We start from the raw sequence: 46,214 nt of genomic DNA, 5'->3' as shown, positions 1-46,214 counted from the left end.
CCCAGATCACCCTGACCGCTCGAACGGTGCATCCCCAGCTCCCTGGCTACATCACCAGAGAATCAAGCTTCGAGCCCTTATGCAAAGGTCTCCTCCGGGGGAGGATTTGAAGGGGCCTAGCCTTGGAATCCCCGGGGCTTGTCGAAATACCCATACCCGAAGTCGTGCTTCAGATTGCGATCCAGGATGCCTTGCAGCAGCGCCTTGTCAGCCTCCGAGAAGGCCGCCTCGCCCTGCCCCTCGGGGCGGACAGCGCGCTCCTCGACCGACGGATCCTGGTGCGCCGCCATAATGTCCTTCGACCCAGCGGCGATCCCGGCGGCCAGGGAGGCTTCGCCGAGGTTCAGGCCGAACTGCCGGTCGATGCGGGTCAGGTTCGTCAGCGGATCGTCGCGGAAATCCTCGTATTTCAGCACCAGGGTCTCATTCGGCCAGCGGCGGGCGACCTCGCCCCAGCGGTTGAGGAAGTGCACGTACCACCAGACGTCGCAGACATAGGCCTTGGAGGTCGGATCGCCGGCCACATAGGTGGAGAAGTCCACGTCGTAGCGGGCCCCGCGCCACTTCTCGTAGTTGGAGATCAGGACGTCCGGGATGTTCCGCACCACCACCACATAGGGCGGCAGGGGCAGCATCCCCCGCACCCAGCCCCACTGGAAGGCACAGGGCGGGATGGTGTGGGTCGAGGCGATGCGCGGCAGGTTCGGATACTGCCGGGGATGCTTGGGATGGCCGATCAGGTCGTTGGACGAGGCGTTGTTGTAGTAGCGCGGCGGGGGAACGTCGTACTTGTGGGCGAGCGCATGGCTGAGCATCCACTTGATCCAGTGGGTGCCGCTGTGCTGGCCGGTGACCAGGAAGCCCTGATAGTCGCGGTAGCGCAGCAGGCCCAGATTGGTCGAATCACGCTCCAGGCAATGGGCGCGGAAAGCGGCGTCGGCCTGTTCTGCTGACAAAATCGGCGGCTGCGCCATCATACGTTCTCTATTCAGTCCGGGCCCCTATATGCTTGGGCGAACGCCGGCTGTCACGCGGCGGGGAGGTCATCATGGACTATGTGCGGCTCGGCAGGACCGGCCTGAAGGTCTCCAAACTGGTCCTGGGCTGCATGACCTACGGCACGCCCACCTGGCGGCCCTGGGTGCTGGACGAGGAAGCCTCGCTGCCCTTCTTCAGGAAGGCGATCGAGGGCGGGATCAACTTCTTCGACACCGCCGACATGTACAGCCTGGGCCAGAGCGAGGTGGTCACCGGCAAGGCCCTGGCCCAGTTCGCCAAACGCGAAGACGTGGTCATCGCCACCAAGGTGTTCTTCCCCCACTCGAAAGCGGCCAACGCCGGCGGCCTGTCGCGCAAGCACATCTTCGACGCCATCGACCGGTCGCTGAAGAATCTGGGGACCGACCATGTCGACCTCTACCAGATTCACCGCTTCGACCCGGCCACCCCTATCGAGGAGACCATGGAGGCGCTGCATGACGTGGTGAAGGCCGGCAAGGCCCGCTACCTGGGCGCCTCGTCGATGTACGCCTGGCAGTTCGCCAGGATGCAGAGCGTGGCCGAGCTGAACGGCTGGACCAAATTCGCCTCCATGCAGCCGCAGTACAATCTGGTCTACCGCGAGGAGGAGCGCGAGATGCTGCCCTTCTGCCTGTCGGAGGGCGTAGGCGTCATCCCCTGGTCGCCCCTGGCCCGCGGCTTCCTGGCCGGCGGCCGGGCCAGGCCGGGCGAGGGCGAGACCGAGCGCTCGCGCACCGACGAGTTCAGCCCCCACCTCTATTACCGCGAGGCCGATCACGCCGTGGTCGAGGCGGTCAGTCAGGTCGCCGCCGCGCGCGGGGTCTCCAACACCCAGGTCGCCCTGGCCTGGGTTCTGCGCAATCCGGCCATCACCGCCCCCATCGTCGGGGCCAGCAAGCTGCACCATCTGGACGAGGCTCTGGCCGCCATCGCCCTGGAGCTGACCGAGGCCGAGGTGAAGACCTTGGAGGCGCCCTATCGGCCCAAGCCGGTGCTGGACCATCAATGATCCGGAACCTGACTGTCACGACCGACACGGCGACGATCTGCATCTACGACGTGCCTGCACTGGCGCATCGCAAAGACGATGTAGGCGACTGGTGGTCGATCCCCGCCCGGGAATTGGAGGAGGTCAACAACGGGAATGTCCTCTTCCTGAACCTGGGGTGCGACGGAACCTATGCCGTCGACATCACCGTTGAAGAATCCGTCGGGTTAGAAGCCTTCGAACTGAATGCGCCCTCAGGCAGGCTCTTCGTCGGGCCCGGCGAACTGGTCTCTGGCGGAGGGCTCGAACCGGACGACGCCTGGGGCGGGACCTTCATCGATCTACCTCCGGGGCACTATCGTTGCTCGCCGATGCGAACTGGCAACCAAATCTCTATCCGCTTGGCTCCCGGCGGTGTTGGCCGCAACGCCCTGACCGACCTGATACGGCTTTGATCGACGAGCGCCTAAATACATGAGCAAGGGCTACGACCTCACCGCGAACCAGGCCCGCCGCATCGCCCTGGCCGCCCAGGGCTTTGGCGAGTCACGCCGCCATGAGGCGCCGGGCCGGCGGCATATCCGCAAGCTGGCGGATCGGCTGGAGGTGATCCAGATCGACTCGGTCAACGTCCTGGCCCGCACCCACTACCTGCCGGCCTTCTCGCGGCTGGGCGCCTATGACCGCGCCGACCTGGAGGCCGAGGCCTGGGGCAGGAAGCGGTCGATGTTCGAATACTGGGGCCATGAGGCCTCGATGCTGCCGCTCGACCTGCAGCCGCTGCTGCGCTGGCGCATGGCCCGGGCCGCCGCGGGCGACATGTGGACGGGCCTCTCCCGGTTCGGCCGCGAAAAGGCCGCCTATATCGAAGGCGTCCGCGCCGAGATCGAAAAGCGCGGCCCGGTCACCGGCGGCGACTTCGCCACCGGCCCGCGCGGCGCGCCCGGCTGGTGGTCCTGGAGCGACGGCAAGCGGGCGCTGGAATGGCTGTTCTGGGCCGGCGAGATCACCACCCTGACCCGGCGCAATTTCGAGCGGGTCTACGACATCACCGAGCGCGCCCTGCCCAAGGCCGTCCTGAACCAGCCGACCCCGGACGAGCCGGACGCCATCCGCGAACTGGTCCGCCGCTCGGCCCGGGCGATGGGCGTGGCGACCGAGGCGGACCTGCGCGACTATTTCCGCCTCCCGCTGGCCGAGGCCCGCCAGGCCGTCGCCGAGCTGGCGGAGGCCGGCGAGCTGACCCCGGTCAAGGTGCAGGGCTGGGGCCGGGCAGCCTACCTGGTCCCGGAGACCAAGATTCCCCGCCGCATCGGCGCCCACGCCCTGCTCTCGCCGTTCGACAACCTGATCTGGTTCCGCGACCGGGCCGAGCGCCTGTTCGACATCAAGGTTCGGCTGGAAATCTACACCCCAGCCCACAAGCGCAGCCACGGCTACTACGTCCTGCCCTTCCTGCAGGGCGAGACCATCACCGCCCGGGTCGACCTGAAGGCCGACCGCCAGGCTGGCGTGTTGCGGGTCCAGGCGTCTCACGCGGAGCCGGAGGCCGACGGCGAGACGCCGGGGGCGCTGGCGGTGGAGCTGAAGCGGATGGCGGGCTGGCTGGGGCTGGGTGAGGTGGTGGTGATGCCAAAGGGGGATTTGGCGCAGCGGCTAAGACAGGCGCTGTAGCCCCCTTCCTCCTCGATGGAGGAAGGGCGGGGATGGTGGTGGTGGCACAGCGTTTCCGGAAGAGCGCGGGGAGGCGACCACGCCACCCCGAGCCAGTCGCCCATATCCCGAGCCCTCACCACCAACCCTGCCCTTCCTCCATCGAGGAGGAAGGGTTCTAGAAATCACCCCACCCCGTAGAGCGCCATCACGTCCCGCCGCAGCGCCGCCATGCTGTCGGGGCGGCTGTAGAACATGTGGCCGCCGGGATAGACCTTGAGCTGCACCCGGCCCGGCGCCCCCATCGGCGGCATCTGGTCGACGATCAGCCGGCTGGTGAAGAAGGGGCAGGAAAGGTCGTCATAGCCGTGGACGATCAGCACCTTCATCTTCGGATCGTTGGCGACCGCCTTGCGGAAGTCGGTGACCGACTCGGCGTCGCGGTACCAGCCGTCTTCCCACAGTTCGTTCACCCGGTTCGACAGGGCGTTGTAGCGGCCGTCGACCTTCCAGCCGACCGTGCGGGTGACGAAGTCGACCATGGCGCTGGTGGTCGGGGCGATGATGGAATTGAGGATCGGATCGCCCGACTGCCGGTCGGCCGACCAGGGGAAGGGGTCATAGCCGGTGACATTGCTGTCGTAGACGCTGCCGATCTTTTCCTGATTGCGATGGCTCTCCCGCAGGAAGGTGCCGATGTCGACCCGGCCGCCCAGCTTGCGGACCAGGGCGACGTCCAGCCCGGTATAGCCGGCCACCTTCTGGACCATGGCTTCCAGCGCGGCCGGATCGGTGCGGCCCTTGAGCAGGTCCAGGGCGTACTGGCCGCGGGCATAGGCCTCGATCGGGGCCATGGCCTCGGGGGTCAGCCGGCCCTGCTTCTCCAGGTTGGCGGCGGCCATCGAAGGCAGGGTGATGACCCAGGGCATGGGCGAGAAGTCGCCGTCGGCCTCGGCCTTGGCGTCCAGGAAGGGCGAGACCATCACCACCCCGTTGACCCCCACCCCCAGCTCGGTCTGCAGATAGTGGGCGATGCGCGGGGCGCGGAAACCGCCATAGCTCTCGCCGACCACATATTTGGGCGAGGCCATGCGGCCGTTCTTGACCAGCCAGTCGAAGACGATGCGCGAGAGATAGGCGATGTCCGGCTTGACCGAATAGAAGGCCTTCTTGGCCTCATCGTCGCCGACCAGGGCTCTGGAGAAGCCGGTGCCGATGGGGTCGATGAACACCAGGTCGGAGAAGTCCATCCAGGTGCCGGGATTGTCGTCCAGGCGAACCGGCGCGCTGGCGCTGTCGCCCTCGGCGCCGAACTGCACGCGCTTGGGCCCGATGGCGCCCAGGTTCAGATAGACGCTGGCCGCGCCCGGCCCGCCGTTGAAGGCGAAGGTCACCGGCCGATAGGGATCGCGCGGCCCGTCCAGGGTGTAGGCGGTGAACACCACCTCGCCGATCTTCTTGCCCTTGTCGTCGCGCACCGGCAGCGAGCCGACCGTGGCGGTGTAGTTCAGCGTCTTGCCGGCGACGTGGGTCACCTGCTTGATCGAGGCGTCGGCCGGGAAGGGCGTCAGGTCGTAGTCGCTCTTGGCCGCGCCCTTGTCGTCGCCCTTCTTGTCCTGAGCATGAGCCAGAGGCCCGCCCGCCAGGCCGAGCGCCAGAACGCCCGCCACCACCACCTTCGCCAGACCGCGCATGGATATCCCCTCGACTGAGGGGCGAATTGCTAGACCCTTGTGGGGGAGTCGCCAAGTTACGGCGCGGTTAGGTTAGGCCGTCTCCTCACCTTTCCATCCGTCATGGCCGGGCTCTTGTCCCGGCCACCCATACACACGAGCGACACCGAAAGAGGCGCGGTCTTTCCGACTAAGAGCAATTCCGTCTTCTGGTGTTTATGGGTGGCCGGCACTTCGGCCGGCCATGACGGAGGGGTGGTGGGTTGGCGTCAGGCTGTCCCCTCCGTCATCGCCGCCAGCCGCGCATACAGCCCGCCCTTCTTGCGCAGGTCGCCGTGACGGCCCTCCTCGACGATGCGGCCGTTCTCGAAGACCAGGATGCGGTCGGCGCCGCGGATGGTCGACAGGCGGTGGGCGATGACGATGGTGGTGCGGCCGGCCATCAGTTCTTCCATGGCCGCCTGCACGGCGCGCTCCGTCTCGACGTCGAGCGAGCTGGTCGCCTCGTCGAAGACCAGGATGGGGGCGTCGGCCAGGAAGGCGCGGGCAATGGCCACCCGCTGGCGCTCGCCGCCCGACAGCTTGACGCCGCGCTCCCCAACCAGGGTGTCGTAGCCCAGCGGCAGGCGGTCGATGAAGCCCTCGGCCCGGGCCCGGCGGGCGGCCAGCCGCACCTCTTCCTCGGTGGCGCCGGGGCGGGCATAGGCGATGTTCTCGGCGATCGAGCGGTGGAACAGGGCCGGGTCCTGCGGCACCAGGGCGATGGCCCGGCGCAGGGACTGCTGGCTGACCTTGGCGATGTCCTGGCCGTCGATGAGGATGCGCCCGGCGTCCAGGTCATAGAGCCGCTGGATCAGCTTGACGAAGGTCGACTTCCCCGCCCCCGTCGCCCCGACCAGCGCCACCCGCTCGCCCGGCGCCAGGGTCAGGCTGAAGTCCTCGTAGAGCGGCTCGGCGGCGGACTTGTAGCGGAAGGTGACGTGGTCGAAGACGATCTCGCCCAGTTCGCTGGCCAGTACGCCCGCGTCCGGAACATCGGCCACCTGCGGGGCCATGCGGGCGTAGCCGGCGACGTCTTCGACATCGTCGATGCCCTTCTGCATCATGCGGACGTTCTCGCCGATGTTGCGCAGGTAGCCGCTCATCTGCAGGAAGGCGGTGATGGCGTAGACGACGTCGCCCGTGCTGGCCCGGCCGTGGCTCCACAGGTCGACGACCATGCCGGTCATCCCGGCCAGCAGCAGCACCATCAGGATGTTCTGGGCCAGCCAGATGTCCATGAACCGGCCCCAGGTCACCTGCACCGCCTTGGACCAGGCGGCGGTCACCCCGGCGAAGCGCGCCTCCTCGCGCGGCTCGGCCCCGAAGGCCTTGACCGTGGGGTTGGCGGTGATGGCGTCGGCCAGGGCCCCGCCGATGCGGCTGTCCAGGGCGTTGGAGCGCAGGTTGGCCGGCCGCACATAGACCTTCACGACCCACAGGTTGAGGATCAGGAAGCCGGCGACCACGGTCATGGCCAGCAGGCCGATCAGCGGCCACTTGAACATCATCTGCAGCGACAGCCCGAACAGCACGATCAGCGCCGGGCCCAGCCACAGCACCACCGCGTCCGAGACGCTGTCATAGCCCCACATGGCCCGCGACAGCCGTCGAACCGTGGCCCCGGCGAAGGTGTCGGCATGCCAGTCGGCCGAGAAGGCCTGCACGCGCTTGAAGCCCTCGTCGGACATCTCCTGCATGTTGCGGGCGGCCAACGGGTTCCAGAAGCGGAAGCCGATGTTGCGGGTGATGGTGAAGCCGACATAGACGCCGAGAAACGCGGCCCACGCCCACCAGGCTTTGGCGGTGTCGCGGGTGGTCGCCGTGAGCGTATCGATCAGCCGCCCGGAGGCGGTCGGCAGCATCAGGTCGAACAGCACGGCGACCAGCATGCCGCCCACCGCGCCGAGCAGCAGCAAGGGTCGCCGCAGCCAGAAGCCGGCGATAAAGGCCATGACCTGGCCGTTGGACAGAACCCGTCGCCGGTTCCCGTCCTCGTCTTCGTCGATATCGCTCATGGAAAGACCTGGGCGTGCAGATAGGCCCGAACGCCGGTCTTTGGGAGAGGCTGGTGGCAAATTCCGTCAGGCGAGGCCTTTCGGAGACAGGCCCGGGCCGTCATCCTGGGGGAAAACGGGAGCGCCACATGGATCTGAACCTCAAGGGCCGCAAGGCCATCGTCACCGGCGGCACGCGCGGCATTGGCCGGGCTATCGTCGATCTGCTGGCCGACGAGGGCTGCGACGTCGCCTTCTGCGCCCGCAACGCCGAGCAGGTCGCCGCGGCGGTCAAGGCCATCGAGGCCAAGGGGGTCAAGGCGCATGGCGAGGTGGTCGATGTCTCGGCCGAGGGCGCGGTGGCCGGTTTCGTCGCCAGCGCTGCCGAAGCGTTGGGCGGGGTCGATATCTTCGTCTCCAACGTCAGCGGGGCCATGGGCCTGGCCAACACGCCGGACGCCTGGAAGACCGCCGTCGAAGTCGACATCCTGCGCACCGTCGAGGGCTGCGAGGCGGCCGCCGGCCTGCTGGGTCCCGGCGGCTCCATCGTGGTGATCGGCACCATTTCGGCCATCGAGGTCACCGGCCCGCGCCGGCCCTACAGCGCGGTCAAGGCGGCGTTGCTGCCCTACGTCAAGAACCTGGCCCGCGACCTGGCGCCGAAGAACATCCGCGCCAACGTGGTCGCCCCGGGCCCGATCTATTTCGAGGGCGGGGTCTGGGACATGATCGAGAAGACCATGCCCGACCGCTTCGCCGCCACCCTGGCCCGCAGCCCGCTGGGCCGGCTGGGCGCGCCGGAGGAGATCGCCAACGCCGCCGTCTTCCTGGCCAGCCCCCGGGCCAGCTACATCACCGGGGTCAACCTGATCTGCGACGGGGCGGTGACCCAGCGGGTGGACTTCTGACAGGCGGCCCCAGGCTGTAGACTGGCCGCGATGACCCCAACTCACCTGCCCGACGCCGTGCCCGACAACTGGGTCGACCGCTATGCGCCCGCCGCGCTGGTCCCCTGGCTGAAGCTGGGCCGGTTCGACCGGCCGACGGGCATCTGGCTGCTGATGCTGCCGGGCTGGATGGGCGTAGCCCTGGCCGACGCGGCGGTCGGGAAATATCCCGACCCCGTCCTGCTGATCCTGATCCTGATCGGCGCGACCCTGATGCGGTCAGCCGGCTGCGCCTACAACGACATCGTCGACCGGGACATCGACGCCCAGGTCGAGCGGACCGCCCGGCGGCCGATCCCGGCGGGGGAGATCAGCGTCAAACAGGCCTGGCTGGCCATCGTGCTGTGCAGCCTGGGCGGCCTGATCATCCTGCTCAGCCTGAACCTGTGGGCCGTGCTGCTGGGGGTGCTGTCGCTGGGACTGGTGGCGGCCTATCCGTTCATGAAACGGATCACCTGGTGGCCGCAGGCCTGGCTGGGCCTGACCTTCAACTGGGGCGCGCCGCTGGGCTATGCGGCGGCCACCGGCGGGCGCTCGCCGTTCGACTACGCCCTGGGCCTGCCGGGGAACGAAGCCATCGCCCTCAGTCCCTGGCCCGCCGTGCTGCTCTATGCCGGCCTCATCTTCTGGACCCTTGGCTACGACACCATCTACGCCGTGCAGGACCTGGAGGACGACGCCCTGGTCGGGGTGAAATCCTCGGCCCGGCGGCTGGGCGAGCAGGCCCCGCGCGGGGTGCTGATCTTCTATGTCGCCAGCTTCGTGCTGTTGGTCTGCGCCGCCTGGCTGGGCGCCCTGGGGCCATTGTTCCTGCCGCTCGCCGCCATCGTCGCCGTGCTGCTGTCACGGCAGGCCGCCAGGCTCGATATCGCCGATGGGGCGGGGGCGCTGGCCCTGTTCAAGAGCAATACCTGGGTGGGGCTGCTGATGGTCGCCGCCCTGGCCGCCGGCCTCTGGAAGCAGCAGGGCGGCGCACCCTTCTAGGTTCTGAACCCAATTCAACCTGAGAAGATTCAATCGCTTAAATATCCGCTCATCCCCGCGAAAGCGGGGACCCAGGTGTTTTTCGTAGCGGACCTTCAGCCGCCCAGACCTGTCAGTGTCGCCCTCAACAGCAAAAAGCCTGGGTCCCCGCTTTCGCGGGGATGAGCGGTAGTTGAGTGCGAGTCCTAGGCGGCCTCCACTGCCCGGCGGCCCGCCGACCAGCGGGCGCGCAGGTCCTCGAGCGGGGCGGGGCGGCCGGTCAGGTAGCCCTGCAGGGCGCTGACCCCGGCCAGTTTGAGGAACTGGCGCTGTTCCTCGGTCTCGACCCCTTCGGCGACGATCCGCACCCCCATGGCCCGGCCGATGCTGACCAGGGCATGGACCAGGGCGCCGGCGGTGACGTCCTCGGCGCAGGGGGCGACGAAGGCGCGGTCGATCTTCAGGGTGTTGAACGGGAAGAGGCGCAGGTGGCTGAGGCTGGAAAAGCCGGTGCCGAAATCGTCCAGCGCCACGGCGACCCCCAGGGCCTGCAGCCGCTCGATCGCTTTGCGGGTCTCCTCGCCGGAGTGGAGCATAGCGGTCTCGGTGATCTCGATCTCCAGCCGGCGCGGATCGAAGCCGCGGCGCGACAGGGCCACCTGCAGTTCGTCGACGAAGCCGGGGTCGCCGATCTCCGTGGCCGAGATGTTGACCGAGACCACCAGCCCCTCCAGGTCGGCGGTGTCGTCCAGGGCCCGGGCGATCACCCAGCGCGAGATGCTTCGGGCCAGGCCCGCCTGCTCGGCCAGGGGGATGAACTGGCCGGGACTGATCGGGCCGCGCTTGGGGCAGGTCCAGCGGATCAGGGCCTCGGTCCCGACCAGGGTGTCGCCGTCGCGGCCCACCTGGGGCTGGTAGACCAGGGAGAACTCGCCGCGCTTGGCGGCGCCGGAGAGGTCGGCGATCAGCGCGTCGCGGTCGTCGGCCGCCTTGGTCGGCTCGCCCAGGGCCCGCAGGGTCGCGGTGAGGGCGGCGTAGAGATCGTGGGCCGCGGCCCGGTCGACCGTGCCGATATTGCGCGCCGCCTGCTCGATCTGCTCGGCCCGCTGCGAGACGGCGCGGGCCCCGAGGTTGAGGCTCATCGACTTCAGGGCGTGGGCCGCCCGCGCCGCGCCTTCGGCGTCGTCGGCCTCGGCCGCCTTGATCACCGCCTCGGCCTGGGCCGGGGCGTTGTCGCGATAGAGGGCGCGCACCCGGGCGACGAAATCGCCCTGTCCGGCCTGGGCCATGCGGGCCAGGTCCTCGGCCACGGCGGGGTCGAACAGCTCGCCGTCCGCCGCCGCGGTCGTGGGCGCCGGACCCGAGGCCGGGGCGGTCGGCCGCTGCGAGGGCGTCATGAACCGGCCCAGCATTTCGGCCAGGGCCGCCAGGGTGAAGGGCTTGTGCAGCACCCCGTCCATGCCGGCGGCGCGCCAGGCGTCGGCGCCGGAGCCGACGACATGGGCGGTCAGGGCGACGATGGGGGTGTGGCGGTCCTCGCCCTCCAGCCGGCGGATCTCGCGGCTGGCCTCGAAGCCGTCCATCTCGGGCATCGAGCCGTCCATCAGCACCAGGTCGAAGCGGTCGGCCGCGACGGCGGCGACCGCCTCGCGGCCGTCCAGGGCGATGGCGGCGGCGACCCCGAACCGGGACAGGGCCTCCAGCGCCACCTCGCGGTTGACGGCGCTGTCGTCGGCGACCAGCACCCGGCGGCCGGCGAAGCTGGGCAGGGCGGCCTCCTCGGCCTGGACCTGGGCCGAAGCAGCGTCGGTTAAAGGCCGGCCGGCGGCCAGTTCGCTGAGGGCCCGGACCAGGTCGCGGCGGCGCAGCGGCTGCACCAGCAGGGCGTCGGCCGCCCCCCGCCGGATCAGCTCGCCCGGCCGCACATCGCCATACTCGGCCACGCACAGGGTCGGCGCCCGGCGCGGCTTTTCGGCCAGGCCTTCCGGATCGCTGATCAGCAGGGCGGCCTCATCCCCGGCCTCCAGCGACACCACCGCCCCGGCCGAGGCCAGGTAACGCCGCACCGCCTGGCGGGTGCAGGGGCCGGCCAGGCTGACACTGACCTGGACGCCCTCGATCCGCGGCCAGTCCGGCGCGGCCTCCAGCACGGCGAAGGGGGCGGTGAAGGCGAAGGTCGAGCCGCGGCCGACCTGGCTGGTCACCCCGATCTGGCCGCCCATGGCCTCGACCAGCCGCTTGCAGATGGCCAGGCCGAGGCCCGTGCCGCCGAACTTGCGGGTGGTCGACTGGTCAGCCTGGGTGAAGGCGCCGAACACCGCGTCCAACTTGTCGGCCGCGATGCCGACCCCGCTGTCGGTGACCGAGACCCTCAGTCCTCCGCCCGGCGCCGGCGCGACGCCGACCAGTACGCCGCCGGTCTCGGTGAACTTTATGGCGTTGTTGACCAGGTTGCCGATCACCTGCCGCAGCCGGGTCGGATCGCCGGCGATGCGCGCCGGGGTGGCCGGGTCGATCCAGGCGGCCAGATCCAGCCCCTTGGACCGCGCCCGCTCCCAGAACAGGCTCAGCACGTCCTCGACCGCTTCGGCCGGGTCGAGCGGCTCGGCCTCGATCTCCATCTTGCCGGCCTCGATCTTCGAGAAGTCGAGGATGTCGTTGATGATGGCCAGCAGCGAGGCGCCGGACTTGGCGATCACCTCGGCGAAGCGGCGCTGCTTGGGCGGCATGTCGCCGGCGGCCAGCATCTCGGCCATGACCATCACCCCGTTCATCGGGGTGCGGATTTCGTGGCTCATCGCCGCCAGGAAGTCGGACTTGGCGCTGTTGGCGGATTCGGCGGCGTCCTTGGCGGCGGCCAGATCGGCGGTGCGCTCGGCGACGGTGCGCTCCAGGCCGGCCATGTGCTGGGCCAGGATGTCATCGCGGTCGCGGATCTCGGCCAGCATGGCGTTGAAGCCCTCGACCAGGGCCTGGGTCTCCGCGTCCGGGGTGGCGACCTCGACCGGCCGGTCATAGGCATGGTGCTCCCGCACCTGACCCATGGCGTCGCGCAAAGCCTGGATCGGGGCGGTGATCTTGCGTTGCAGCCGGGCGGCGGTCAGCAGCCCGACCAGGGCCGCCGCCAGCCCCGCCAGCAGGCTGACCAGCAAGCCGCCGGCCAGCCGGCCCTGCACCCCGGCCACCTGGCCCAGCAGCACCACCTGGCCGACCGTCCGCCGGTTGCTGATCACCGGGGCGCGGGCCTCGATGGCGCGCGAGCCCAGCAGGTCCAGGAACGAGGCGGCGCCGCCCTGCCCCACCCGGGCGTCCCGCGAGAGCCGCACACCCGAACCGGTCTCGACCAGAACCCGGCCGCCGGCGTCCTCGATACGGGCATAGGTGACGCCCGGCATCTGGGCGATGGAGCGCAGGGCGGTGAAGGCCTGGGCGCGGTCGCCGGCGGCCACCGGCTCGGCCCCGATCGAGGCCAGGACCCTGGCCGTGGCCACCAGCCGGTCGGCCTGGGCTGCGGCTTCGCGCCGCGCCTCGCGCCAGGCCGACACCCCGGTCGCCAGCGCCACGGCCACGCCGACCGAGCAAAGGACCAGCAGACCCAGGCGGGTCCGCAGAGTCGGCTTGCGGCGGTAATTCGGCATTAAGCGTGAAAATCCAGAGGGATAGGACGTTTTGTCGCTCCTCCAGTTACGTCAACTTAATGACTCCCCGCTTAATCTGATCGCTGCCGTCGGGGGAATCCGAAGGGAAACAGGGCGACCGGAATGAATGCGCGGCCGATGCCGAGCGGAGCTTATTTGCAGCTGGCCCAGCACCCGCTCCGGATTCTGTTCGTCGATGACGATCCGATCCTGCGCGAGTTCGCCCAGGCCAATCTGGCGAGCGAGGGGACGCGGGTGGCGGTGGCCGAGGACGGCCTCGACGCCTTTGCCAAACTTGACGAGCAGCCCGCCGACCTGATCCTGCTCGATCTGGAAATGCCGCGCCTGAACGGCTTCGACGTGCTGCGCCAGCTGCGCGCCGACGAGGCCACCTCCCGCATCCCGGTCATCATCTGCACCAGCCGCGAAGACATCGCCGCCATCGACAAGGCCTATGAGGCGGGGGCGACCTCGTTCGTGGTCAAGCCGATCAACTGGCGGCTGCTCGGCTACCAGATCCGCTATGTGCACCGCACCACGGTCAACGAGGCCGCGTTGCTGAACGACCGTATCCGCATCGGCCAGCAGTCCCGGGACGCCCGGACGGCCCTGATGCAGGTCGCCCAGGCCGGCAAGCGCTTCCTGCAGACGGTGCTGCGCCAGCACCCCGACCTGCGGACCGAGGCCGCCGAATTCGCCCAGGCGATCGAGGACGCCCTGTGACCAGGCTCTACCGGGCGTGGTCCAACGCGCTCGGCCGTTTCCTTGGACGCTGGCGGGACGCGCGGCACGGCGGCGTCCTGGTCACCTTCGCCATAGCCACGCCGGTCATCGCGGTGCTGGTCTGCGCCGCCATCGACCTGGCCGCGGTCAGCGCCGACAAGGGCGCGCTGCAGGACATCGCCGACTCGGCCGCATTGCAGGGCGCCAAGCAGCTGAGCCTGGCCGATGTCGCCGGGGTGAAGGAGCGCACGCTCGCCTATGTCGAGGCCCAGATCACCGGCCGGCTGACCCTGCTGGACCATGCCGTCACCATCACGCCGGACGCCCGGGTCGGGACCTTGCGGGTCGACATCGCCGTCTCCCGGATGTCGTTCTTCGCCAACATGCTGCCGCCCGGCGGCTGGAAGTTCAACGTCACGGCCACCGGTCAGCAGATGGGCCAGACCCCGCTCTGCGTGCTGACCTCGGGCGACAAGGCCGGCGAAAAGATGCTGTTGCAGGACGGTTCGGTGATGAGCGCCGCGGCCTGCATGGTGCATGCGAACGCCGATATCGCGGTGACCAACTTCGCCAAGCTGAACGCCGACGTCGTCCAGACCGCCGGGACGGCCGAAGGGGCCGCCGGCGCGATCAATCCGGCCGCCCAGGTCGGCGCCCCGATCATCACCGACCCGTTCGCCGACCTCGACATTCCCGAGAAGGGCTTGCTGTGCAATCCGCTGGATCTGCTGCCTGGCGCCGGATTGATGATCCTCTCCCCGGGAATTCATTGCGGGAACATCACGGTTGGCAAAGGCGTCACCCTGACCCTGCTGCCGGGTGAGCATTTCTTCCAGAAGGGAAAGCTGGACCTGAGGGAGAACGCCGTCCTGAACGGTGACAATGTGCTGCTGACGTTCGGGTCTTCCGCCGACTTCAAGTTCGAGGACAGCGCGCAAATCCGGCTTCGGGGCCTGCGAAGCGGCCCCTTTGCCGGCTTCGTCCTGATGACGACCCGCGCCAACAAGGGCGATTTCGAAATCTCCACCGATGCGGCGCGGGAACTGCTGGGCACCGTCTACATCCCCTCGGCCACCCTGCGGATCGCCGGGAGCAGCCGCATCGCCGACCAGTCGGCCTGGACGGTCATCGTGGCCAAGTCGCTGCTGATGACCGGCAGCCCCAACCTGGTGATCAACGCCAACTATGCCGGCTCCTCGGTGCCGACGCCCACCGGCGTGGGGCCGGGGGCGACCAGCGTGCGGCTGGCCCACTAGATCGGCGCATTCACGGCTGGCTTTCCCTCGCGTGACGGGGCTAGAGCTTGGGGAAACAAAGCCCCAGGGAGAGCGCCGCATGTCCATCGATTTCGAGATTCCGCCCGAGGCCAAGGCCGTCCGCGAGAAGGTCCGCCAGTGGGTCAATGACGAGTGCAAGCCGGCCGAAAAGCGCCTGATCGAGGGCGGCGACTACAAGACCATCCTGGGCGAGCTGCGCACCAAGGCGCGGGCCCAGGGCCTCTGGTGCCCCTTCATCCCCAAGGAGCATGGCGGCATGGGCCTGGGCCCCCTGGCCAACGCCCTGGTGCAGATGGAGCTGGGCGAGAGCTATCTGGGCGCCCTGTCGATGAACACCCAGGGCCCCGACGACGCCACCATGATGACCCTGCTGGCCCACGGCACCGAGTACCAGAAGGAAAAGTTCCTCAAACCCCTGCTCAACGGCGAAAAGCGCATCTGCTATTCGATGACCGAGAAGGCGGCGGGGGCCGACGCCACCGGCATGCAGACCCGGGCCGTCAAGGACGGCAACGAGAACTATGTGCTGAACGGCGAGAAGTGGTTCTCCTCGGCCGCCAGCGTCGCCGACATCGCCCTGGTCATGGCCAAGACCGATCCGGACGCCCCGCGCCACCAGCAGTTCTCGACCTTCATCGTCGAGCTGCCCAACCCCGGCTACCGGATCATCCGCGACATCGAGACCATGGCCGCCGAGGGCCCGCTCAGCCACATCCTGGGCGGCGGCCACAGCGAGATCGAGATCAAGGACCTGGTCGTCCCGGCCGAGAACCTGCTGGGCGGCGAGGGCAACGGCTTCAACATGGGCCAGCACCGCCTGGCCTACGGCCGCCTGCGCCACGGCATGCACAATGTCTCCATGGCCCAACGCGCGCTCGACCTGGCCACCGCCCACGTCACCAAGCGCACCACCTTCGGCAAGCGTCTGGCCGAGCGCCAGGGCGTGCAGTGGATGCTGGCCGACTGCGCCAGCGAGCTCTACATGGCCCGGCTGATGCTGCTGCACATCGCCTACAAGGCCGAGAAGGGCATGGACATCCGCCAGGAAAACTCCATCGCCAAGGTCTTCCTGGCCCACATGGTCCACAAGGTGGTCGACACCGCCATCCAGCTGCACGGGGCCCTGGGCTATTCGATGGATACCCCCCTGGCGCGTTGGTACACCCACATCCGCAGCCAGCGCCTGGTCGACGGGCCGGACGAGGTCCACCGCTGGACGGTCGGCCGCAATGTCATCAAGGCGTTCGAGCGCGACGGCACTACGGCGGCGGCGGCGGGTGGGGATCTGATCTAACCACCCAAGAACCCTTCCTCCTCGATGGAGGAAGGGCAGGGTTGGTGGTGTTCACTCGGAGCCTGGGCGAAAAGCGTGGGGTGGCGTGGGCGCCTCCCCGCGTCCTTCCGGAAACGCACTGCCACCACCACCATCCCCGACCCTTCCTCCATCGAGGAGGAAGGGAGCTTACAGCGCTAGAACGGCCCCTGCCGATAAACCCGCTCCATCACCTGATTGAGCTCGGCGATCCGCATGTTGTAGGCCCGGCCGATGCAGTTCCGGTCGCCCCCGCAGGAGCGGCGCTGGCGCAGCCAAGCGACCTGGCGGTCCATGATCGCCCCGCGCGTCCCCATCGGCACCAGCCGGCGGGTGATGTCGTAGAGCAGGGCCATCCGCACGTCCTGGTCGTTGAGACCCGTGTCGGCGCAGATGGCGCGCTCGTCCGGCAGGCGGGCGAAGCGGCAGTTGAAGCTGGCGGCGTGGCTGTGGCTTGGCGTGAGCGCGGCGCCCGCGATGAGCAGAGTCGCGGCCCCGGCGGCGATCAGGGAAAGTCGCATAGAAGCCCTCCAAAGGATGACCCTTCGTCATCCTACCCAAGCCAAGTCCCACATGGAATAATGGCCAAATGCCGGTCGCCGCACGCGTGAAACCCGCCGACTTCTTCACGCCCGAGGAATGGGCGCCGCTGGCCGCGCGCTCGCGCAGCCGCGGCCTCTGGCTGGTCGCCCACGCCTGGCTGGTCATCGTCGCGGCCGGGGCGCTGTTCGTCGCCTTCCCCAACCCGCTGACCCTGGTCGTGGCGGTGATGCTGATCGGGGCCCGGCAGCTGGGCCTGGCCATCCTGATGCATGACGCCGCCCATGGCTGCCTGCACCCGGACCTCAAGGTCAACGACTGGGTCGGCCAGTGGCTCTGCGGCGCCCCGACCAACGGCGAGCTGCTGCGCTACCGCGACTACCACCTGGGCCACCACAAGTTCGCCCAGCAGGCCGAGGACCCGGACCTGGGCCTCTCCGCCCCCTTCCCGATCACCCGCCAGTCCCTGTGGCGCAAGGCGGTCCGCGACCTGACCGGCCAGACCTTCTACAAGCAGCGCATCAAGCCCAGCCTGGACGCCTTCCGCGACGGGGCGAAGAAGGGCGTCCCGTTCCGCAAGACCGCGCGCGGCGTCTACCGCTTCTGGCGCCCGTTCCTGATCGTCAACGGGATCATCATCCTGGCCACCAGCTTGATTGGCCTCTGGTGGGCCTGGCCGGTGCTGTGGCTGCTGCCGATGGCGACCTGGTATCCGCTGATCACGCGCCTCAGAAACATCGCCGAGCACGCCTGCGTCGCCAAGGACGAGCCCGACCCCCTGCGCCACGCCCGCACCACCCGGGCCGGCTGGCTCGCCCGGGCGGTCCTGGCCCCCTACTATGTGAACTATCACTGTGAGCATCACATGTTCATGCATGTGCCCTGCTGGAACCTGCCGGCCACCAACCGTTTGCTGGCGGCCAAGGGCGTCACCGAGCGGATGCTGACCGCGCCGAGCTATGTGGCGGTGCTGGGCATGGCCTCGTCGAAGGCGGCGTGAGCGGCCCGCTGGCCATCGAGGCGGTGCTGTCGCCAGCCGATCTGAAGACTCTGCTCGCCGCGCTGCGGACCGCCGCATCCCATCCGGCCACCGTCATCGATCCGACCCCCGGCGGCGTGGTGATGGCCCAGGTCCGCCGCACCCAGCGGCTGGAACTGGACGCGGCGACCGAGGCGCTGATCCGCGCCCGGCTGGAGGCCCAGCGCCCCCGGCTGGAAGCCCATTTCGGCCAGCGGCTGGGCCCGCTGGAAACGCCCCAGGCCCTGCGCTACGGCCCCGGCGACTATTTCGTCGCCCATCAGGACGGCAACACGCCGCTGGTCCATGACCGCTCGCGGCACAGGCGGGTGTCGATCAGCCTGCTGATCAGCGCCCCTGACGACTATGCCGGGGGAGACCTGGTGTTTCATGACGGGGCTGAACGCCGCACCGCCGTCATCCCGGCCGGATGCGCCGTGGCCTTCCGGGCCGAGACGACCCATGAGGTGACGCCGCTGGCAACGGGCGAACGCTTCAGCCTGGCGGCCTGGTGGATGGCGCCTTAGCGCCAGTCTTCGGGCAGCGGCGCGCCCGGATCCTTCCAGGGGCCGACATAGAGGCCCTGCTTGCGGCGCGCCTCGTAGAAGTCGGCCGGCTTGTTCTGGGCCAGGGCCTCCTTGAAGGTCTGCTCGTTCTCCACGCGCTTGGCCTCGACCTGCGCCAACCAGCGCTCCTCGGAGGCGTAGGTGATGCGCTCGGCATAGAGGGGAATGCGGCGCTCGTAGCTGAACACCCGCGCCGCCAGAACCTGGAGAGCGTCCAGGTCGCTCATAGCCCAGGTGTTCACCGGCTCCCCGACCCGCTGGTTGTAGTACCGGCGGACCCCGACATAATCCACCGAGCGGTCCAGCAACTGGCTCACATAGTCCCGCAGCAAGACTTCCGAGATCGGTCCGCCCGACATCCAGGGCTGGGTGCGGGCTTGGAACAGATAGAACCAGAAGGCCGCCTTGGCCCGGTCTCCCCGCTCCCACAGCGACTCCGAGACCAAGGCGAAGGCCAGCGGGTTGACCGAGTCGGGCCTGGCGATGATCGCGTCGGCGGCCTGGGCCTTGGTTCCGTCCGCAAGCAGATCGCGCCAGATCGCCTTCTCAGCCTCGGTGACCGGGATGGGCTCGATGCCCTTCTGCTGAATGGCCAGCCGGGCGATGTCTTCGGTCGTCTGGGCAAGGGCCGCCGTCGACAGGGCCGACGCGGCGGCAGCAAGCCCCAGTATGTGACGGCGGTTGATCATGCCAGCCTCTCCTATCGCCAGTCGTCCGGCAGCGGCGCCCCGGCGTTCTGCAAGGGACCTGGCTTAACCTTGTCGCGCTTGCGGCGCTTGGCCAGTTCCTTTTCCGTCAGGGCGAAGGCGCGATCCTGTTCGGCCTGGGCCGATTGGCGCCAGTCGGCCATCTCGCGCTGCCAGGTCTCGGCCGAGACGCCCTCTGGCGGATGGGGATACAGCGGGATTCTGCGTTCATAGGACAGAGCCCGCGCGTAGGTGTCGCGCCAGACCGCGTCGTCGCCCTGGATCCAGCGATCGACGATCTGGCCGAAGTCGCGGCTGAAGCCGTTGACCATCGGTTCGACGGACGGGTCGTAGCGGCCCCAGGCGTTCGCCCGGATCTTGAAGATATAGAACCAGAAGGCCGCCTGCTGGCGGTCGCCCCGCAGCCACAGCACCGTGCAGACCTTCAGATAATGCCAGGGCGGCAGAACGTCCGGCTGGGCGATGATCGTATCGACCGCCTTGTTCTGCTGATCGACCGTCCCGCCCAGGTCCAGCAGCAGCGTCAACTCGCTGACGATCTGGCTGTTGGACCTCGGGTCGGCTGGCTGGGTCTGAGGTGGCGGAACCTGCGCCAGAGAGGGGCCTGCCGCCGCAGTGAGCGCCAGGCTGACGGCGATGGCCGCCGAGAGAAGCTTCATTGCGCTACTCCGGTCTTTGGCGAGAGCCGCTGGCCCTCGCCAATTCCGCTACACCGATCAGCCGGCCTTCTTGGCCGCATCCATTTCCTGGACGACCGGGCATTTCTTCTGGATCGCCGACTGGTCGAGGGCGTCGTATTCGCCCTTCAGACGGGCCAGTTCTTCCTTCTGGTCCGACGTGGCCAGGAAGAACAGGGCCGGCCAGAACAGCACCAGGCCGACGCCGACGGCGATGGCGTCGTTCTTGGCCGACTTGCGCTGCTCGGCGGCGACTTCACGGACCCTGGAATTGACGCGCATCATCTCGGCGCGGATCTGGTCGCAGTCATAGCCCTGGTATTGCAGCGGCGAGACATAGCTGGCCGAGATCTTGTCCGGCGAGGTCGCGCAGGCGGTCGTGGTCGACGCGATCACAGCCGCGACGACGAAGAGGCGCGCGACGCGCCCCAGCGAAATAATCATTAAAGGTAGCCCCCGGTACCAACCGCCCATCGCGGTGGTGAAATCCTTAGAGCCCGCCCGTCGGCGCAGCGCAAGCTTCCCATTGACGCATGGCCTTGCCGCAGGAATGCGCGCAGACCTGATCGATGATCACCGACCGCCGGGCCTTCATTGTCGAAAACACCCGGCTGCAGGCCCCGCCCCATGCGCCGGAGCTTCAACTCTACCTGGCCGACGAGGTCACCCCGATCTGGCGGCTGACCGAGGACGCCCTCTCCAAGATCGGCCTGCCGCCGCCGTTCTGGGCCTTCGCCTGGGCCGGCGGCCAGGCCCTGGCCCGTCACATCCTGGACCACCCCCAGCTGGTGGCCGGCAAGACCGTGGTCGATTTCGCCACCGGCTCGGGGATCGTCGGCATCGCGGCGATGCGGGCCGGCGCCCGCTCGGTGCTGGCCGCCGACATCGACAGCTTCTGCGCCGCCGCCGTGGCCCTGAACGCCCAGGCCAACGGGGTCGAGGTCGCCTTCACCGACGAGAACCTGCTGGACCGCCGGCCGCCGCGGGCCGAGGTCTTCCTGGCCGGCGACATCTGCTACGAGAAACCCCTGGCCGAGCGGGTGCTGGCCTGGCTGCGGGCCGCCCGGGCCAACGGCGCCCTGGTGCTGATCGGCGATCCGGGGCGGACCTATTTCCCCAAGACCGGCCTGACCCTGCTGGCCGAATACCAGGTGGCCACCACCCGTGAGCTGGAGGACATGGAGGTCAAGCGCACCCGGGTCTGGAGCTTTCCGGACGAAGCGGGTTAAGCTGCGGGCTTCAAGGTGAGGGGCGCCCCCCAGTGGCCGGTTGATCGACGCGATTTGAGCCTCTTCCCCCTCCGGGATTGCATCCCGGCGGCGGACGCCACGCGTCAGCATCCACACCTTGAGAGAACCGCCGGTCATGGCCTTCCTGCGCAGCACGCCCGTCAACCTGCTCAATCTGCACTACGCCATCCACGCTCTGGCCCTTAGCGGCAGCGGCATGTTCTTCGCCGCCTTCCTGCTGCAGGCCGGCGTCCCTGCCCCCGTGGTCATGGCCGCTCTGGCGACCATCCTGCTCGGCCGCTTCTGCATCCGCCCGTTCGTGGTCGCCCTGGCCAGGCGCTGGGGGCTCAAGCCCCTGGTGATCGCCGGCACCCTGCTGACCGCCCTGCAGTACCCCTTGCTGGGACGGGTCGAGGGGGTCGGCTGGGGGCTGGCGGCCCTGGTGGTCGTCGCTTCGGTCGGCGACACCCTCTACTGGACGACCTATCACGCCTGGTTCGCCTCGCTGGGCGACAACGAAGACCGCGGCCACCAGATCGGGGCCCGCGAGGCGGCCGCCACCATCGCCGGCATCCTGGCCCCGCTGGCCACCGGCTGGGCCCTGGCGACGGTGGGGCCGGACATCGCCTTCGGGGTCACCGCCCTGGCCCTGGCCGCCGCCGCCCTGCCCCTGCTGGCCGCGCCCAACGTCAAAGTCATTGAAGAGGCCCCTGGCGCCATCAGGGCGGCCATGCCCGCCGTGCTGCTGATGGCCGCCGACAGCTGGAGCTGGGCCGGCTATGGCCTGGTCTGGCAGATCGCCCTGTTCGTCTCGCTGGGTCGCGACTTCGCCGCCTATGGCGGGGCGGTGGCGCTGGCGGCCCTGGTCGGGGCGATCAGCGGCCTGGCCATCGGCCGCTGGATCGATTTCGGCCATGGCGGGCGGGTGCTGTGGGTGAGCGCCGCCGCCCTGATGGCCACGGTCGTGCTGCGCGCCGTCGGCTATGGCGATCCCCGCCTGGCGATCTTCGCCAACTCCGTTGGGGCCGTGGCCTTCGCCCTGCACACCCCCGTGGTGATGACGGCCATCTACAACCGCTCCAAGCTGTCGCCCTGCCCGCTGCGCTTCCACGTCGCCACCGAGGCCGGCTTCGACCTGGCCGGCGCCCTCGGCTGCCTGACGGCGGGACTGCTGCTGTGGGCCGGAGCGCCCTACGCGGCGGGCATCGCCATCGCCGCCCTCAGCGTCACCGCCTCCTTCCTGCTGCTGCGGCGCCACTATGGCCAGGCTTGACTCCCGGCCCGTCCAGGCTAGAACAAATACAGAACATATGGAGGCGCACCATGCGTGAGGACGGCAAGGTCGACTATGTCGAGCTGCCCGGCGGCGAGCTGCCGGCCACCAAGGACTTCTATGCCGCCGCCTTCGGCTGGAGGTTCATCGACTATGGTCCCAGCTATGCGGCCTTCGACGAGGGGCTGGAGGGCGGCTTCCAGGCCGACGACGCCGAAGGGCGGGGGCAGGCGGTGGTGGTGCTCTACGCCCACGACCTGGAGACCATGGCGGAGAAGGTGACCGCCGCTGGCGGGACCATCGTGCGGCCGATCTTCACCTTCCCGGGCGGGCGGCGATTCCACTTCACCGACCCGGCCGGCAATGAACTCGCCGTATGGTCGCAATCGTGACGCGTTTCTAATGATCTAAAGCCGCATTGTCCGGTAGTCTGCTTAACCATGCCATAGGCGGCAGGGCGGGGGACTTCGGTGGCGCAGAGCGGCGGCAGAGGCGGAAACGGCGGCGAGCCGGGGCTGGTCGAGGCCCTGGCCGAAATTTTCGCCTGTTCGCTGGACGTAGCCGCCCTGATCGCGGCGCGGGCTGTCGATCGCCGCTATCCGGCCCGGGCGGTGATCCTGCGCCAGGGCGATGCGGTCCGCGAAACCTATCTGGTGGTGTTCGGCCGCGCCCAGGCCCTGGTGGTCGGCCGGGACGGCGCCCAGATGCTGCTGCACGAATTTTCCGCCGGCGACATCTTCGGCGCGGTCGGACAGGCCGCCGTGCCCCGGCAGGAGGCCGATATCGTCGCGGCCGAGCGCCTGCGGGCGGCCCTGTTCGCGGCGATGGACTTCCTGGGTCTGCTCGAACGCTACAGCTTCGTCGGCTTGGCGGTGTCGCGCATGCTGGTGCGCCAACTCCAGGCCGTGAACATCCGCATGGTGGAGGAGGTCATCTTGTCAGCTCATGGCCGGGTCTGCGCCGAACTCCTGCGCATGGCCGAAGCGGGCGATGGACGGCGGATCAGCCCGGCGCCGGTCATCGCGCACCTGGCGCTGCGTGTTCACAGCGCCCGGGAGACGGTGTCCCGCATCATCAGCAGACTGGAGGACCGCGGCGTGATCCGCCGCGAGCCCGACGCCCTGGTGCTGGTTTCGCTACGCCAGCTGCGGGACGGCATGATCTAGCCGACGGGCTTGAGGGCGTGCAGTTGCACGGGATCCTCGAGATCGGAGCCCGGCATGTCCCCGACATATTCGGTGCGCGGACAGCCGGCGGCCGGACCTGCATGCAGAGCGGCGGCGAAATCGCCGGTGACATGAATGGCGCCGGGGGGCGCCGAGGCCGCGGCGGCGGCGGCGGCTTCGACAGCCGGGCCCAGCAGCAATGCATGGCCACCGAACGGGTCGTCCGATTGTTCCATGAGATCGTAAGCAACGCCGATCCGGATCGCCTCACCCAGGCTCGCGGCCAGCGCCAAAGCGACAGCGGCGCTATCGGCCCGCTTTGAGTCGATGAAAGCCAGAACCAGGCTATCACCGTTCCAACGCGGAGTCGTACTCGGCCGCTGGCCCGTCCGGACGGCGGCGGCGAGACGCTGAACGAGTTCGGCGGTCAGGGGGCCGACCGGCTGCAGAGAAATGACGGCTGCCAACACACAGCCGGCGCTCTCGCCCGCTCGCTCGCCGCGCGCGCCCGGCGGCAGGACGATGACCTCGCCGGGCCGGCCGGCGTCCGACCAAGCCTGGCGCATCCAGACGCTGCCGCCGGGGCTGGCGGGCCCGTCCGCTCCGGCCTCGACGATCAGAAGCTGGGTCGCGGTCGTGGCCAGCGTCCTCGCCTGCATCACCGCCCGGCCCATGGCCACCTCGGCGGCCAGCTGCAGGCTCTGCGGCGCCACCGGACTGTCGCCCTCCGGGCAGGCCGCGCCGGCCACATGCAGGCTGTCGCAGCGACCCAGTAGGGCGTCGAACCGCGCCGGCCAGTCGTCGCCGTAGGGCTCGACCGAGGCGCGGCGGAAGGCGGCCACCGCACAGGGCAGGATGACATGCAGCTCCGCCCCGGCCGCGACCAGGGCCTCGGCGATCAGGATGTCGGCCCCGGCCGCCAGCGCGCCGTAGCCGAAGCCCACCCTGTTCCTGCCCAGCCAGTCGGCGATCGCTCCGCCATCCGCCGCCAGTCCCATGCCGCCGGCGAAATGCAGGCTGCGCGGCGGCCGGAGCGGCTCCAGCCAGCTCGCGTCCTCGCCGAGTTCGGCCAGGATCAGGGCGAACTGGCGCAGGGTCGAGGCATGGTCCTCCCAGGCGCGGGGGGCCAGGGCCACCGCCGCCTCCAGGGCTTGGCGGGCGGCGTCGATCTGGCCGACCAGCAGCAGGGCCTCGGCCTGGGTCGCCCGGGCGTAATAGGGCGTCTCGTCGGGATCGTCGCCGGCCGCGTCCAGCCGGGTCAGCAGGCTGGTCGCCCGGGCTCTGGACTGCGCCGCATCGCCGGCCAGCAGGGCCAGGCTGGCGGCGTTGATCAGCGGATAGGTCGCCCCGCTGATCTCACCCGCCGCGCCATAGGCGGCGGCGGCTTCGAGGAAGAGGCGGCGGCGCTCGACGGGCCCGGCCCCGGCCGCCCGGTCCTTGATCAGCCGGCCCTTGAGGCTGAGCGCCGCCGGATCGTCGGCGGCCGCGTCCAGCCCGGCGTCGTGAAACAATCGCCAGGCATGGTCGAGCGCGCCCGACCGGGCGTGGGCGATGATGGCGGGAACCCCTGGGATGGGCGTCAAAACAAAACCCCAAGCTGCCTTTGACTGGATACTCTCATACCTCGAACGTCGCGGTTGTGCGCCCGCCTTGCGCATTTGGCGACGTGATCCCTACCTAGCGCCTCCGCCGCCGCCCCACCGTGACCGCTGTCACGGCGATCAAAAACGCCCGGAGACGGGCTTCCCTCCGCCCGAACATGGCCCGATAGTCCGCCCCCTCAAGTCCGAGCGGAGTTCCCATGCGCCGTCGCACCTTCCTGGCCGCCGTCCCGGCCACCGCCTTCGCCACCTCATCTCTGGCCCAGAGCCGCTCGGGCAATCCCAACCTCAACCGCCCCGACGTGCATGGCGGCGACCGCATCGACGGGGCCACCTACGCCTCGCGCTCGGCGGCCTGGGGCGTGCACGGGGCGGCGGCGACGGCCCACCCGCTGGCGACCATGGCGGCGATCGACATCCTCAAGGCCGGCGGCTCGGCGGTGGACGCGGCCATCGCCGCCAACGCCTGTCTGGGCTTCCTGGAGCCGATCAGTTCGGGGGTCGGCGGCGACTGTTTCGCCATGTTGTGGGACACCCGGGCCAAGAAGGTGGTCGGCATCAACGGCTCGGGCCGCTCTCCCCGGGGCCTCAGCCTGGAAACGGTGCGCAGCAGGGCCACCAAGGACGGTCTGATCCCCAGCTTCGGCGCCGTCTCGGTCAGCGTGCCGGGGGCGGTGGCCGCCTGGTGGGAGCTGCACCAGCGCTACGGCAAGCTGGCCTGGAAACGGCTGTTCGAGCCGGCCATCGCCCTGGCCAGCGAGGGCGCTCCGGTCACGCAGAACGTCGCCTACTACCTGGCCGCCAGCTATCGCCGCTTCACCAACCCCGCCAGCGGGATCGAGGAGGTGGAGAACTTCAAGTCGGTCTGGGCGCCCGATGGCCGGACGCCCCAGGAGGGCGAGGTGTTCCGCAACCCCGGCCTGGCCGCCACGTACGAGCGCATCGCCAAACACGGCCGCGACGGCTTCTATGCCGGCGAGACGGCCCAGACCATCGAGCGCTATTTCAAGCGCATCGGCGGCTGGATGACCGCCGCCGACCTCGCCGCCCACCGCTCCGAATGGACCACGCCGCTGGTCAGCCCCTATCGCGGCGTCGACGTCTATGGCCTGGCCCCCAACACCCAGGGCCTGTCGACCCTGCAGCTGCTCAACATCCTGGAGACCTTCGACGTCAAGGCGATGGGCTTCCAGAGCGTGGCGGCCATCCACCACGGTGTCGAGGCCAAGCGGCTGGCCTATGAGGACCGCGCCCGCTGGTTCGCCGATCCGGGCTTCTCCAGCACCCCGATCGACTGGCTGATCTCCAAGGACTACGCCCGGGAGCGGGCGAAACTGATCAAGCCCAACGCCATCCTGACCCCCGTCCATTCGGGCGAGGCCCCCAGCCGGGGCGACACCACCTATTTCACCTGCGCCGACAAGGACGGGATGATGGTCTCGATCATCCAGTCCAACTATCGCGGCATGGGCTCGGGCCTGATGCCCGACGGCCTGGGCTTCATGTTCCAGGACCGGGGCGAGCTATTCGCCCTGACAGACGGGCATCCCAACATCTTCGCGCCGGGCAAGCGGCCCTTCCACACCATCATCCCCGGCTTCGCGGTCAAGGACGGCAAGCCCTGGCTGAGCTTCGGCGTCATGGGCGGCGACATGCAGCCCCAGGGCCAGGCCCAGATCATCTCCAACATGGTCGATTTCGGCCTCGACCTGCAGGCCGCCGGCGACAGCCCGCGCTGGCACCATGAGGGCTCGTCCGAGCCCACGGGCGAACCCCAGCATGGCGTCGGGACCCTGCGGCTGGAAACCGGCGTGCCGGAAGCGACCAGGGCGGGGCTGGCCAGGATCGGCTGGAAGCTGGGCGACAGCGACGGCGGCTTCGGCGGCTACCAGGCCATCCAGAGCTGGCCGGGCCGCTACGAGGCCGCCACCGAGATGCGCAAGGACGGTGTGGCGCTGGCGTACTGACGATGGCCGACCCTACCTATTTCGCCACCGCCGCCGACTTCCGCGCCTGGCTGGCCGAGCACCACGACAAGGCGACCGAACTCAGCGTCGGCTTCCACAAGGTCGGCTCCGGCCAGCCCTCGATGACCTGGCCGGAATCGGTCGACGTGGCGCTCAGCTACGGCTGGATCGACGCGGTGCGCCACAATATCGACGAGACCCGCTACCGCATCCGCTTCACCCGCCGCCGGCCGGGCGGCCGCTGGAGCCAGCGCAACATCGAGCGGATGGAGGCCCTGCGGAAGGCCGGGCTGATGACCCCGGCCGGCGAGGCGGCGTTCGACTACACGCCCGACGACAAGCGGGCCTATGCCTACGAGGCCGAGCATCCCGAACTGACGGCGGCGGAGACGCGGGCCTTCAAGGCCGACAGGAAGGCCTGGGATTTCTTCCAGAGCCAGCCGCCCGGCTATCGGCGCCAGATGCTGTACCGGGTCGTCAGCGCCAAACGCCCCGATACCCGCGCCCAGCGCCTGGCGAACCTGATTGACCTCAGCGCCCAGGGGCGCAACCTGGTGGCCGAGGAACGGCAGAAATACAGAAAGCCATGACCCAGGACGAATTCCGCGACATCGCCATGAGCTTCCCCGGCGCCGAGGAGGGCATGAGCTATGGCCGCCCCGCCTTCAAAGTGAACGGAAAGTTCTTCACCCGCGTCCGCCACGAGGACGACAGCGCGGTGCTGAGCGACGTGTCGTTCGACGAGCGCGAGATGCTGATGGAGGCCGAGCCCCAGACCTTCCACTTCACCGCCCACTACAAGGACTATCCCGCCGTGCTGGCCCGGCTGAAGACCCTGCATCCCGGATCGCTGAAGAGCTTCCTCGAACGCCGCTGGAAGAAGATCGCGCCCAAGGCGGCGGTGAGGGCCTGGGAGGCGGAGAAGGGCTGACCGTCTACTGCGGGGTCATCGCCCGGATCTCCCGCGCCTGCGGATAGAGGTCGTGGAAGGTCTCGGCGTCCTTCAGCCGGCCGGCGTAACGAACGTCCGGCGGGGCGGTCAGCGACATGACCAGCAGGAAGTCGCCCTCGCTCAGCAGCCAGGCCAGGCGCGCGGTCACCTCGTCGATGGACTGCTCACTGCGCAGGAAGATGGCCGACTGCGAGCCGTGCCAGGTCTTGCCCAGCTCGAATACCGCCATGAGCATGGCCGTCAGCCGCTTGAGCCGGGCATGGCCTCCCGCATCGGCCGAATCATGGGCCAGCCCATAGCTGACGATGAAGTCCTGCATGGGGGGACTTGCCGCCTAGATCGGCTTCACCTCAACCCCGTAGTCGGCGAATATCCTGCGACGGCGAGGAGATGGGCCATGTCTGAGACCCACACGGGCGGCTGCCTCTGCGGCGCGGTGCGCTTCACCGTGGCCGGGCCGCTGCCGGGCCCGGACGCCTGCCATTGCACCGCCTGCCGCAAGCACTCGGGCCACTATTTCGCCTCGACCGACGTCCCCAAGGCCGCCGTGGCCATCGAGGGCGAGGACCGCGTCGGCTGGTTCCAGTCCTCGGAGAAGGTGCGGCGCGGCTTCTGCGCGACCTGTGGCTCCAGCCTGTTCTGGGACCCGGTGTTCCGCGACTGGATCGCCATCGCCATGGGCGCCTTCGACGCCCCGACCGGGACGCGGCTGGCCAAGCACATCTTCACCGCCGACCAGGGCGACTATTACGATATCGCCGATGGCCTGCCGCAGCATGAGCGATAGGACCGGCGTCTACTGCACCGGACCCAGATAGCCGGCGGTGCGCGCCAGGGAGATGGTGTTGCCCTGGATCTCGACGATTCGCCAACCCTTGCCAGGGTTGTAGAAGGTCAGGGTGTAGAACATCGGCAGCTTCTCGTAGCGGACCAGGAAGGTGACCTGCTTCACGTTGGGGCTGTCGACGTTTACCCGGAACACCGACCAGTCGAGGATCGAGCCCAGGCCCTTGGTCAACTGGTTCATGCCCATGACGCCGGCGTCGACATTGGCTTCGCCGACCGCCGGCATCAGGTCCTTGAGCGCGGTCTTGAAGGCCTCCGAACCGCGCCCCTCCTGCAAGGTGGTGAAAAACTGGTTTGCCTGGACCGTCGCCTCGGGCGGCAGAGGCGCGGCCTGCCGGGCCTGCGCCGACTGCGCGACACCGAACAGCAGCACCAAGGCTGCGGCAATCACTCGAAACATCGAAACCCCCTGTCCCACCCTGGACGCGCGCGCAGTCTGACATGTCGGGCCGGCGGTGTCAGCGCAGGTGACACGTCCGCGGCCAGCGCTTAGACGGGCGTCATGGCCTACAAATCCCTGCGTGACTTCATCGCCAGACTGGAAGCCGACGGCGAACTGGTCCGTGTCGCCACCCCCGTCTCGACGGTGCTGGAGATGACCGAGATCTGCACCCGGCTGCTGGCGGAGGGCGGACCGGCGGTGCTGTTCGAGAACGTCACCAAGGCCGACGGGACCGCGTCGGACATGCCCTGCCTGGTCAACCTGTTCGGCACGGTCAAGCGCGTGGCCATGGGCGTCACCCTGGGCGGCGAGCCGCGCACCACGGCCGGCGAACTGCGCGAGGTCGGCGAACTGCTGGCCTTCCTGCGCCAGCCCGAGCCGCCGCGCGGGCTGAAGGGCGCCATCGACATGCTGCCGCTGGCCCAGACCGTGCTGTCGATGCGGCCGAAGATCGTCAAGTCCGCGCCGGTGCAGCAGGTGGTGTGGAAGGGCGACCAGATCGATCTCTCCAAGCTGCCGATCCAGACCTGCTGGCCGGGCGAGCCGGCCCCGCTGATCACCTGGCCGCTGGTGGTCACCAAAGGCCCGTCCGACTCCCGGGAGGACGACTTCAACCTCGGCATCTACCGCATGCAGGTCATCGGCAAGGACCGCACCATCATGCGCTGGCTGGCCCACCGGGGCGGGGCCCAGCACTATGCCCGCCACAAGAAGGCGGGGAAGCGCGAGCCGCTGCCGGCCTGCGCGGTGATCGGGGCCGATCCGGGGACCATTCTGGCGGCGGTGACCCCGGTGCCCGACACCCTGTCGGAATACCAGTTCGCCGGCCTGCTGCGCGGCGCCAAGCTGGACCTGGTCCCGGCCAAGACCGTGCCGCTGATGGTCCCGGCCCAGGCCGAGATGGTCATCGAGGGCCACGTCCTGCTCGACGACTTCGCCGACGAAGGGCCCTACGGCGACCACACCGGCTACTACAACAGCGTCGAGCAATTCCCGGTCTTTCAGGTCAGCTGCATCACCATGCGCAAGGACCCCATCTACCTGACCACCCACACCGGCCGGCCGCCCGACGAGCCCTCGGTGCTGGGCGAGGCGCTCAACGAGGTCTTCATCCCGCTCTTCCGCCAGCAGTTCCCCGAGATCGTCGACTTCTGGCTGCCCCCGGAGGGCTGCAGCTACCGCATCGCCGTGGTGTCGATGAAGAAGGCCTATCCGGGCCACGCCAAGCGGGTGATGCTGGGCGTCTGGAGCTATCTGCGCCAGTTCATGTACACCAAGTGGGTCATCGTCGTGGACGACGACATCGACGCCCGCGACTGGAAGGACGTCATGTGGGCCCTGTCGACCCGCATGGACCCGGCCCGCGACATCACCCTGATCGAGAACACCCCGATCGACTATCTCGACTTCGCCTCGCCCGAGAGCGGCCTGGGCAGCAAGATCGGCCTGGACGCCACCGACAAGCTGCCCCCCGAAACCCACCGCGAATGGGGCCGCAAGATCGAGATGGACGAGGACGTCATCAAGGCGGTTAGCGACAAATGGGCGGCCATGGGCCTCCCCGGATCGGGCAGGCCGATCTGGAAGTAGGGTCGGCTGGTCGACTTACCCGCCTTGCCCTGGCGGAAAAACAGGCGATTAATCACGGCCTTAGAGTAGCCTGTCGGGAAGACCATGGATAACGCGATGCATGCCGCCGCCCTTTGGGTGGGGCTGAACCTTCTATTGATCCTGATCCTGTCGCTGCTGGTCGTGCGCCAGCGCCAGAAGCACAGGGTCAACCTGGGAGACGACGGCATCCTGGAACTGTCCCAGGCCATCCGGGCCCTGGGCAACGCCACCGAATACATCCCCGCGGGCCTGGCCGGCATCCTGGTCCTGGCCCTGACCGGCACGCCGGCGGCGGCGGTGCTGGTGCATGTGGCCGGCTTCCTGCTGTTTTCCGGCCGGGTCGTGCACGCTGTGGGCCTCTCCAATTCCGCCGGCGCCTCGTTCGCCCGCACCATCGGCATGCTGGCCACCTGGGTCAGCTACATCTTCATGATCGCCGCGACGCTGTTCAACGCCATCGGCTAATGGCCGCATACCCTTGCCGCAGCGCGGTGGCCTCCCCATAAGTCCGGGGATGGATGAGAATCTGCTGCAAGACGTCGTCGCCCAGGCGATGAAGGCCGGGGCCGACGCCGCCGAGGCCGTGTTCGCCGAGCGCCGGGCCCTGTCGGTTTCCGTGAGGCTGGGCGAACTGGAAGAGGTCGAGCGCGAGGAGGCGCGGGACCTTGGACTGAGAGTCTTCGTCGGCTCGCGCCAGGCCACCGTGTCGGGCTCGGATATTTCCGCCGAGGCGCGGGGCAAGCTGATCGAGCGGGCCGTGGCCATGGCCCGCCTGGCCCCGGAAGACCCCTATGCGGGCCTCGCGCCCCAGGACCGGTTGGCGCGCGGCCCGTTTGCCAATCTCGACCTCTATGACCCGGGCGAACCGGCGGCCGAAGCCCTGGAAGCCCTGGCGCATGAGAGCGAGGCCGCCGCCCTGGCCGTGGCCGGGGTGACCAATTCCGACGGCGGCTCGGCCAGCTGGTCGTCCGGCAGCTGGACCCTGGTGACCAGCACCGGCTTCGTGGGACCGCACAAGGCCTCGTCCTTTTCGCTGTCGGCCTCGGCCATCGCCGGCGAGGGCAGCGCCATGGAACGCGGCGGCGAAGGCCGCGCCGCCCGCTGGGCAGCCGACCTGCCCGGCGCGACCAGCATCGGGACAGAGGCCGGCAATCGCGCCGTCGGCCGGCTGGGCGCCCGCAAGATTTCCTCCCAGACCGCCCCGGTGATCTTCGAGAACCGCCTGGCCACCTCGCTGATCGGCCCGCTGCTGGGGGCCATCTCCGGCCCGTCGGTGGCGCGGGGCGTGTCTTTTCTCAAGGACAAACTCGGCCAGCGCCTGTTCCCCGAAGGCTTCGAGATCGTCGACGACCCGCACCGCCGCCGGGGCCTGGGTTCCTCCCCCTTCGACGACGAGGGGGTGGCCAACCAGCGCTGGGCCCTGATCGACAACGGCGTCCTGACCACCTGGCTGCTCAACTGCGCCTCGGCCAAGCAGCTGGGGCTGGAAACCACCGGCCACGCCTCGCGGGGCTCTGCCGGGCCGCCCGGGGTGGGGACCAGCAACCTCACCGTCACGCCGGGAACGCGCGACCAGGCCGGGTTGATGGCCGACGCCAAGAACGGCCTCCTGATCACCTCGATGTTCGGCCCCTCGCTCAACAGCAACACCGGCGACTGGTCGGTGGGCTGCTCGGGCTTCTGGTTCGAGAATGGCGAGATCGCCTATCCGGTCACCGAGATCACCGTGGCCGGCAACCTGATCGACATCTACGGCCGGCTGATCGCGGGCTCCGACCTGGAAATCCGCGGCTCGGCCAACAGCCCCTCGCTGCTGGTCGACGGCCTGGCCATTGCAGGGAAGTGAGTGATCTGGGCGGGAAAATGAACGACCTGGCCCTGATCCTGGAGGCCGCCCAGGCCGCCGGCGCCCTGGCCCTGGACATGAAGCGCCAGGGGCTGAAGCGCTGGGACAAGGGCGGCGGCCAGCCGGTCACCGACGCCGACATCGCCGTCGACACCCTGCTCAAGGAGTCGCTGGGCGCGGCGCGGCCGGACTATGGCTGGCTGTCGGAGGAAACCGCCGACGACAGCGACCGGATGCAGCGCCAGCGCCTGTTCGTGGTCGACCCCATCGACGGCACGGTGGCCTTCATGAAGGGCAAGCCCTGGTGGGCGGTGTCGATCGCGGTGGTCGAGGGCGACCGGCCCATCGCCGGCGTGGTCTTCGCCCCCGAACTGGACGAGGCCTTCACCGCCACGCTTGGTGGCGGCGCCTTCCTGAACGGCGCGGCCATCCAGCCCAGCGCTGCGACGGCGCTCGAGGACAGCGGCATGCTGGGCGACGCCCCGATGTTCGCCCACCCGGCCTGGAAGACCCCCTGGCCGCCGATGCGGATCGAGACCCGCAACTCCATCGCCTACCGCATGACCCTGGTCGCCGACGGCCGCTTCGACGCGGCTCTGGCCCTGTCGGCCAAGAGCGAATGGGACCTGGCCGCCGCCGACCTGATCTGCGCCGAGGCCGGGGCCGTGGTGACGGACCATAAGGGCCTGCCCTACCGCTACAACAAACCGGCGCCCCTGATGCGCAGCCTGGTCTGCGCGGCGCCGGGGATGCACGAGTTGATCCTGGAGCGGGTCAGGCCTATCGACCTGAGAAGTTGATTCCCTTTTTCGAGGCCACCATGCCCGACAAACAACTGCTGCACCTGGTCATCGGCGGCGAGCTGAAGGACGTCCAGGACATCGAGTTCCGCGACCTCTCCACCGTGGAGTTCGTCGGCGCCTATCCCAGCTACGCCGAGGCCCACCGCGCCTGGAAGGCCAAGGCCCAGGCCACGGTCGACAACGCCCATGCCCGCTACTTCATCATCCATGCGCACAAGCTGCTGGATCCGCGGGACGATCATCCGCACGAGCACTAGGAAGACTTCTCCCATCCTCGCCAGCAGAGGTTAGGCGGTGTTCCGAGACCAAGGCTGCCCCTGCGGGGACCGGTCCAGCGGTAGACATTCAGAACTTCTGCAAAGGGTGGGTAGCGGAAGTTGACCGCGTCGACTGGGTCCTCAATGTTGCGCTATGCGCCGCCTCGCCATGCTGCTCCTATTTATTCTTGCCGGGTGCGACGCATCTCAGCCGGAGAGTGCGCGGACGGTCGCGGCGATCGAAGTTCCGCTGCCGACTGAGAAGGACAAGACCGACTTCCTCGATTTACTCGCAAAGGACGCCGTGACGCACGGCTATCACCTCGACACTGCGACGCCCGAAGAACTGGCTCAGTTGTCGACGGTGTCGCCAATTTCCCTGAACGCGACGGTGTGGCGGGGAGAGGATGAGGAAGCCATCGCCTCTGCGATGGACTCTAGAGACCATATCGGCCGTATTTGGCTGACGTTCTCGAAGGGCAAAAAACCTGAGGACGCGACCCGTTTTCGCGAAGCGCTTCTACAGCACGTTCGTGAACGCTGGCCCGACACCCGGTCCCTGCCCATCATGCCGACCGGCGCAATACCCAACGCGGAAGACTTGAATAGAACGCCTGCCGGCTATGTGGTGAAGCCTTCGGAAGCCGCTAAATACAATCGTTCAACTGGAAACTAACGCCAGCCAGCCGACTGAGAGCGGACCCTCTCAATGTCGACTAAGGGTCGAGAGCCGCCTTTGATCTCACTTCGGAGAGCAGACATTAAGTCGGGGCCCCGTCCGGCGCGGGCTCTCGACGATCGGATCACCCGCGTGAAGCTGGGGTCGGGACGCCACTGACAGACGGTGGTGACCGCTGGATCTCTGCTCAGCTGTCCCAGATCGACTTGAACGCCCCGCCGCCGTTCAGTTTCTGGACCGGGCTCTGCTTGTCGATGTGGCCGATCAGGCCGCGGTAGACGCCATAGCCGACCAGCTCCTGCAGCCGCGGCTCGAACCCGCGCACCAGATCGGGCGACAGACCCAGCTGCTGGTTCTCCTGCTGGCGGATGAAGCCGGCGCAGTAGTTCATGGCCACGCCCATCCGCCGGTTGTCGGTCTGGTTGGCTCCGCCGCCGTGCCAGAGGGCGCCGTCCCAGACCAGGACGCTGCCCTTGGGCATCTCGGCGGCGATGCTCTCATACTGGCCGCCGTAGTCGGGGTTGCCCTTCCTGTGGCTCCCAGGCACCAGCCGGGTCGCGCCGTTCTCGGCGGTGAAGTCGGTCAGGGCCCACATCGAGTTGCAGACGATGGCCCGGTGCGGCTTGTCGAGCGGGATGACCATGTCGTCGGCATGGATGGGCTGGGCGATCTCGCCCGGGTCGATGGCGATGGAGCTCAGCGAGGAGATCAGGCAGCCCTCGTCCAGCACCCCCTCGATCAGCGGCAGGACGCTGGCGTGGACGGGGACCCGGGTGAACGGCTCGCCATAGGCCAGCAGGTTATAGATGCGGACGGTGTTGTGACCCTCGAAGCCGTTCATGGCCGGCTTGGCGTCCAGCAGGGTCTCGAGGCCCGCCAGGGCGGCGTTCAGCTCGTCGATCAGGGCCGGCTCGATGGCGTTCTCGACGATGGTGAAGCCGTCCCGGCTGAGGGCTTGGAGATGGGCGTCCCGGTCCATGACTATTCCCGTTTCAGCAGCTTGTCGGTCAGCAGGGTCCCCCACCAGCTGGCCTGGAAGTCGCCCTTGATCGCCTTGGGATCGTAGGCGTCGCTCTGCACCCAGTCGATGAAGCTGATCCCCTTGGGCTCGGCCTCGGCCAGGTAGCGTTCGAAGACATAGTCCAGCACGCCGGTCTTGCCCTGTTTCACATGCAGGGTGCGGAAACCCAGTTCCTTCATGGCCTCGCGGATCGGCACGCCCTGCTGGAAGTGGCGGTAGAGCACGCTCATCAGCCCGGCCCGGTCCGCCCCGGACTTGCAGTGCATCAGGGCCGGATACTGGATCCGGGCGAAGAGGTCGCGGGCGCCCAGAATCTGTTCCCGGGTCGGGACGGCGCGAGAGGTGACCGTGAAATCCACCATGTCGAGGCCGTAGCGCTCGCAGGCCTCCTTCTCCAGTTCATGGAAGCTGGTCCCCTTGCCGCCGCGCAGGTTGATGACGGTCTTGAGGCCATCGCGCGCCCACCATTTCAGGTGAAACGGCCAGGGCTGGGCCGCCCGGATCATCTTCTGGTCCAGCCAGTGGGCGTTGGTGAAGCTGACCCGCAGGAACGAGTGGTCGGCCCACATCGTGTTCAGATAGGCGCGCAGCCGGCCCCAGCGGGTGGAAAGATCGAAGCCGGACAAGTGGCGCTCCCTTCAGGAGCGTCCTAAGTAGGGCCACATGGGCCGAACGCAAACCTTGATCGGCGGATGAGTCACACCTCGCCGCCCCAGGAAATGACCACCCGTCAGATCGCGACGCGGGTGGCGTCCACCTATCTCAAGCCCCGCTGGAAGGGCGTGACGGTGGCGGTGCTGTGCACCATCACCGTGGCCCTGGTCTCCACCCAGCTGGCCCAGATCCTCGAGCCGGCCATCAACAACCTCCTGGTCAGGCCCAAGCCGGGCGCCATCCTGTGGATCCCGCTGACCATCGTCGCCCTGGCCCTGACCCGGGCCGTGGCCCAGATCCTCCAGTCGACCCTGATCAACCGCATCGGCCACGGCATCGTCGGCGACATCCAGATCGATCTGTTCGGCCGGATGATGCGGGCGGACCTGGCCCGGCTGCGCGCCACCCACTCGGGAACCTTCGTCTCGTCGGTCCTCTATGACGCCGGCCTGATCCGCGAGGCGGCGACCAGCGGCATGATCAACTACACCCAGAACTTCCTGATCGTGGCCGGGATGCTGATCGTCATGGCCGATCACGATCTGGTCCTGACCCTGGGCGTGATGCTGATCGGGCCGTTCGCGGGGCGGCTGATGCGAAGGTTCACCCGCCGCTCGAAGAAGGCCGCCAAGGGGGCCATGGCCGCCACCGGCGCCCTCTCCACCGCCCTGATGGAGAGCCTGGACGGCGTCCGGGTCGTCAAGATCGAGAACCGCGAGGACGCCGAGCAGGCCCGGGTCGCCGAGGTCATCGGCGAGCGGCAGAAGCATCTGATCAAGGGCTCCATCGCCAGAGCCCAGGCCGCGCCGGTCACCGAACTCTTGACCATGGTCGTGACGGCGGCGGTGTTCGCCTATGCCGGCTGGCGCGCCGCCAACGGCCAGATGAATGTCGGCGACTTCACCGCCTTCATGGGCGCCCTGGCCATGGCCGGCCAGTCGCTGCGCCAGCTGGCCAACCTGCAGACGGTGTTCACCGAGGGCGGCACGGCGGCGCGCCGGCTGTTCGCGGCCCTGGACGTCGAGCCGGAGGTGGCCGACCGCGAGGGCGCGATCGAACTGCCGGTGAGCGAGGGCCATATCCGCTTCGAGGATGTCACCTTCGGCTATGGCGAGGGCGGCCCGGCGCTGGAAGGCGTCACCCTGGAGGCCCGGCGCGGCGAGACCATTGCCCTGGTCGGGCCCTCCGGCGGCGGCAAGAGCACCATCCTGTCGCTGATCCCCCGTTTCTATGACGCCACGTCCGGCCGGGTCAGTATCGACGGGACCGATGTGCGCGAGGTGACCCTGGCCTCGCTGCGCCACAAGATCGGCCTGGTGACGCAGGAGCCCTTCCTGTTCGACGACAGCATCAAGGCCAACATCGCCTACGCCAAGCCCGACGCCAGTCAGGCCGAGATCGAGACGGCGGCGAAACTGGCGGCGGCGCACGACTTCATCCTGGAGCAACCCAACGGCTACGACACCGTGGTCGGCGAGTCGGCGGCGCGGCTGTCGGGGGGGCAGCGGCAGCGGATCGCCATCGCCCGGGCCTTCCTCAAGGACGCCCCCATCCTGCTGCTCGACGAGGCCACCAGCGCCCTGGACACCGAGAGCGAGGCCCAGGTGCAGCAGGCGCTGGAGCGGCTGATGCACGGCCGCACCACCATCGTCATCGCCCACCGCCTGTCGACGGTGAAGGACGCCGACCGCATCTATGTCATCGAGCGCGGCGCGGTGGTCGAGCAGGGAACCCACGCCTCGCTGGTCCGCCGGAAGGGCCTCTACGCGCGGCTGGCCCGGGCCCAGGACCTGGACACCCTGCCCGAACCGGCGGCGGAGTAGGGATGAAAAGGCCCTCCCCTTCATTCCGTCATGGCCGGGCTTGTCCCGGCCATCCATACGCGCCTGAGTATCAAGCCTCGCGCCGTAGCCTGGACCGGTCCTTCCTGTGTTCATGGATGGCCGGGACAAGCCCGGCCATGACGGGTTTAGGGTTTGTTGGGCGACGCAGTTCAGGCATGGCCGCGTCATGCTGAAACAAATCTATCGCTCGCGCGGCTTCCAGCGTTTCCTGGCCACGCTGTTCTCCACCTGGCTGAAGTTCTGCTACGCCACCATGACCTGGACCCGCGAGGGGCAGGAAAAGCCCGAGAGTGTCTGGAAGGCCGGCGGCGGGGCCATCCTCTGCTTCTGGCACGCCCGCATCCCCCTGAGCCCGATGTCCTGGCCCCAGAGCCCCGAACGCCAGGAGATGCGGGCCCTGATCTCGCTGTCGGCCGACGGGGAGTTCATCGCCCAGACGGTCGATCGCATCGGCTTTCCGGCCATTCGCGGCAGCTCCCAGAAGAAGACCGACCTCTCCAAGAACAAGCAGGGCGAGGTGGCCTTCCGCGAGATGATCAAATGGGTGCGCGGCGGCGGCGCCGTGGCCATCACCCCCGACGGCCCGCGCGGCCCGGCCGAGAACATGGAGCCCGGCACCCCCTCGCTGGCCCGGATGACCGGGGCGCCGGTGATGCTGGTCGGCATGGCCTGCAAGCCCTGTATCCGCATCGGCAGCTGGGACCGCACGGTCATCCCCCTGCCCTTCACCCGGGGCGCCATCGCCTGGGACGGGCCGCTGACCGCCACCCGCGACGATGACCTGGAGGCGCTTTCCAAGGCGTGGGCCGCGCGGCTGAGCGCTGTGACCCGGCGGGCCGAGGCCATGCTGGACGGCGCCGGCGCCGAGTGAGAGTCTAGGGGCCCATGGCGCACGACCATCACGATCATCACCACCACGATCATGGACATGGCCATGGCGGCCACAGCCACGCGCCCAAGGATTTCGGCCGCGCCTTCGCCATCGGGGCCGGGCTAAACATCGCCTTCGTGGCCGCCGAGGTCGCCGCCGGCCTCTTCACCCACTCCCTGGCCCTGCTGGCCGACGCCGGCCACAATCTGTCGGACGTGCTGGGGCTGCTGCTGGCCTGGGGCGCGGCGAGCCTGGCCAGGCGGGCGCCGGGCGGGCGGCGGACCTACGGCCTGCGCAAGGGCACCATCCTGGCCTCGCTGGCCAATGCCGGCTTCCTGTTGTTCGCCGTGGGCGGCATCGTGCTGGAGGCGGTCCACCGCTTCGTCAATCCCGAGGCCATCCAGCCGGGCCCGGTCATGCTGGTGGCCGCCGCCGGGGTGGTCATCAACACCGCCACCGCCCTGATGTTCATGCGCGGCCACGAGGACCTCAACGTCAAGGGCGCCTTCCTGCACATGGCCGCCGATGCGGCGGTGTCGGCCGGGGTGGTCGTGGCGGCGCTGATCGTCTGGCGGACCGGCTGGCAGTGGATCGACCCGGCCGTCGGCCTGGTCATCGCCGGCGTCATCGTCGCCGGAACCTGGGGCCTGCTGCGCGACAGCCTGGACCTGGCCCTCGACGCGGTGCCGCGCGGCATCGATCCCAAGGCGGTGCAGGCCTGGCTGGCCGAGCGGCCGGGGGTGACCGAGGTTCACGACCTGCATATCTGGGCGATGAGCACCACCGAGACCGCCCTGACCGCCCATGTCATCCGGCCCGACAACGCCGGCGGCGACGGCTTCCTGCACGAGGCCTGCGCAGGGCTCTCCGAGCGGTTCGGCATCCACCACGCCACCCTGCAGGTCGAGACCGTCGGCGGCGAGCATGCCTGCCGCCTGGCGCCGGCGAACGTGGTTTGAACCCCATCCTCTATCGGCTGGCCACCGGGGCCATCGCGCCCTTCATTCCGGCGCTGCTGGCCAGCCGCGCCCGCAAGGGCAAGGAAGACCCCGCGCGGCTGGGCGAACGGCTGGGCCGGGCCTCCGTCGCCCGTCCGGACGGGACGCTGATCTGGCTGCACGGGGCCAGCGTCGGCGAGACCCTCTCCATGCTGCCCCTGGCCCGCCGGCTCAAAGCCGAGCGGCCGGAGGCAACCCTGCTGGTGACCTCGGGCACCGCCACCTCGGCCGCCCTGCTGGCCGAGCGCCTGCCCAAGGGCGCCATCCACCAGTATCTGCCGGTCGACACCCCCGGGGCGGCCGGCCGCTTCCTGGACCACTGGCGGCCGGACCTGGTGGTGTTCGTCGAGAGCGAGCTTTGGCCCAACCTGCTGCTGGGGGCCAAGGCGCGGGGCGCGAGACTCGCCCTGGTCTCGGCCCGGATCACCGAGCACAGCGCCCGGGGCTGGAAGCGGTTCGGGGGCCTGGCCCGCCGGCTGCTGGGCGCCTTCGACCTGATCCTGCCGCAGGACAGCCTGTCGGCCGGGCGGCTGAAGGCCATCGGCGGCCGGGTCGACGGCTACGCCAACCTCAAGCTGACCGGCGCGGCCCTGGCCTATGACGAGGCCGAACTGGCGGCGCTCAAGGCGGCGGCGGGAGACCGCAAGGTGGTGCTGGCCGCCAGCACCCATCCGCATGAGGAGCTGCTGATCAATTCCGCGGTGGAGGTCGGCGGGCGCGAGCCGCTGCTGGTCATCGTGCCCCGCCATCCGGTGCGCGGCCCGGCCCTGGCCGAGACCCTGCGGGCGAGCGGGCGGCGGCTGGCGCAGCGCTCGGCGGGCGAGCCCCTGACCCCGGAAACCGAGATCTATCTGGCCGACACCCTGGGCGAGCTGGGCCTGTTCTTCGCCCTCGCCGACCTGGTGGTGATGGGCGGCGGGTTCTATCCCGATATCGGCGGCCACAACCCGCTGGAGCCGGCCCGGCAAGGCCGGCCGGTGATCTATGGCGACTACGTCTTCAACTGGACCGATGTCTACATGACCCTGGGCGCCGGCGGGGTGCGCTGCGAGACCGAGGAGGACCTGATCGCCGCCATCGACCGCCTGCTCGACAATGACGAGGCGCGCCTGCTGATGGGCCGCTGCGCCCTGGCGGCGGCGCAGGTCGAGGACGGCGTGCTGGACCGCGTCTGGGCCCAACTGGAACCGTTGCTCCCATGAAGCTGGCGACGCCGCGCTGGTGGTATGTGCGGGACCGCGCGCCGGGCGGCGTGGCGCGGTTCGTATTGACGCCCATCTCCTGGATCTGGGCGGCGGTGACCGCGGGCCGCATCGCCCGGACCACACCGGAAGACCCCGGCGTCCCGGTCATCTGCGTGGGCAACCTGACGGTGGGCGGAACCGGCAAGACGCCGGTAGTCCGCGAACTGCTGAAACGCCTACCAGGCGCGCACGGCCTTTCGCGCGGTTACGGCGGCAGCGAGCCCGGGCCGCTCCGGGTCGATCCCGCCGTCCACACCACCGCCCAGGTCGGCGACGAGCCCTTGATGCTGGCCGGCGAGGCGACCTTCTGGATCTCCCGCGACCGGCCGGACGGGGCGAGGGCGGCGGCGCGGGCCGGCGCCAGGATCGTGGTCATGGATGACGGCCACCAGAACCCCTCGCTGAAGAAGGCCCTCTCCCTGGTCGTGGTCGACGGCGAGACGCGCAACAACGAGTGGCCGTTCGGCGATGGCGCGGTGTTCCCGGCCGGGCCGATGCGCGAGCCGCTGAAGGTCGGATTGGCCCGCGCCGATGCGGTCGTCTTGCTGCTGCCGGCCGACCTGGAGGGGCCGGACCCCGAACTGCTCGCCCTGTTTGGATCGACCCCGGTGCTGATCGCCCGCCTGGAACCCGCCGCGCCGCCGCCGGCCGGCCGCCAGCTGGGCTTCGCCGGGGTCGGCAAGCCCTGGAAGGTCGAGCGGGCCCTGAGGGCGGCCGGCTGCGACCTGGCCGACTTCGTCAGCTTCCCCGACCACGACGAATACGACGAGGCGACCCTGCAGGCCCTGGTCGCCCAGGCCGAGGCGCTGGGCGCGGGCCTGGTCACTACCGAAAAGGACTGGGTGCGGCTGCCTGCCGACTGGCGCGGCCGCATCGTCGCCTGGCCGGTGCGGGCCCGGTTCGAGGACGAGGACGCGTTGCAACAACTCCTCTCCACTGTGTGGAGAGGTCGACTCTGAGCGCGTGAGCGCGAAGAGCGGGTGAGGCGGCCAGAGCGCGGCTTATCCGTTGCGTTCGCGCGGGCGGAACTGCCGCAAGGCTCCTCCTCCGTCAGGCGCCGCGCCTTCGGCGCGTGCCTGTCGCTCCTCCTCGCAAGCGAGGAGGAGAGTTGCCTGATCTATTTGTAGACGACCCCGCCCTTCATCACGAAGCTGACCTTGCGCAGCTCGCTGATGTCGCTGAGCGGATCGCCTTTCACCGCGATCAGATCCGCCGCCTTGCCCGGGGCCAGCGAACCCACCACCCCCGAGAGCCGCAGATGCTCGGCCGCCCAGGTCGTGGCCATGCGGATGGCGTCGATCGTGGAGAAGCCCGCCTTGACCAGCAGCACGAACTCATAGGCGTTGTCGCCGTGGGGCGAGACGCCGCTGTCGGTGCCGAAGGCCATCTTGACGCCGGCGGCGTGGGCTCTACGGCCCATGTCCAGCATGTTGGGGCCCACCGACAGGGCCTTGGCCTTGATCGCGGGGCTCATCCAGGTGTCGGGCTTGGCCGCTTCCTTGGCGACGAAATCGCCGGCCATCAGGGTCGGGACCAGCCAGGCGCCCTTGGCCTTGAACAGCTTGATCGACTCGTCGTCGAGATAGGTGCCGTGCTCGATGGAATCGACGCCGGCCTTCAGGGCGGCGTTGATGCCGATGGTCCCGTGGGCGTGGGCCTTGACCATCCGGCCCATGGAGTGGGCGGTCTGGACGATGGCGGCCATTTCCTCGTCGGTGAACTGCTGGTCGACGCCGGTGGCGCTGTCGTCCAGCACCCCGCCGGTGGCGACGATCTTGATCAGGTCGGCGCCGGCCTGGATCTGCCGGCGGACCACCCGGCGGCAGGTATCGGCGCCCGAGCAGGCGGTGGGGCTTTCCAGGATGGCCATGACGTCGGGCCGGTAGCCGTGGACATCGCCATGGCCGCCCTCGGGGGTGACGATGGAGCCGGAGGCCAGGATGCGCGGTCCGGCGATCTTGCCCGCCGCGACGCCGTTGCGCAGCGCGAAGATGGCCTCGTTGTCGTCGCCGACGTCGGCCACGGTGGTGAAGCCGGCCTTGAGGGTGCGCATCGCATAGACCGAGCCGTCGACGACCAGGTCGGCGGAGGTCTTGGTGACATCGTCCAGCTTGCCGGTCGGCCCCGACTGGCTGAGCAGGTGGACATGGCAGTCGATCAGGCCCGGCAGTACGAAGCTGTCCTTCAGGTCGACGATGTTGGCGGCGCCTTCGGGCGCGACATAGCCGTCGGCGATCTTCTCGATCTTGCCGTCGCGGACCGTGACGGTCTGCTGAGTGGTCACCTTGCCGGTCGCCGGATCGGCCAGCAGCTTGCCGGCATAGATGACGGTCGGCAGGCCCGACGCGGCCTGGTCGTTGGGGCCGAGGCCCGCGGCGAAAACCAGCGCGGCGGCGGCGAGGAAGAGACGGCGGATCATTTCGCGCCTGCTTTCTGGGCGAAGGCCCAGGCGGCCTTGCCGAGCAGGGGCACGCGGGCCTCCATGGCCGAGGCATGGCTGGAGGCGGCGGTGCCGTCCCGCACCCGGCCGACGATGCCCTGGCAGATGCCGGCCAGGCGGAAGAGGTTGTAGCTGAGATACCAGTCGAGGTGCGGGATGCCGTCCCGCCCGGTCAGCCGGCAGTATTCGGCGACATATTCCTCCATGGTCGGGATGCCGTAGGCGTGGAGGTCTTCAATAGCCGAGAGACCCCCGCGCTGCTCGCCGGCCGGCATGACCCACTGGATCAGCATGTAGGTGAAGTCGGCGAGCGGATTGCCCAGCGTGCCCAGCTCCCAGTCCAGCACCGCCACGACCCGGTCCTCGGTCGGATGCAGGATCATGTTGTCGAGGCGATAGTCGCCATGGACGATCGAGGTCTGGTCGTCGCTGGGGGTGGTGGCCGGCAGATATTCCATCAGCTTGTCGACCTCCTCGATCTTGGCGGTCTCGGAGGCGCGGTACTGCTTGGACCAGCGGTCGATCTGGCGGGCGAAATAATTGCCCGGCCGGCCGTAGTCGGACAGCCCGATGGCGGCGTAGTCGGTGTTGTGCAGGGCGGCCAGGGTCTCGACCTGGGCCTGGTAGATGGCCCGGCGGCGGGCCGGCTCATAGTCCGGCAGGGTCCCGTCCCAGAGGATGCGGCCCTCGACCATGTCCATGACGTAGAACATCGTGCCGATGACGCTCTCGTCCTCGCAGAGCGCATAGGCCTTGGCGACCGGAAAGCCGGTCGTGCCCAGGGCCGAGATCACCTTGAACTCACGGTCCACCGCATGGGCCGAGGGCAGCAGCTTGCCGGGCGGCTTGCGGCGCAGGACGTATTTCTTGGTCGGGGTGATCAGCTGGTAGGTCGGGTTCGACTGCCCGCCCTTGAACTGCTGGACGGTCAGCGGCCCCCGGTAGCCCTCGACATTGGCCTCCAGCCATCTGGCCAGGGCGACCTCGTCGATACGATGACGCTCATCGACCTCCTTGACGCCGGAGTTCAGTTCCTGCGCGGTCGGCTGGGCGGCTTCGGCCATGGGGCGTTTCCCTCTTACGCTTGTTTGAATCGACTGTAGCGGGGTGGTGAACAGCCGGAAAGCGCCGGTCAGCGGAGAGGCTGTAAGATTTCACCACGAACAACACGAACAACACGAACGCGACGACGTCAGCCCAGCCCTGACCCGAAGGGTCGTTGAAAAGACGGGCCTCCGGCCATGATCCGCTCTCAGCGCAGGCCCGTTCGTGTTGTTCGTGTTGTTCGTGGTGAAGCCTTCTTCTTCCTACAGCGCCCGCCAGCCGATGTCGGACCGATAGAACCCGCCCGGCAAATCGATCGTCCCGACCGCCGCATAGGCGATGTCGCGGGCTTCGTGGAGGGTGGCGCCCAGGGCGCAAACGTTGAGGACGCGGCCGCCGGAAGCGCGCAGCACGCCGGCCTCGTCGCGGATCGTGCCGGCGTGGAAGACCACGGCCTCGCCGCCGAAATCGGCGTCGGCGCCGGTGATGGCCGCGCCGGACTTCGGGGCGTCGGGGTAGCCCTCGGCGGCCATGACCACGCAGATGGCGGCCTCGTCGCGCCAGACCGGTTCGGGCAGGTCGGCCAGCCTGCCGGTGGCGGCGGCGAGGAGGTAGGGGACCAGGTCGCTCTGAAGCCGCAGCATCAGCACCTGGGTTTCCGGGTCGCCGAAGCGGGCGTTGTACTCGACCAGCTTGGGGCCCTCGGCGGTCAGCATCAGGCCGGCATAGAAGACGCCCCGAAAGGGCCGGCCCTCGGCGGCCAGGCCCCGGGCGGTCGGGACGATCAGGTCCTCGAACGCCCGCCGGATCAAGGCGTCGGTCAGCACGGGGGCGGGGCTGTAGCTGCCCATGCCGCCGGTGTTGGGGCCCTGGTCGCCGTCGTAGGCGCGCTTATGGTCCTGGCCCGAGCCGATCAGCACGGCGGTCTCGCCGTCGCAGAGAGCGAAGAGCGAGGCCTCCTCGCCGACCATGAACTCCTCGATGACCACCCGCGCGCCAGCCGTCCCGAACCGGCCGCCCAGCATGTCGGCGACGGCGGCGTCGGCCTCGGCGCGGCTCTGGGCGATCACCACGCCCTTGCCGGCGGCCAGGCCATCGGCCTTGATCACGTAGGGCGGCTGCATGGCGTCGAGGAAGACGCCGGCGGCGGCCGTGTCCTCGAACACCCCATAGGCGGCGGTCGCCAGGCCGTGGCGGGCGAAGAAGCCCTTGGAAAAGGCCTTGGAGGTTTCCAGTTCGGCGGCGGCCTTGGTCGGGCCGAAACAAGGGATGCTCACATCGGCCAGGGCGTCGGCCAGCCCGACCTCCAGCGCCGATTCCGGCCCGACCACCACCAGGTCGGCGGCGATCTCGACGGCCAGCTTCACCAGTCCCTCGACATCGGTGGCCTTGACCGGCCGCACCTCGCAAAGGGCCGCGATCCCGGGGTTGCCGGGCGCGGCCACAAGCCGGGTCGCCAGTGGCGACTGGGCGATCTTCCAGGCCAGGGCGTGCTCACGGCCGCCCGAACCCACCAGCAGGATGTTCATGAGCCCCGCCTGTGGCGCGAGGCGGCGCAAGGGTCAAGCCTTTGAGAACCCCTCCTCCTCGATGTGTTCAGACCGGGGAGATGGGTGACAGACGTTCGGGGACATCCGTTACAGGTTGAGTTTGATCCATAGACCTTCGCAGGTCGATGGAGGCGATGT

45 protein-coding genes are annotated in these 46,214 nt (G+C 69.0%); 29 read left to right on the top strand and 16 right to left on the bottom strand.

Annotated elements, in window-relative coordinates:
* Positions 1 to 116: 116 nt before the first annotated feature.
* Positions 117 to 974: a sulfotransferase domain-containing protein gene (locus tag QO010_RS23740; RefSeq protein ID WP_307353230.1), complete on the bottom strand. Its 858-nt coding sequence runs from the start codon at positions 972 to 974 to the stop codon at positions 117 to 119.
* 74 nt (positions 975 to 1,048) lie between these two features.
* On the opposite strand from QO010_RS23740, the gene QO010_RS23735 reads away from it, so the two are divergent.
* Genes QO010_RS23735 through QO010_RS23725 form a run of 3 tightly spaced genes read left to right on the top strand, consistent with a single transcriptional unit; the run spans position 1,049 to position 3,682 of the window.
* Complete coding sequence (locus QO010_RS23735) at positions 1,049 to 2,029, top strand: aldo/keto reductase (protein WP_307353228.1); 981 nt, start codon at positions 1,049 to 1,051, stop codon at positions 2,027 to 2,029.
* On the top strand, positions 2,026 to 2,463 hold the full coding sequence (locus tag QO010_RS23730; RefSeq protein WP_307353226.1) for a DUF6386 family protein: 438 nt from the start codon (positions 2,026 to 2,028) through the stop codon (positions 2,461 to 2,463). Before QO010_RS23735 ends, QO010_RS23730 begins: the two co-directional genes overlap by 4 nt.
* 19 nt (positions 2,464 to 2,482) lie before the next feature.
* A complete protein-coding gene (locus tag QO010_RS23725) occupies positions 2,483 to 3,682 on the top strand; it encodes a winged helix-turn-helix domain-containing protein (protein ID WP_307353225.1) in 1,200 nt (399 codons plus the stop codon).
* Between the two features lie 164 nt (positions 3,683 to 3,846).
* Here QO010_RS23725 and QO010_RS23720 read toward each other — a convergent pair whose 3' ends face one another.
* Both QO010_RS23720 and QO010_RS23715 read right to left on the bottom strand, forming a co-directional pair.
* A complete protein-coding gene (locus QO010_RS23720) occupies positions 3,847 to 5,355 on the bottom strand; it encodes a S10 family peptidase (protein WP_307353223.1) in 1,509 nt (502 codons plus the stop codon).
* 248 nt (positions 5,356 to 5,603) lie between these two features.
* Positions 5,604 to 7,391: an ABC transporter ATP-binding protein gene (locus QO010_RS23715; protein WP_307353222.1), complete on the bottom strand. Its 1,788-nt coding sequence runs from the start codon at positions 7,389 to 7,391 to the stop codon at positions 5,604 to 5,606.
* A gap of 128 nt (positions 7,392 to 7,519) precedes the next feature.
* Here QO010_RS23715 and QO010_RS23710 point away from each other — a divergent pair, with 128 nt between their 5' ends.
* Together QO010_RS23710 and ubiA are read left to right on the top strand one after the other, a co-directional pair.
* Entirely contained in the window at positions 7,520 to 8,278 is a 759-nt protein-coding gene (locus tag QO010_RS23710; RefSeq protein ID WP_307353220.1) for an SDR family NAD(P)-dependent oxidoreductase, read from the top strand.
* 30 nt (positions 8,279 to 8,308) lie between these two features.
* A complete protein-coding gene (ubiA, locus tag QO010_RS23705) occupies positions 8,309 to 9,301 on the top strand; it encodes a 4-hydroxybenzoate octaprenyltransferase (protein WP_307353218.1) in 993 nt (330 codons plus the stop codon).
* 185 nt (positions 9,302 to 9,486) lie between these two features.
* On the opposite strand, the gene QO010_RS23700 is transcribed toward ubiA, so the two are convergent.
* The gene (locus tag QO010_RS23700; RefSeq protein ID WP_307353216.1) at positions 9,487 to 12,918 is read right to left on the bottom strand and encodes an EAL domain-containing protein; all 3,432 of its coding nucleotides are present in this window, start codon (positions 12,916 to 12,918) and stop codon (positions 9,487 to 9,489) included.
* A gap of 138 nt (positions 12,919 to 13,056) precedes the next feature.
* On the opposite strand from QO010_RS23700, the gene QO010_RS23695 reads away from it, so the two are divergent.
* The 3 genes from QO010_RS23695 to QO010_RS23685 all read left to right on the top strand — a co-directional run bounded on the left by QO010_RS23695 (position 13,057) and on the right by QO010_RS23685 (position 16,212).
* Complete coding sequence (locus QO010_RS23695; protein WP_307353214.1) at positions 13,057 to 13,641, top strand: response regulator; 585 nt, start codon at positions 13,057 to 13,059, stop codon at positions 13,639 to 13,641.
* A complete protein-coding gene (locus tag QO010_RS23690) occupies positions 13,638 to 14,897 on the top strand; it encodes a TadE/TadG family type IV pilus assembly protein (RefSeq protein WP_307353212.1) in 1,260 nt (419 codons plus the stop codon). The genes QO010_RS23695 and QO010_RS23690 overlap by 4 nt, the downstream gene beginning before the upstream one ends.
* A 79-nt stretch (positions 14,898 to 14,976) precedes the next feature.
* The gene (locus tag QO010_RS23685; RefSeq protein WP_307353211.1) at positions 14,977 to 16,212 is read left to right on the top strand and encodes an acyl-CoA dehydrogenase family protein; all 1,236 of its coding nucleotides are present in this window, start codon (positions 14,977 to 14,979) and stop codon (positions 16,210 to 16,212) included.
* 176 nt (positions 16,213 to 16,388) lie between these two features.
* On the opposite strand, the gene QO010_RS23680 is transcribed toward QO010_RS23685, so the two are convergent.
* Positions 16,389 to 16,751, bottom strand: a complete 363-nt coding sequence (locus QO010_RS23680; protein WP_307353210.1) for a lysozyme inhibitor LprI family protein — start codon at positions 16,749 to 16,751, stop codon at positions 16,389 to 16,391.
* A 68-nt stretch (positions 16,752 to 16,819) separates the two neighbouring features.
* On the opposite strand from QO010_RS23680, the gene QO010_RS23675 reads away from it, so the two are divergent.
* Complete coding sequence (locus tag QO010_RS23675; RefSeq protein WP_307353208.1) at positions 16,820 to 17,770, top strand: fatty acid desaturase family protein; 951 nt, start codon at positions 16,820 to 16,822, stop codon at positions 17,768 to 17,770.
* Positions 17,767 to 18,315 carry a 2OG-Fe(II) oxygenase gene (locus tag QO010_RS23670; RefSeq protein ID WP_307353207.1) on the top strand — a complete coding sequence of 183 codons (549 nt, stop codon included), beginning with the start codon at positions 17,767 to 17,769 and terminating at the stop codon, positions 18,313 to 18,315. The genes QO010_RS23675 and QO010_RS23670 overlap by 4 nt, the downstream gene beginning before the upstream one ends.
* Here the strand turns inward: QO010_RS23670 and QO010_RS23665 are convergent.
* Genes QO010_RS23665 through QO010_RS23655 form a run of 3 tightly spaced genes read right to left on the bottom strand, consistent with a single transcriptional unit; the run spans position 18,312 to position 20,182 of the window.
* Positions 18,312 to 19,043, bottom strand: coding sequence for a hypothetical protein (locus tag QO010_RS23665; RefSeq protein WP_307353206.1), 732 nt, complete (start codon positions 19,041 to 19,043; stop codon positions 18,312 to 18,314). The two genes, QO010_RS23670 and QO010_RS23665, sit on opposite strands and share 4 nt — an antisense overlap.
* Positions 19,044 to 19,054: 11 nt before the next feature.
* Positions 19,055 to 19,720, bottom strand: coding sequence for a hypothetical protein (locus QO010_RS23660; protein ID WP_307353205.1), 666 nt, complete (start codon positions 19,718 to 19,720; stop codon positions 19,055 to 19,057).
* A gap of 57 nt (positions 19,721 to 19,777) precedes the next feature.
* Positions 19,778 to 20,182 carry a hypothetical protein gene (locus QO010_RS23655; RefSeq protein ID WP_307353204.1) on the bottom strand — a complete coding sequence of 135 codons (405 nt, stop codon included), beginning with the start codon at positions 20,180 to 20,182 and terminating at the stop codon, positions 19,778 to 19,780.
* 125 nt (positions 20,183 to 20,307) lie between these two features.
* On the opposite strand from QO010_RS23655, the gene QO010_RS23650 reads away from it, so the two are divergent.
* The 4 genes from QO010_RS23650 to QO010_RS23635 all read left to right on the top strand — a co-directional run bounded on the left by QO010_RS23650 (position 20,308) and on the right by QO010_RS23635 (position 23,406).
* Positions 20,308 to 20,967: a class I SAM-dependent methyltransferase gene (locus QO010_RS23650; RefSeq protein ID WP_307353202.1), complete on the top strand. Its 660-nt coding sequence runs from the start codon at positions 20,308 to 20,310 to the stop codon at positions 20,965 to 20,967.
* Between the two features lie 136 nt (positions 20,968 to 21,103).
* Positions 21,104 to 22,240, top strand: coding sequence for an MFS transporter (locus QO010_RS23645; RefSeq protein ID WP_307353200.1), 1,137 nt, complete (start codon positions 21,104 to 21,106; stop codon positions 22,238 to 22,240).
* Positions 22,241 to 22,290: 50 nt separating this feature from the next.
* Positions 22,291 to 22,632 carry a VOC family protein gene (locus tag QO010_RS23640; protein ID WP_307353199.1) on the top strand — a complete coding sequence of 114 codons (342 nt, stop codon included), beginning with the start codon at positions 22,291 to 22,293 and terminating at the stop codon, positions 22,630 to 22,632.
* A 78-nt stretch (positions 22,633 to 22,710) separates the two neighbouring features.
* Positions 22,711 to 23,406, top strand: a complete 696-nt coding sequence (locus tag QO010_RS23635) for a Crp/Fnr family transcriptional regulator (RefSeq protein ID WP_307353198.1) — start codon at positions 22,711 to 22,713, stop codon at positions 23,404 to 23,406.
* On the opposite strand, the gene QO010_RS23630 is transcribed toward QO010_RS23635, so the two are convergent.
* Positions 23,403 to 24,989 carry a tetratricopeptide repeat-containing protein gene (locus tag QO010_RS23630; RefSeq protein ID WP_307353197.1) on the bottom strand — a complete coding sequence of 529 codons (1,587 nt, stop codon included), beginning with the start codon at positions 24,987 to 24,989 and terminating at the stop codon, positions 23,403 to 23,405. The two genes, QO010_RS23635 and QO010_RS23630, sit on opposite strands and share 4 nt — an antisense overlap.
* A 218-nt stretch (positions 24,990 to 25,207) precedes the next feature.
* On the opposite strand from QO010_RS23630, the gene ggt reads away from it, so the two are divergent.
* Genes ggt through QO010_RS23615 form a run of 3 tightly spaced genes read left to right on the top strand, consistent with a single transcriptional unit; the run spans position 25,208 to position 27,905 of the window.
* Positions 25,208 to 26,974, top strand: coding sequence for a gamma-glutamyltransferase (gene ggt, locus QO010_RS23625; RefSeq protein ID WP_307353195.1), 1,767 nt, complete (start codon positions 25,208 to 25,210; stop codon positions 26,972 to 26,974).
* Between the two features lie 2 nt (positions 26,975 to 26,976).
* The gene (locus tag QO010_RS23620) at positions 26,977 to 27,564 is read left to right on the top strand and encodes a YdeI/OmpD-associated family protein (protein ID WP_307353194.1); all 588 of its coding nucleotides are present in this window, start codon (positions 26,977 to 26,979) and stop codon (positions 27,562 to 27,564) included.
* A complete protein-coding gene (locus QO010_RS23615; protein WP_307353193.1) occupies positions 27,561 to 27,905 on the top strand; it encodes an MmcQ/YjbR family DNA-binding protein in 345 nt (114 codons plus the stop codon). Before QO010_RS23620 ends, QO010_RS23615 begins: the two co-directional genes overlap by 4 nt.
* Before the next feature lie 4 nt (positions 27,906 to 27,909).
* Here the strand turns inward: QO010_RS23615 and QO010_RS23610 are convergent, their stop codons facing one another.
* Positions 27,910 to 28,245 (bottom strand): hypothetical protein, encoded by a 336-nt coding sequence (locus tag QO010_RS23610; protein ID WP_307353191.1) that lies wholly within the window; start codon positions 28,243 to 28,245, stop codon positions 27,910 to 27,912.
* Between the two features lie 78 nt (positions 28,246 to 28,323).
* On the opposite strand from QO010_RS23610, the gene QO010_RS23605 reads away from it, so the two are divergent.
* Positions 28,324 to 28,713 (top strand): GFA family protein, encoded by a 390-nt coding sequence (locus QO010_RS23605; protein WP_307353189.1) that lies wholly within the window; start codon positions 28,324 to 28,326, stop codon positions 28,711 to 28,713.
* Positions 28,714 to 28,722: 9 nt separating this feature from the next.
* On the opposite strand, the gene QO010_RS23600 is transcribed toward QO010_RS23605, so the two are convergent.
* Complete coding sequence (locus QO010_RS23600; RefSeq protein WP_307353188.1) at positions 28,723 to 29,172, bottom strand: hypothetical protein; 450 nt, start codon at positions 29,170 to 29,172, stop codon at positions 28,723 to 28,725.
* A gap of 102 nt (positions 29,173 to 29,274) precedes the next feature.
* On the opposite strand from QO010_RS23600, the gene QO010_RS23595 reads away from it, so the two are divergent.
* The 6 genes from QO010_RS23595 to QO010_RS23570 all read left to right on the top strand — a co-directional run bounded on the left by QO010_RS23595 (position 29,275) and on the right by QO010_RS23570 (position 34,407).
* Positions 29,275 to 30,804, top strand: coding sequence for a UbiD family decarboxylase (locus QO010_RS23595; protein WP_307353186.1), 1,530 nt, complete (start codon positions 29,275 to 29,277; stop codon positions 30,802 to 30,804).
* Positions 30,805 to 30,888: 84 nt separating this feature from the next.
* Positions 30,889 to 31,290, top strand: a complete 402-nt coding sequence (locus QO010_RS23590) for an MAPEG family protein (RefSeq protein ID WP_307353185.1) — start codon at positions 30,889 to 30,891, stop codon at positions 31,288 to 31,290.
* Between the two features lie 49 nt (positions 31,291 to 31,339).
* Complete coding sequence (locus tag QO010_RS23585) at positions 31,340 to 32,671, top strand: TldD/PmbA family protein (RefSeq protein WP_307353184.1); 1,332 nt, start codon at positions 31,340 to 31,342, stop codon at positions 32,669 to 32,671.
* A 17-nt stretch (positions 32,672 to 32,688) separates the two neighbouring features.
* Positions 32,689 to 33,471 carry a 3'(2'),5'-bisphosphate nucleotidase CysQ gene (locus QO010_RS23580; RefSeq protein WP_307353183.1) on the top strand — a complete coding sequence of 261 codons (783 nt, stop codon included), beginning with the start codon at positions 32,689 to 32,691 and terminating at the stop codon, positions 33,469 to 33,471.
* 20 nt (positions 33,472 to 33,491) lie between these two features.
* Positions 33,492 to 33,731: a DUF4170 domain-containing protein gene (locus QO010_RS23575; RefSeq protein WP_307353182.1), complete on the top strand. Its 240-nt coding sequence runs from the start codon at positions 33,492 to 33,494 to the stop codon at positions 33,729 to 33,731.
* Between the two features lie 154 nt (positions 33,732 to 33,885).
* Positions 33,886 to 34,407, top strand: a complete 522-nt coding sequence (locus QO010_RS23570; protein ID WP_307353179.1) for a hypothetical protein — start codon at positions 33,886 to 33,888, stop codon at positions 34,405 to 34,407.
* Between the two features lie 190 nt (positions 34,408 to 34,597).
* Here QO010_RS23570 and QO010_RS23565 read toward each other — a convergent pair whose 3' ends face one another.
* Both QO010_RS23565 and QO010_RS23560 read right to left on the bottom strand, forming a co-directional pair.
* On the bottom strand, positions 34,598 to 35,389 hold the full coding sequence (locus QO010_RS23565) for a phytanoyl-CoA dioxygenase family protein (protein ID WP_307353177.1): 792 nt from the start codon (positions 35,387 to 35,389) through the stop codon (positions 34,598 to 34,600).
* Between the two features lie 2 nt (positions 35,390 to 35,391).
* Positions 35,392 to 36,057, bottom strand: coding sequence for a fused DSP-PTPase phosphatase/NAD kinase-like protein (locus QO010_RS23560; protein WP_307353175.1), 666 nt, complete (start codon positions 36,055 to 36,057; stop codon positions 35,392 to 35,394).
* A 66-nt stretch (positions 36,058 to 36,123) separates the two neighbouring features.
* Here QO010_RS23560 and QO010_RS23555 point away from each other — a divergent pair, with 66 nt between their 5' ends.
* From QO010_RS23555 to lpxK, 5 genes are all read left to right on the top strand, one after another.
* Positions 36,124 to 37,908, top strand: coding sequence for an ABC transporter ATP-binding protein (locus QO010_RS23555; RefSeq protein WP_307353173.1), 1,785 nt, complete (start codon positions 36,124 to 36,126; stop codon positions 37,906 to 37,908).
* 187 nt (positions 37,909 to 38,095) lie between these two features.
* Positions 38,096 to 38,800: a lysophospholipid acyltransferase family protein gene (locus QO010_RS23550; RefSeq protein WP_307353172.1), complete on the top strand. Its 705-nt coding sequence runs from the start codon at positions 38,096 to 38,098 to the stop codon at positions 38,798 to 38,800.
* A 14-nt stretch (positions 38,801 to 38,814) separates the two neighbouring features.
* Complete coding sequence (locus tag QO010_RS23545) at positions 38,815 to 39,759, top strand: cation diffusion facilitator family transporter (RefSeq protein WP_307353170.1); 945 nt, start codon at positions 38,815 to 38,817, stop codon at positions 39,757 to 39,759.
* Positions 39,756 to 41,000 carry a 3-deoxy-D-manno-octulosonic acid transferase gene (locus QO010_RS23540; RefSeq protein ID WP_307353168.1) on the top strand — a complete coding sequence of 415 codons (1,245 nt, stop codon included), beginning with the start codon at positions 39,756 to 39,758 and terminating at the stop codon, positions 40,998 to 41,000. Before QO010_RS23545 ends, QO010_RS23540 begins: the two co-directional genes overlap by 4 nt.
* A complete protein-coding gene (gene lpxK, locus QO010_RS23535) occupies positions 40,997 to 42,001 on the top strand; it encodes a tetraacyldisaccharide 4'-kinase (RefSeq protein WP_307353166.1) in 1,005 nt (334 codons plus the stop codon). Before QO010_RS23540 ends, lpxK begins: the two co-directional genes overlap by 4 nt.
* Positions 42,002 to 42,159: 158 nt before the next feature.
* Here the strand turns inward: lpxK and QO010_RS23530 are convergent, their stop codons facing one another.
* From QO010_RS23530 to purD, 3 genes are all read right to left on the bottom strand, one after another.
* On the bottom strand, positions 42,160 to 43,461 hold the full coding sequence (locus QO010_RS23530) for an amidohydrolase family protein (protein WP_307353164.1): 1,302 nt from the start codon (positions 43,459 to 43,461) through the stop codon (positions 42,160 to 42,162).
* The gene (locus QO010_RS23525; RefSeq protein ID WP_307353161.1) at positions 43,458 to 44,546 is read right to left on the bottom strand and encodes a phosphotransferase; all 1,089 of its coding nucleotides are present in this window, start codon (positions 44,544 to 44,546) and stop codon (positions 43,458 to 43,460) included. Before QO010_RS23525 ends, QO010_RS23530 begins: the two co-directional genes overlap by 4 nt.
* Before the next feature lie 243 nt (positions 44,547 to 44,789).
* On the bottom strand, positions 44,790 to 46,055 hold the full coding sequence (gene purD / locus QO010_RS23520) for a phosphoribosylamine--glycine ligase (RefSeq protein WP_307353159.1): 1,266 nt from the start codon (positions 46,053 to 46,055) through the stop codon (positions 44,790 to 44,792).
* Positions 46,056 to 46,214: the final 159 nt, after the last annotated feature.

The sequence above is a fragment of the Caulobacter ginsengisoli genome, assembly GCF_030814835.1.
Classification (GTDB): Bacteria; Pseudomonadota; Alphaproteobacteria; order Caulobacterales; family Caulobacteraceae; genus Caulobacter; species Caulobacter ginsengisoli.
The sequence above is the reverse complement of the archived record's forward strand: the minus strand, read 5'-3'. Positions and strand labels throughout refer to the sequence as shown.

Excerpts from the sequence above, each read along its gene's own strand:
- QO010_RS23695 (WP_307353214.1), top strand. The coding sequence starts at position 13,057 with ATGCCGAGCGGAGCTTATTTGCAGCTGGCCCAGCACCCGCTCCGGATT.
- QO010_RS23570 (WP_307353179.1), top strand. The coding sequence starts at position 33,886 with ATGCGCCGCCTCGCCATGCTGCTCCTATTTATTCTTGCCGGGTGCGAC.
- QO010_RS23605 (WP_307353189.1), top strand. The coding sequence starts at position 28,324 with ATGTCTGAGACCCACACGGGCGGCTGCCTCTGCGGCGCGGTGCGCTTC.
- QO010_RS23600 (WP_307353188.1), bottom strand. The coding sequence starts at position 29,172 with ATGTTTCGAGTGATTGCCGCAGCCTTGGTGCTGCTGTTCGGTGTCGCG.
- QO010_RS23725 (WP_307353225.1), top strand. The coding sequence starts at position 2,483 with ATGAGCAAGGGCTACGACCTCACCGCGAACCAGGCCCGCCGCATCGCC.
- QO010_RS23740 (WP_307353230.1), bottom strand. The coding sequence starts at position 974 with ATGGCGCAGCCGCCGATTTTGTCAGCAGAACAGGCCGACGCCGCTTTC.
- QO010_RS23575 (WP_307353182.1), top strand. The coding sequence starts at position 33,492 with ATGCCCGACAAACAACTGCTGCACCTGGTCATCGGCGGCGAGCTGAAG.
- QO010_RS23530 (WP_307353164.1), bottom strand. The coding sequence starts at position 43,461 with ATGATCCGCCGTCTCTTCCTCGCCGCCGCCGCGCTGGTTTTCGCCGCG.
- QO010_RS23580 (WP_307353183.1), top strand. The coding sequence starts at position 32,689 with ATGAACGACCTGGCCCTGATCCTGGAGGCCGCCCAGGCCGCCGGCGCC.
- QO010_RS23640 (WP_307353199.1), top strand. The coding sequence starts at position 22,291 with ATGCGTGAGGACGGCAAGGTCGACTATGTCGAGCTGCCCGGCGGCGAG.
- QO010_RS23650 (WP_307353202.1), top strand. The coding sequence starts at position 20,308 with ATGATCACCGACCGCCGGGCCTTCATTGTCGAAAACACCCGGCTGCAG.
- lpxK (WP_307353166.1), top strand. The coding sequence starts at position 40,997 with ATGAAGCTGGCGACGCCGCGCTGGTGGTATGTGCGGGACCGCGCGCCG.
- QO010_RS23615 (WP_307353193.1), top strand. The coding sequence starts at position 27,561 with ATGACCCAGGACGAATTCCGCGACATCGCCATGAGCTTCCCCGGCGCC.
- QO010_RS23610 (WP_307353191.1), bottom strand. The coding sequence starts at position 28,245 with ATGCAGGACTTCATCGTCAGCTATGGGCTGGCCCATGATTCGGCCGAT.
- QO010_RS23735 (WP_307353228.1), top strand. The coding sequence starts at position 1,049 with ATGGACTATGTGCGGCTCGGCAGGACCGGCCTGAAGGTCTCCAAACTG.
- QO010_RS23700 (WP_307353216.1), bottom strand. The coding sequence starts at position 12,918 with ATGCCGAATTACCGCCGCAAGCCGACTCTGCGGACCCGCCTGGGTCTG.
- ubiA (WP_307353218.1), top strand. The coding sequence starts at position 8,309 with ATGACCCCAACTCACCTGCCCGACGCCGTGCCCGACAACTGGGTCGAC.
- QO010_RS23555 (WP_307353173.1), top strand. The coding sequence starts at position 36,124 with ATGAGTCACACCTCGCCGCCCCAGGAAATGACCACCCGTCAGATCGCG.
- QO010_RS23675 (WP_307353208.1), top strand. The coding sequence starts at position 16,820 with ATGCCGGTCGCCGCACGCGTGAAACCCGCCGACTTCTTCACGCCCGAG.
- QO010_RS23645 (WP_307353200.1), top strand. The coding sequence starts at position 21,104 with ATGGCCTTCCTGCGCAGCACGCCCGTCAACCTGCTCAATCTGCACTAC.
- QO010_RS23685 (WP_307353211.1), top strand. The coding sequence starts at position 14,977 with ATGTCCATCGATTTCGAGATTCCGCCCGAGGCCAAGGCCGTCCGCGAG.
- QO010_RS23595 (WP_307353186.1), top strand. The coding sequence starts at position 29,275 with ATGGCCTACAAATCCCTGCGTGACTTCATCGCCAGACTGGAAGCCGAC.
- QO010_RS23710 (WP_307353220.1), top strand. The coding sequence starts at position 7,520 with ATGGATCTGAACCTCAAGGGCCGCAAGGCCATCGTCACCGGCGGCACG.
- QO010_RS23550 (WP_307353172.1), top strand. The coding sequence starts at position 38,096 with ATGCTGAAACAAATCTATCGCTCGCGCGGCTTCCAGCGTTTCCTGGCC.
- purD (WP_307353159.1), bottom strand. The coding sequence starts at position 46,055 with ATGAACATCCTGCTGGTGGGTTCGGGCGGCCGTGAGCACGCCCTGGCC.
- QO010_RS23585 (WP_307353184.1), top strand. The coding sequence starts at position 31,340 with ATGGATGAGAATCTGCTGCAAGACGTCGTCGCCCAGGCGATGAAGGCC.
- QO010_RS23565 (WP_307353177.1), bottom strand. The coding sequence starts at position 35,389 with ATGGACCGGGACGCCCATCTCCAAGCCCTCAGCCGGGACGGCTTCACC.
- QO010_RS23730 (WP_307353226.1), top strand. The coding sequence starts at position 2,026 with ATGATCCGGAACCTGACTGTCACGACCGACACGGCGACGATCTGCATC.
- QO010_RS23665 (WP_307353206.1), bottom strand. The coding sequence starts at position 19,043 with ATGATCAACCGCCGTCACATACTGGGGCTTGCTGCCGCCGCGTCGGCC.
- QO010_RS23620 (WP_307353194.1), top strand. The coding sequence starts at position 26,977 with ATGGCCGACCCTACCTATTTCGCCACCGCCGCCGACTTCCGCGCCTGG.
- QO010_RS23525 (WP_307353161.1), bottom strand. The coding sequence starts at position 44,546 with ATGGCCGAAGCCGCCCAGCCGACCGCGCAGGAACTGAACTCCGGCGTC.
- QO010_RS23715 (WP_307353222.1), bottom strand. The coding sequence starts at position 7,391 with ATGAGCGATATCGACGAAGACGAGGACGGGAACCGGCGACGGGTTCTG.
- QO010_RS23660 (WP_307353205.1), bottom strand. The coding sequence starts at position 19,720 with ATGAAGCTTCTCTCGGCGGCCATCGCCGTCAGCCTGGCGCTCACTGCG.
- QO010_RS23545 (WP_307353170.1), top strand. The coding sequence starts at position 38,815 with ATGGCGCACGACCATCACGATCATCACCACCACGATCATGGACATGGC.
- QO010_RS23680 (WP_307353210.1), bottom strand. The coding sequence starts at position 16,751 with ATGCGACTTTCCCTGATCGCCGCCGGGGCCGCGACTCTGCTCATCGCG.
- ggt (WP_307353195.1), top strand. The coding sequence starts at position 25,208 with ATGCGCCGTCGCACCTTCCTGGCCGCCGTCCCGGCCACCGCCTTCGCC.
- QO010_RS23590 (WP_307353185.1), top strand. The coding sequence starts at position 30,889 with ATGGATAACGCGATGCATGCCGCCGCCCTTTGGGTGGGGCTGAACCTT.
- QO010_RS23655 (WP_307353204.1), bottom strand. The coding sequence starts at position 20,182 with ATGATTATTTCGCTGGGGCGCGTCGCGCGCCTCTTCGTCGTCGCGGCT.
- QO010_RS23720 (WP_307353223.1), bottom strand. The coding sequence starts at position 5,355 with ATGCGCGGTCTGGCGAAGGTGGTGGTGGCGGGCGTTCTGGCGCTCGGC.